This is a genomic window from Rhizobium etli 8C-3, from assembly GCF_001908375.1.
GTDB classification, from domain to species: domain Bacteria; phylum Pseudomonadota; class Alphaproteobacteria; order Rhizobiales; family Rhizobiaceae; genus Rhizobium; species Rhizobium etli_B.
Window position 1 is genome coordinate 291,772 of record NZ_CP017241.1, and the last position, 55,396, is coordinate 347,167.

The 55,396-nt window shown below is 59.3% G+C and carries 58 protein-coding genes (2 of these 58 running past the window's edge); 18 read left to right on the forward strand and 40 right to left on the reverse strand.

The genetic code is table 11. The features are described from left to right. From AM571_RS01465 to AM571_RS01475, 3 genes are all read right to left on the reverse strand, one after another. Positions 1-351: the 5' portion of a carboxymuconolactone decarboxylase family protein gene (locus tag AM571_RS01465; protein WP_074059869.1), read on the reverse strand. The gene continues 198 nt to the left of window position 1, outside the view; 351 of the gene's 549 nt are visible here — the first part of the coding sequence; its start codon is at positions 349-351; its stop codon lies off the left edge, out of view. A 128-nt stretch (positions 352-479) separates the two neighbouring features. Continuing rightward, complete coding sequence (locus tag AM571_RS01470; protein WP_074059870.1) at positions 480-2,546, reverse strand: pyridoxamine 5'-phosphate oxidase family protein; 2,067 nt, start codon at positions 2,544-2,546, stop codon at positions 480-482. Positions 2,547-2,606: 60 nt separating this feature from the next. Continuing rightward, the gene (locus tag AM571_RS01475; protein WP_074063013.1) at positions 2,607-3,218 is read right to left on the reverse strand and encodes a glutathione S-transferase family protein; all 612 of its coding nucleotides are present in this window, start codon (positions 3,216-3,218) and stop codon (positions 2,607-2,609) included. Positions 3,219-3,503: 285 nt separating this feature from the next. On the opposite strand from AM571_RS01475, the gene AM571_RS01480 reads away from it, so the two are divergent. The 6 genes from AM571_RS01480 (at position 3,504) to pheT (ending at position 9,312) form a co-directional block, all read left to right on the forward strand. After that, entirely contained in the window at positions 3,504-3,692 is a 189-nt protein-coding gene (locus AM571_RS01480; protein ID WP_074059871.1) for a hypothetical protein, read from the forward strand. Positions 3,693-4,187: 495 nt separating this feature from the next. Then, positions 4,188-4,688, forward strand: a complete 501-nt coding sequence (locus tag AM571_RS01485; RefSeq protein WP_074059872.1) for a GFA family protein — start codon at positions 4,188-4,190, stop codon at positions 4,686-4,688. Between the two features lie 305 nt (positions 4,689-4,993). Then, the gene (gene rpmI / locus AM571_RS01490; RefSeq protein WP_004108077.1) at positions 4,994-5,197 is read left to right on the forward strand and encodes a 50S ribosomal protein L35; all 204 of its coding nucleotides are present in this window, start codon (positions 4,994-4,996) and stop codon (positions 5,195-5,197) included. Between the two features lie 39 nt (positions 5,198-5,236). Then, positions 5,237-5,641 (forward strand): 50S ribosomal protein L20, encoded by a 405-nt coding sequence (gene rplT, locus AM571_RS01495; protein WP_074059873.1) that lies wholly within the window; start codon positions 5,237-5,239, stop codon positions 5,639-5,641. Positions 5,642-5,790: 149 nt separating this feature from the next. Beyond that, the gene (gene pheS / locus AM571_RS01500) at positions 5,791-6,873 is read left to right on the forward strand and encodes a phenylalanine--tRNA ligase subunit alpha (protein WP_074059874.1); all 1,083 of its coding nucleotides are present in this window, start codon (positions 5,791-5,793) and stop codon (positions 6,871-6,873) included. A gap of 15 nt (positions 6,874-6,888) precedes the next feature. After that, positions 6,889-9,312 carry a phenylalanine--tRNA ligase subunit beta gene (pheT, locus tag AM571_RS01505; protein ID WP_074059875.1) on the forward strand — a complete coding sequence of 808 codons (2,424 nt, stop codon included), beginning with the start codon at positions 6,889-6,891 and terminating at the stop codon, positions 9,310-9,312. A 61-nt stretch (positions 9,313-9,373) separates the two neighbouring features. Here pheT and AM571_RS01510 read toward each other — a convergent pair whose 3' ends face one another. Together AM571_RS01510 and AM571_RS01515 are read right to left on the reverse strand one after the other, a co-directional pair. Then, positions 9,374-9,733 carry a nuclear transport factor 2 family protein gene (locus AM571_RS01510; RefSeq protein WP_074059876.1) on the reverse strand — a complete coding sequence of 120 codons (360 nt, stop codon included), beginning with the start codon at positions 9,731-9,733 and terminating at the stop codon, positions 9,374-9,376. A gap of 121 nt (positions 9,734-9,854) precedes the next feature. Continuing rightward, positions 9,855-10,355: a ferritin-like domain-containing protein gene (locus tag AM571_RS01515; RefSeq protein ID WP_074059877.1), complete on the reverse strand. Its 501-nt coding sequence runs from the start codon at positions 10,353-10,355 to the stop codon at positions 9,855-9,857. A gap of 153 nt (positions 10,356-10,508) precedes the next feature. Here AM571_RS01515 and AM571_RS01520 point away from each other — a divergent pair, with 153 nt between their 5' ends. Then, positions 10,509-11,126 (forward strand): hypothetical protein, encoded by a 618-nt coding sequence (locus tag AM571_RS01520; RefSeq protein WP_074059878.1) that lies wholly within the window; start codon positions 10,509-10,511, stop codon positions 11,124-11,126. Here the strand turns inward: AM571_RS01520 and AM571_RS01525 are convergent. Both AM571_RS01525 and AM571_RS01530 read right to left on the reverse strand, forming a co-directional pair. Continuing rightward, on the reverse strand, positions 11,116-11,559 hold the full coding sequence (locus tag AM571_RS01525) for a GNAT family N-acetyltransferase (RefSeq protein WP_074059879.1): 444 nt from the start codon (positions 11,557-11,559) through the stop codon (positions 11,116-11,118). The genes AM571_RS01520 and AM571_RS01525 overlap by 11 nt on opposite strands. 10 nt (positions 11,560-11,569) lie before the next feature. Further along, the gene (locus AM571_RS01530; RefSeq protein ID WP_074059880.1) at positions 11,570-12,517 is read right to left on the reverse strand and encodes an aldo/keto reductase; all 948 of its coding nucleotides are present in this window, start codon (positions 12,515-12,517) and stop codon (positions 11,570-11,572) included. A gap of 179 nt (positions 12,518-12,696) precedes the next feature. Here AM571_RS01530 and AM571_RS01535 point away from each other — a divergent pair, with 179 nt between their 5' ends. After that, positions 12,697-13,683 (forward strand): Gfo/Idh/MocA family protein, encoded by a 987-nt coding sequence (locus tag AM571_RS01535; protein WP_074059881.1) that lies wholly within the window; start codon positions 12,697-12,699, stop codon positions 13,681-13,683. Here AM571_RS01535 and AM571_RS01540 read toward each other — a convergent pair whose 3' ends face one another. Genes AM571_RS01540 through AM571_RS01555 form a run of 4 tightly spaced genes read right to left on the reverse strand, consistent with a single transcriptional unit; the run spans position 13,684 to position 16,179 of the window. Then, positions 13,684-14,076 (reverse strand): GtrA family protein, encoded by a 393-nt coding sequence (locus AM571_RS01540; RefSeq protein ID WP_155774400.1) that lies wholly within the window; start codon positions 14,074-14,076, stop codon positions 13,684-13,686. Further along, on the reverse strand, positions 14,069-14,431 hold the full coding sequence (locus AM571_RS01545) for a transporter (RefSeq protein WP_074063014.1): 363 nt from the start codon (positions 14,429-14,431) through the stop codon (positions 14,069-14,071). The genes AM571_RS01540 and AM571_RS01545 overlap by 8 nt, the downstream gene beginning before the upstream one ends. 11 nt (positions 14,432-14,442) lie before the next feature. Then, a complete protein-coding gene (locus AM571_RS01550) occupies positions 14,443-15,147 on the reverse strand; it encodes a class I SAM-dependent methyltransferase (protein WP_074059883.1) in 705 nt (234 codons plus the stop codon). A gap of 30 nt (positions 15,148-15,177) precedes the next feature. Beyond that, positions 15,178-16,179, reverse strand: coding sequence for a glycosyltransferase (locus AM571_RS01555; RefSeq protein WP_074063015.1), 1,002 nt, complete (start codon positions 16,177-16,179; stop codon positions 15,178-15,180). Positions 16,180-16,352: 173 nt separating this feature from the next. On the opposite strand from AM571_RS01555, the gene AM571_RS01560 reads away from it, so the two are divergent. From AM571_RS01560 to AM571_RS01570, 3 genes are read left to right on the forward strand one after another with little or no spacing between them, the layout of a single operon-like run. After that, entirely contained in the window at positions 16,353-18,191 is a 1,839-nt protein-coding gene (locus AM571_RS01560) for a hypothetical protein (RefSeq protein WP_132551542.1), read from the forward strand. A gap of 54 nt (positions 18,192-18,245) precedes the next feature. Beyond that, a complete protein-coding gene (gene xseA, locus AM571_RS01565) occupies positions 18,246-19,826 on the forward strand; it encodes an exodeoxyribonuclease VII large subunit (RefSeq protein ID WP_074059885.1) in 1,581 nt (526 codons plus the stop codon). Positions 19,827-19,835: 9 nt separating this feature from the next. Next, positions 19,836-20,426: an NAD(P)H-dependent oxidoreductase gene (locus tag AM571_RS01570; RefSeq protein ID WP_074059886.1), complete on the forward strand. Its 591-nt coding sequence runs from the start codon at positions 19,836-19,838 to the stop codon at positions 20,424-20,426. Here the strand turns inward: AM571_RS01570 and AM571_RS01575 are convergent, their stop codons facing one another. After that, positions 20,427-20,909: a MarR family winged helix-turn-helix transcriptional regulator gene (locus AM571_RS01575; protein ID WP_074059887.1), complete on the reverse strand. Its 483-nt coding sequence runs from the start codon at positions 20,907-20,909 to the stop codon at positions 20,427-20,429. Positions 20,910-21,009: 100 nt separating this feature from the next. On the opposite strand from AM571_RS01575, the gene AM571_RS01580 reads away from it, so the two are divergent. After that, a complete protein-coding gene (locus AM571_RS01580) occupies positions 21,010-21,921 on the forward strand; it encodes an EamA family transporter (RefSeq protein ID WP_074059888.1) in 912 nt (303 codons plus the stop codon). On the opposite strand, the gene AM571_RS01585 is transcribed toward AM571_RS01580, so the two are convergent. Both AM571_RS01585 and AM571_RS01590 read right to left on the reverse strand, forming a co-directional pair. Continuing rightward, positions 21,869-23,122: an aminopeptidase gene (locus AM571_RS01585; protein ID WP_074059889.1), complete on the reverse strand. Its 1,254-nt coding sequence runs from the start codon at positions 23,120-23,122 to the stop codon at positions 21,869-21,871. The genes AM571_RS01580 and AM571_RS01585 overlap by 53 nt on opposite strands. A 112-nt stretch (positions 23,123-23,234) precedes the next feature. Further along, positions 23,235-23,936 (reverse strand): glutathione S-transferase family protein, encoded by a 702-nt coding sequence (locus AM571_RS01590; protein WP_074059890.1) that lies wholly within the window; start codon positions 23,934-23,936, stop codon positions 23,235-23,237. Positions 23,937-24,016: 80 nt separating this feature from the next. Between AM571_RS01590 and AM571_RS01595 the strand changes: the two genes are divergently transcribed. After that, a complete protein-coding gene (locus tag AM571_RS01595; RefSeq protein ID WP_074059891.1) occupies positions 24,017-24,457 on the forward strand; it encodes a MarR family winged helix-turn-helix transcriptional regulator in 441 nt (146 codons plus the stop codon). Here the strand turns inward: AM571_RS01595 and ybaK are convergent. Genes ybaK through AM571_RS01610 form a run of 3 tightly spaced genes read right to left on the reverse strand, consistent with a single transcriptional unit; the run spans position 24,454 to position 26,343 of the window. Continuing rightward, positions 24,454-24,927, reverse strand: a complete 474-nt coding sequence (gene ybaK, locus AM571_RS01600; protein WP_074059892.1) for a Cys-tRNA(Pro) deacylase — start codon at positions 24,925-24,927, stop codon at positions 24,454-24,456. The two genes, AM571_RS01595 and ybaK, sit on opposite strands and share 4 nt — an antisense overlap. 1 nt (position 24,928) lies before the next feature. Next, positions 24,929-25,279: an ArsC family reductase gene (locus tag AM571_RS01605; protein ID WP_074059893.1), complete on the reverse strand. Its 351-nt coding sequence runs from the start codon at positions 25,277-25,279 to the stop codon at positions 24,929-24,931. 2 nt (positions 25,280-25,281) lie between these two features. Next, positions 25,282-26,343, reverse strand: a complete 1,062-nt coding sequence (locus AM571_RS01610; protein WP_074063016.1) for a succinylglutamate desuccinylase/aspartoacylase domain-containing protein — start codon at positions 26,341-26,343, stop codon at positions 25,282-25,284. 401 nt (positions 26,344-26,744) lie between these two features. Between AM571_RS01610 and AM571_RS01615 the strand changes: the two genes are divergently transcribed. Next, on the forward strand, positions 26,745-27,305 hold the full coding sequence (locus tag AM571_RS01615) for a methylated-DNA--[protein]-cysteine S-methyltransferase (protein ID WP_074059894.1): 561 nt from the start codon (positions 26,745-26,747) through the stop codon (positions 27,303-27,305). Between the two features lie 88 nt (positions 27,306-27,393). On the opposite strand, the gene AM571_RS37180 is transcribed toward AM571_RS01615, so the two are convergent. From AM571_RS37180 to AM571_RS01695, 15 genes are all read right to left on the reverse strand, one after another. Then, positions 27,394-27,855 carry a hypothetical protein gene (locus AM571_RS37180; protein WP_237358570.1) on the reverse strand — a complete coding sequence of 154 codons (462 nt, stop codon included), beginning with the start codon at positions 27,853-27,855 and terminating at the stop codon, positions 27,394-27,396. A 33-nt stretch (positions 27,856-27,888) separates the two neighbouring features. Continuing rightward, entirely contained in the window at positions 27,889-28,725 is an 837-nt protein-coding gene (locus tag AM571_RS01625; RefSeq protein ID WP_074059895.1) for an alpha/beta fold hydrolase, read from the reverse strand. Between the two features lie 1,025 nt (positions 28,726-29,750). Beyond that, on the reverse strand, positions 29,751-30,860 hold the full coding sequence (locus tag AM571_RS01635; protein WP_335727724.1) for an AI-2E family transporter: 1,110 nt from the start codon (positions 30,858-30,860) through the stop codon (positions 29,751-29,753). A 400-nt stretch (positions 30,861-31,260) separates the two neighbouring features. Further along, the gene (gene guaA / locus AM571_RS01640; RefSeq protein ID WP_074059897.1) at positions 31,261-32,823 is read right to left on the reverse strand and encodes a glutamine-hydrolyzing GMP synthase; all 1,563 of its coding nucleotides are present in this window, start codon (positions 32,821-32,823) and stop codon (positions 31,261-31,263) included. Between the two features lie 94 nt (positions 32,824-32,917). Continuing rightward, positions 32,918-33,556 (reverse strand): 5'-methylthioadenosine/S-adenosylhomocysteine nucleosidase, encoded by a 639-nt coding sequence (locus tag AM571_RS01645; RefSeq protein ID WP_074059898.1) that lies wholly within the window; start codon positions 33,554-33,556, stop codon positions 32,918-32,920. Beyond that, complete coding sequence (locus AM571_RS01650; RefSeq protein ID WP_074059899.1) at positions 33,553-34,002, reverse strand: PaaI family thioesterase; 450 nt, start codon at positions 34,000-34,002, stop codon at positions 33,553-33,555. The genes AM571_RS01645 and AM571_RS01650 overlap by 4 nt, the downstream gene beginning before the upstream one ends. A gap of 133 nt (positions 34,003-34,135) precedes the next feature. Next, positions 34,136-35,227, reverse strand: a complete 1,092-nt coding sequence (locus tag AM571_RS01655; protein WP_074059900.1) for a DUF1513 domain-containing protein — start codon at positions 35,225-35,227, stop codon at positions 34,136-34,138. Positions 35,228-35,231: 4 nt separating this feature from the next. After that, a complete protein-coding gene (locus AM571_RS01660) occupies positions 35,232-36,326 on the reverse strand; it encodes an imelysin family protein (RefSeq protein ID WP_074059901.1) in 1,095 nt (364 codons plus the stop codon). Beyond that, positions 36,326-37,864, reverse strand: coding sequence for a di-heme oxidoredictase family protein (locus AM571_RS01665; protein ID WP_074059902.1), 1,539 nt, complete (start codon positions 37,862-37,864; stop codon positions 36,326-36,328). The genes AM571_RS01660 and AM571_RS01665 overlap by 1 nt, the downstream gene beginning before the upstream one ends. Positions 37,865-37,910: 46 nt before the next feature. Continuing rightward, positions 37,911-39,182: an imelysin family protein gene (locus tag AM571_RS01670; RefSeq protein WP_074059903.1), complete on the reverse strand. Its 1,272-nt coding sequence runs from the start codon at positions 39,180-39,182 to the stop codon at positions 37,911-37,913. A gap of 485 nt (positions 39,183-39,667) precedes the next feature. Then, positions 39,668-40,957 carry an RsmB/NOP family class I SAM-dependent RNA methyltransferase gene (locus AM571_RS01675; protein WP_074059904.1) on the reverse strand — a complete coding sequence of 430 codons (1,290 nt, stop codon included), beginning with the start codon at positions 40,955-40,957 and terminating at the stop codon, positions 39,668-39,670. A gap of 122 nt (positions 40,958-41,079) precedes the next feature. After that, entirely contained in the window at positions 41,080-41,448 is a 369-nt protein-coding gene (locus AM571_RS01680) for a septal ring lytic transglycosylase RlpA family protein (protein WP_074059905.1), read from the reverse strand. A gap of 398 nt (positions 41,449-41,846) precedes the next feature. Further along, positions 41,847-42,719, reverse strand: a complete 873-nt coding sequence (locus AM571_RS01685) for an SDR family oxidoreductase (RefSeq protein ID WP_074059906.1) — start codon at positions 42,717-42,719, stop codon at positions 41,847-41,849. After that, on the reverse strand, positions 42,719-43,876 hold the full coding sequence (queG, locus tag AM571_RS01690) for a tRNA epoxyqueuosine(34) reductase QueG (RefSeq protein ID WP_074059907.1): 1,158 nt from the start codon (positions 43,874-43,876) through the stop codon (positions 42,719-42,721). The genes AM571_RS01685 and queG overlap by 1 nt, the downstream gene beginning before the upstream one ends. 12 nt (positions 43,877-43,888) lie before the next feature. After that, on the reverse strand, positions 43,889-44,581 hold the full coding sequence (locus tag AM571_RS01695; RefSeq protein WP_074059908.1) for a glutathione S-transferase family protein: 693 nt from the start codon (positions 44,579-44,581) through the stop codon (positions 43,889-43,891). A gap of 148 nt (positions 44,582-44,729) precedes the next feature. Between AM571_RS01695 and AM571_RS01700 the strand changes: the two genes are divergently transcribed. Then, positions 44,730-45,530: an undecaprenyl-diphosphate phosphatase gene (locus AM571_RS01700; protein WP_074059909.1), complete on the forward strand. Its 801-nt coding sequence runs from the start codon at positions 44,730-44,732 to the stop codon at positions 45,528-45,530. 481 nt (positions 45,531-46,011) lie between these two features. Here the strand turns inward: AM571_RS01700 and AM571_RS01705 are convergent, their stop codons facing one another. From AM571_RS01705 to dnaN, 6 genes are all read right to left on the reverse strand, one after another. Beyond that, complete coding sequence (locus AM571_RS01705; protein ID WP_074063018.1) at positions 46,012-46,992, reverse strand: complex I NDUFA9 subunit family protein; 981 nt, start codon at positions 46,990-46,992, stop codon at positions 46,012-46,014. 111 nt (positions 46,993-47,103) lie between these two features. Next, on the reverse strand, positions 47,104-47,391 hold the full coding sequence (locus AM571_RS01710) for a DUF1330 domain-containing protein (protein ID WP_074059910.1): 288 nt from the start codon (positions 47,389-47,391) through the stop codon (positions 47,104-47,106). Between the two features lie 79 nt (positions 47,392-47,470). Then, positions 47,471-48,163 carry an orotidine-5'-phosphate decarboxylase gene (pyrF, locus tag AM571_RS01715; protein ID WP_074059911.1) on the reverse strand — a complete coding sequence of 231 codons (693 nt, stop codon included), beginning with the start codon at positions 48,161-48,163 and terminating at the stop codon, positions 47,471-47,473. Between the two features lies 1 nt (position 48,164). After that, entirely contained in the window at positions 48,165-48,752 is a 588-nt protein-coding gene (locus AM571_RS01720; protein WP_074059912.1) for a histidine phosphatase family protein, read from the reverse strand. Position 48,753: 1 nt separating this feature from the next. Continuing rightward, entirely contained in the window at positions 48,754-49,347 is a 594-nt protein-coding gene (gene pmtA, locus AM571_RS01725) for a phospholipid N-methyltransferase PmtA (RefSeq protein ID WP_074059913.1), read from the reverse strand. Positions 49,348-49,464: 117 nt separating this feature from the next. Then, positions 49,465-50,583 (reverse strand): DNA polymerase III subunit beta, encoded by a 1,119-nt coding sequence (gene dnaN, locus AM571_RS01730; protein ID WP_074059914.1) that lies wholly within the window; start codon positions 50,581-50,583, stop codon positions 49,465-49,467. Positions 50,584-50,826: 243 nt separating this feature from the next. Here dnaN and rsmI point away from each other — a divergent pair, with 243 nt between their 5' ends. The 3 genes from rsmI (at position 50,827) to gshB (ending at position 53,565) form a co-directional block, all read left to right on the forward strand. Beyond that, entirely contained in the window at positions 50,827-51,747 is a 921-nt protein-coding gene (rsmI, locus tag AM571_RS01735) for a 16S rRNA (cytidine(1402)-2'-O)-methyltransferase (protein WP_074063019.1), read from the forward strand. Between the two features lie 271 nt (positions 51,748-52,018). Next, entirely contained in the window at positions 52,019-52,522 is a 504-nt protein-coding gene (locus tag AM571_RS01740; RefSeq protein ID WP_074059915.1) for a cupin domain-containing protein, read from the forward strand. Positions 52,523-52,617: 95 nt separating this feature from the next. Further along, positions 52,618-53,565, forward strand: a complete 948-nt coding sequence (gshB, locus tag AM571_RS01745; protein ID WP_074059916.1) for a glutathione synthase — start codon at positions 52,618-52,620, stop codon at positions 53,563-53,565. Between the two features lie 273 nt (positions 53,566-53,838). Here gshB and cysK read toward each other — a convergent pair whose 3' ends face one another. Further along, a complete protein-coding gene (cysK, locus tag AM571_RS01750) occupies positions 53,839-54,801 on the reverse strand; it encodes a cysteine synthase A (RefSeq protein ID WP_074059917.1) in 963 nt (320 codons plus the stop codon). 133 nt (positions 54,802-54,934) lie between these two features. Next, positions 54,935-55,396: the 3' portion of a LysE family translocator gene (locus AM571_RS01755; RefSeq protein WP_074059918.1), read on the reverse strand. It continues 156 nt past the right edge of the window; only the last 462 of its 618 coding nucleotides appear in the window; its start codon lies off the right edge, out of view; it ends in the stop codon at positions 54,935-54,937.

Below are 55,396 nucleotides of genomic sequence, written 5' to 3' on the forward strand. Positions count from 1 at the left end.
GACGGCGGCGGCTGCCTTTGGATCATTCGAGGTGCCGCGCCGGTTCTTCTCGATCTCGCTCTCGTCCAGCTTGGCAAACTTGGCGCCGGTATAGCTATGCGCCGACAGGCAGTAGTCGCAACCATTGGCCTCGGCCATGGCGAGCGCGATCCGCTCGCGGGTGGCCGGAGCCAACTTGCCCTTGCCGAGAGCACCCTGCAGGGCCGCCAGGGCGTTCAGAGCGGCCGGGCTGTTCGACACCAGGCGGAAGATGTTCGGCACGGAGCCAATCTGTTTCTGGATGGCTTCCAACACGGGGCGGGAAGCTTCCGGTGCATCGTTGATTGTGGCGGGCGTGGCAATGCGAGACATGTCTATTTCCTTGGTTTAATTGCGAAAGGCTGTCCCCTTCGTCACTTGGAAGATGCTCCCGTTCTGCCGGATGATGAACGTTGAAAAAGCGGAAGATACTCTTGCGCCGGATGCATCAATGGGAAGCGTCAGAGTTCGAGCTGGATCTGGTTTTCCTCACCGCCCTCCTGTGCGGCGGGGACCGAGCAGCACAGCAGTACTTCGCCTTCGGCAATCGCCGCCGTCGGCTCCTTGATGTAGGTCACTGCCCCCCTGGTGAGCTTGGTGCGGCATGTGCCGCAACTGCCTTCCCGGCAACTGAATTCGGGACTGAGGCCGCGCGCTTCCGCCAGCTCCAGCAATGTGCCGGCCTCCGGTGTCCAGCGGGCTTCCTTCAGCGATCCCATGAAGGCGACCGGTACCGGCTTTGTGGATGGCGGTCGACGCGTGGGCGGGCTCACCCCGGCGTCGAGCGTTCGCTCCAGGGATGACGGGCCGAAAGCCTCCGCGTGAATGCGGGCATCAGCAATATTATAGCCGCGCAAGCCATCGTACAGTGACTGCGTGAACTGCGGCGGCCCGCAGAGGTAGAAGTCATAATCGTCGAACGGCAAGTGGCGGGACAGGAGCGGCATATCGATGCGCCCGATGGCGTCGTAGTCAACGCCTTCTTCAGCGCCATTGGCATCGCTCAAGACCCGGATCAGCCTCACCGCGCCTCGCGCGGCGTCGACGAGCTCGGCGATTTCCCGATCGAACGGACGCTCCTGCCTGGAACGCGCCGCGTGAAAAAGAAAGATCGGGCGAATGCGCTGCTTGCGCAGCCCCTCGTAGACAACGTGGCGCAACATGGCAAGCAGGGGCGTTATCCCAACACCGCCGGCAAGCAGCACTGCCGGACGGGCAGCGCGGGCGTCGATGGTAAAACTGCCGGCCGGCGAGCGCGCCTCGATCGTGTCGCCGACGCGGATGTGATCGTGGAGATGTTGCGATACCGCACCGTCGCGCTTGACACTGATGCGGTAAAGGCCGTCCGAGGGTGCCACTGACAGCGTATAGGTTCGGATAGCAGGCTTGTCGACGCCTGGAACGCTGATGCGGATCGGCAGATGCTGGCCGGCAACATGCGGCAGCAAACCTGCCCCATCGCTCGGCTGAAGGTGAAACGAACGGATGGAGGCGCTTTCTTCCACAATCCTGGTCACGGTCAGGGCGCGCCACCGGGTGGCCACTTCCGCAGCGCGCAGCCGGTCCGCCGCCTGCGCCCAATCGCCGGTCATCAACGAATTGGCAGACCAGCCGTCGTCCCGGAAGGACCAGCGCAGTGCCAATGCGTTCCGCCGACGGATGATCCGACGTGCCTTGAACGTCCACAGTCGTTCGGCGCCCTGAAAGGCCGCGATCTCCGGTGAATTAAGGATAACCTCGGCGTCACCGGTCATCTGCAGCATGTCGCCGCTGGAATAATCGACGAAGACAAGCCCGGCCTTGCCGTTCAACAGGATGTTGCCGAGCGTTGCAAAAAAGAGGTTCCCGTCAAAGTCCGGGATCGTCAGTGTCCCGTCGCCCGCAACGCGAACGAAACCGGCCTTGCCGCCGCGATGCGACACGTCGACCTGGCGTCGATCTTCGCGATCGGCATAAGAGGCGACGAAAAACGCATCCGCCGCCGTGATCATGGCGCGTGCAGCACTATCGAGGTCGGGCAGGTCTTCGACGGTGCCGGAAAAATCTCCGCCGGGATTTCGAACGAATTCGAAATCCCGCAGCTGGATGTAACGCGGGCAGTTTCCGAAGCTCTGGTCGACATCCACGCGGAAGCCGTCGGGTGAATTGGAGACGAAGCCGTTCATGCGGTTGCGCCGCCTTGTGTGCATCTCCATGCCAAGCAGGCCGATGGGCCGGCCCTCGGCCAGACCCTCGCTTGCGGGGTCGCTGGGATCTCTTGTGGCCGCGATATTCAAGGCGGTTGACGATGGAGAGGACATGAAGCCCGGGTGCCCTTCAAGGAAGGTTGCCCAGGCGTCACCGCGGCCGTCGACGCTGCCCAGCACGACGAACGGCAGCTGAGCGTAGAAGTCGCGATGCTGGTCTGGCATGAAATCGCGGATGACACGCTGGCCGACGGCCGCCATGCGTTCGGCGACGCCGACCTTCTGCTGAATATAGGTCTCTCCTTCGTGCCAGACCGGCAGGGGCTTCAAGGTCTCGTTCATGTCCTGTTTCCCCGAAAATGTAGATCGGGCGCACGCAAGCCGCACGCCCGTACCCTGGCCTCAAGCGGCAAGGCCGACGGGCGTTTGAACGAAGGGGACGAAGCCTGGCAGCGCTTCGATACGACGAAGGAACGCGTCGACGGCAGGGTAGGTGGAGAGGTCGACGTTGCCTTCCGGCGCACGGGCCACATAGCTGTAGATCGCAACGTCCGCGATCGTTGGCCTGTCGCCGACGAGCCAGTCGTGATCGGTAAGCTGGCTTTCGAGCTTGCGCAGCAGCGCATGGGCGCGGCCGATAACCTCTTCGGGATTATATTTGGCGCCGAAGACTGTGATCAGCCGCGCCGCTGCCGGACCATAAGCCACTTCACCGGCGGCAACCGACAGCCAGCGCTGGACGGCGGCGGAGCCCTTGGCGTCTTCGGGTAGCCAATCGGTACGGGCCGCTTTCTTTGCGAGATAGACCAGGATGGCGTTGGAATCGGCGATCACGACGTCGCCATCCTCCAGCACCGGCACCTGGCCGAATGGGTTCAGCTTGAGAAATTCGGGCGTCTTGTGCGCGCCGGACTTCAGGTCCACCTCGACCAGCTCGTGGGGCAGGCCAAGCAGCGAGACGAACAGACGTGCCCGATGCGAGTGACCCGACAGAGGGTGATGATAAAGTTTCATGTTGTGCTCCTGCGAACTTGGCCGGGTCCATTCCCGATCCGCATGCCGAAGGTGCGACAGGTGGCCGCCAATGAGAACGGCCGCGTTTGGCAGTTCATAATTGCAGTTGACGCAATAGTTTGGAAAAAAGCTGGCGGCCAAGATCGACCCGACCTGGCGGAAACGCATCACGTTTGGCCTGATTTCACTCACGAGATGGAATGATGTCTTGCCTGTTTAACGTCTTCAACATCAGCACGCTTCGTCGGATTTTGCTGCCCGGACACATCGAACCAGGTGAAAGACATGTACGACGACATCATGATCGCTGAATGGATCGAAGCTGCGTTCACGCCGTGGGGCAGTCGACCGGATGGAAATGAGTTGGCGGAACACCGCCAAGGACCCGACTGGACTTCCAGGGAGCGTCTTTTGCCGGAAAATGATCGCCTTGACCGCTTACGAGGCACCTATGAGCAACTGCTCGCGCACTAGCGGTCGCTGGAAGCTCACTGCGGGGACAAGGTGAGTTCTCGCCCCCTCACAGGCCCAGAGAATGAAGCGCAACAGTTGTCGAGCAGGTGATCCGTTCCCCAATCGGGGCTTCCGGCAAGCCGTTTCGGCCGAATTGACACCGAGGACCCGACGCAGCCTCTCAAAGGCGAACGCGCGTGAGCGCCGCATATCGGTCGTCGAAGCCACGTTGAGCAACTTCCAAAAGCGGAAATTACCAGCGTCTGCACCGGAACTTCGTGGGCTGCGGACCCACCTCAACAGTCTCTGCCAGCTTCGGTCATCGACTTAACCGGCGGTTGAAGCCGAAGGAGTGGGCAGAACGGTCGATAAGGCGTGATCGGGTCCATTTTTTTGGGCTCGCAAACTACGCCCACTAACACCAGATTTGGATCCGCTCCGGGGAGGCTGGACGACCAAAAGGCGAAAACTTAAAAGAGACTAATCCCAGACTCGCCTCTTGAAGGAGGAGAAGAAATGAAACGCATCGAGATGGAGGTGAGCGGCGGCTGCCAGTGCGGTGCCGTGCGCTACCACGCAACCGCAATGCTCGACAACTCGCATCTCTGCCATTGCCGCATGTGCCAGAAAGCTTCGGGCAACATCTTTGCCGCGCTCGTCGCCGCACCCGATGATGCTCTCACCTGGACACGCGGCAAGCCGAGCGTGTGGAAGAGCTCGGAGCTTGTCGAGCGCGGCTTCTGCGCCAATTGCGGCACGCCGTTGTTCTTCCACCACCTCGAAAACGGTCGCACCAACCTGATGATCGGTTCGCTTGACGATCCGCACGCCTTCTCGCCGCTTGCCAATACCTGCACCGAGAACATGGTGGCATGGTTCGATAAGATCACGGGCATAGAAAATACCGGTGCGACCGAAAACAACGGCGCCGAGTGGGCCGCGGCGATCAAGGAGAGCAACAACCAGCACCCCGATCACGATACCACCTCATGGGCGGTGAGAGGGCGAGATGGCTGAGCCCGAGGTCAACGGGTCATGTCCTTGCTCGCCCGCTTCCTCGCCGACACTCCTGCCTATCCAGCATGACTGAAGAATCCTCCTCTGCCCCGTTGCACTTTCGCGGCGCTGCGGGTATAAGCGCGCGTCCGAACTGACCGGCAGGGCATGCCGTGGCAGTTTCGAATGCTTGCGGGACGGTTTCGTCGCCATGCCCGCGGATCAACAACAAACGCTCCCGCACCTTGTTGCGACGGCCGGAAGACCGGACATCGCAGGAGGGCTTTTTGAAGAAGCGCGCAGGAGGATAGAAACGGAGTAGCAAAATGCCCAAGATGAAGACGAAATCCTCCGCCAAGAAGCGGTTCAAGATTACCGCGACCGGCAAGGTCAAGGCCGCTGCTGCTGGCAAACGCCATGGCATGATCAAGCGTACCAACAAGTTCATTCGCGACGCACGTGGCACGATGGTTCTCGCAGAACCCGATGGCCGCAAGGTTGTGAAGAACTACCTGCCGAACGGTCTCTAAGACTATTCCGCGAACGCTTTAGATTAAGGAGATCATGAAATGGCACGTGTAAAAAGAGGCGTTACAGCCCATGCCAAGCACAAGAAAGTTCTGAAGGCAGCAAAGGGCTTTTACGGCCGCCGCAAGAACACCATCCGTACCGCCAAGGCTGCCGTTGATCGCGCCAAGCAGTACGCCTACCGTGACCGCAAGGTCAACAAGCGCAATTTCCGCGCGCTTTGGATCCAGCGCATCAATGCTGCCGTCCGCGAATTCGGCCTGACCTACGGCCGCTTCATCGACGGCCTGAACAAGGCTGGCATCGAAGTCGACCGCAAGGTCCTCTCCGACATGGCGATCCATGAGCCGGAAGCATTCGGCGCGCTCGTCGCAGCCTCCAAGAAGGCCCTCGAGTACCTCAAGGATGCCGGTACGACGAACGAGTTTGAAAGCGCGGTTCGTTAACCAGCGCTTCCCAAGCTTGACGCTTTTTTGAATTTTGGGAAACCCGCGCTGGTTTGGGCTGGCGCGGGTTTTTCTTTCTCTTTACTCCTTGCCCGGCCGGTTTAACCAGCCTCCGATTCCCGCCTGATCCCGGACGGAAAGAATTGACGATGTCAGATATCGACCAGCTCAAATCATCGCTGCTTGCGGAAATTGTTGCCGCTAACGACGAACCGGCACTCGAAGCCGTGCGCCTTTCGGCCCTCGGGAAAAAGGGTTCCGTTTCCGAGCTCCTGAAGACGCTCGGCACGATGTCGCCCGAAGAGCGCCAGACCAAGGGCGTTGCAATCAACGTCCTCAAGAATGAGGTCGCGGATGCCCTTGCCGCTCGCAAGGCGACGCTCAAGGAAGCGGCGGTCAATGCCCGCCTGAGGGCCGAGACGGTCGACATCAGTCTGCCGGTCCGCTCCTCGCCCGCCGAGCGCGGCCGCATTCACCCGATCAGCCAAATCGTCGACGAAATCACCGCGATCTTCGGCGACATGGGCTTCTCGATAGCCGAAGGTCCGGATGTCGAGACCGACTATTACAATTTCACGGCGCTGAATTTCCCCGAAGGCCACCCGGCCCGCGAGATGCATGACACCTTCTTCTTCCAACCGGATGAGGACGGCGAGCGCAAGGTGCTGCGTACGCACACCTCGCCCGTACAGGTGCGCACCATGGAAGCGCAGAAGCCGCCGATCCGCATCATCATCCCCGGCAAGACCTATCGTCAGGATTCGGATGCGACCCATTCGCCGATGTTCCATCAGGTCGAGGGACTGGTAATCGACACGAAGGCGAATGTCGCCAACATGCGCTGGGTGCTCGAAGAGTTCTGCAAGGCCTTCTTCGAGGTCGACAGCGTGACAATGCGCTTTCGCCCGTCCTTCTTCCCGTTCACCGAACCGTCCTTTGAAGTCGATATCCAATGCGATCGATCAGGCCCGATCGTCAAATTCGGGGAGGGAACGGATTGGATGGAAATCCTCGGCTGTGGCATGGTCCATCCGAACGTACTGCGCTATGGCGGTCTCGACCCGGACGAATATCAGGGCTTTGCCTGGGGGATGGGCCTCGACCGCATCGCCATGCTGAAATACGGCATGCCCGACCTGCGCGATTTCTTCAACGCCGATGTTCGCTGGATGACCCACTATGGCTTCCGCCCGCTCGACATGCCGACGCTGTTCGGCGGCTTGAGCGTGTAAGGGAGGATTGAGACCATGAAATTCACACTCTCCTGGCTGAAGGATCATCTGGAAACGGATGCCGCCCTGGATGAAATCTGCACCCGCCTGACGATGATCGGGCTGGAAGTCGAAGACGTCGATGACAAGGCGGCCTTCAGGCCTTTCATCATCGCCAAGGTTCTCTCCGCCGAAAAACATCCGCAGGCCGATCGCCTCAAGGTTCTCTCGGTCGATACCGGCAAGGGTGCTCCGATCCAGGTTGTCTGTGGGGCGCCGAATGCCCGGGCGGGGCTCATCGGAGCATTTGCCGCATCGGGCACCTATGTTCCCGGCATCGACGTGACGCTTTCCGTCGGCAATATCCGCGGCGTTGAAAGCCACGGCATGATGTGCTCCGAAAAGGAACTCATGATTTCTGACAATCATGAGGGAATCATCGATTTGCCCGAAGACGCCCCAATCGGGTCCAGCTATGCGGCCTATGCCCATCTCGACGACCCTGTCATCGAGATCAATCTTACGCCGAACCGTCCGGACTGCACGAGCATCTTTGGCATCGCCCGCGATTTGGCCGCTTCGGGTCTCGGCACGCTGAAGGCGCGGCCTGCGCCGTCTTTTGCCGTCGAGGGCGAGACGCCTGTCAGGGTGAAGCTCGAACTTGACGACGAAAAGCTCTGCCCTGGTTTTGCGCTCCGCCTCGTGCGCGGCGTCAGGAACGGCCCGAGCCCGCGCTGGATGCAGCAGCGGCTGCTGGCAATCGGTCTGCGTCCAATTAATGCCCTGGTCGATATCACCAACTACATGACCTTCGACCAGGGCCGGCCGATGCACGTCTTTGACGCTGCCAAGGTCAGCGGCAATCTGACCGTCCGCCGCGCGAGGGAAGGCGAGACGGTGCTGGCGCTCGACCAGCGCGAATACAAGCTTGGGCCCAACAATGTCGTGATCGCCGATGCGGACGGCATCGAGTCGATCGGCGGCATCATGGGCGGCGAGCATTCGGGCTGCGACGAAAAGACGACTGACGTGCTGATCGAATCTGCGCTCTGGGACCCGATGAATATTGCCAAGTCCGGCCGCGGTCTGGGCATCATCACCGATGCCCGCTATCGCTTCGAGCGCGGTGTCGATCCGGAATATATGGTTCCCGGACTGGAGCGCACGACCGAACTCGTTCTTGAACTTTGCGGCGGCACGCCGGCAAAGGCCGATGTCGTCGGCTACAAGGGGTATCAGCCGAAGATCGTCGATTTCCCCTACAGCGAAGTCAGGCGCCTGACCGGCCTCGAAGTCTCGACCGAGGAGAGCAAGGATATCCTGACCCGCCTCGGCTTCGTGGTGACGGGTTCGGGCGAAAGCGTATCGGTCGCCGTTCCTTCCTGGCGTCCGGATATCGGCGGTAAGGCCGACCTCGTTGAGGAAGTCATGCGCATCCACGGCGTCGACAACATCAAGCCGGCGCCCTTGGAAAGCCATGCAGCGGTGAACGGCAAGATCTTGACGACGCTGCAGATCCGCACGCGGATGGCCAAGCGGGCGCTCGCCTCGCGCGGCATGCTGGAGGCAGTGACCTGGTCCTTCATTTCGCAAGAGCAGGCGAAGCTCTTCGGCGGCGGTTCACCGGCACTCAAGCTTGCAAACCCGATCGCAGCCGAAATGTCCGACATGCGCCCCTCGCTCCTGCCGGGCCTGTTGATGGCTGCGCAGCGAAACGCCGACAAGGGCCACGGCGATGTGGCGATCTTCGAAGTCTCCGGAACCTACGAGAATGACCGGCCGGAAGGCCAGCGTCGTGCTGCCGGTGGCATTCGCCGCGGCACGGCCTCGCTCACTGGCGCTGGCCGCATGTGGTCGAACAGTTCGAGGGGCGGCGGCAAGCCGGTCGACGTCTTCGACGCCAAGGCCGACGCGCTGGCGGTGATGGAGGCCTGCGGCCTGCCGATGGGCAATATCCAGATAGAACAGGGCGGACCGGATTGGTACCACCCAGGCCGTTCCGGCACCATCAAGATGGGCCCGAAGGTCGTCCTCGGCTATTTCGGCGAATTCCATCCTTCGACACTCGAAGCACTCGATGTCTCAGGCGCGCTCTGCGGCTTCGAGGTCTATATCGACGCGATGCCCGAGCCGAAGAAGAAGGCGACGCGGACCAAGCCGGCGCTGGAGCTTTCGCCATTCCAGGCCGTCAAGCGCGATTTCGCCTTCGTCGTCGACAAGGCGGTTGAAGCCGGCGCGATCATAAAGGCTGCGAGCGGTGCCGATCGCAGGCTGGTCACCGGCGTCAATGTCTTCGACATCTTCGAAGGCGGATCGCTTGGGGAAGGCAAGAAGTCGGTTGCGATCGAAGTGCAGATCCAGCCCGTCGAGCGGACGCTGACGGACGAGGATTTTGAGGCACTGACGCAGAAGATCGTGGCGAGCGTGATGAAGTTCACGGGCGGTGTGCTGCGTAGCTGACATAAGTCGGGCACTGCGGGCCGGCGGTTGCGCCGGCCTCATGCTGTGAAAGCTGCGCTAGCTAGGAATGCAGGTAGTAGACCTTGTTGACGATCGTCCATCGACCGTCGATCTTCAGCATCGATAGATAGTCGGTAAAGCGCATCCCGGCGAATTCGTCAGTCACCTTTGCCATCGCGGCATCGCCTGCGACATCGATCATTGTTATATCCATATAGGGTTGGGTCCCCGGCGGAGCGGCGCCTTCGGCTGTGATCGCAGCGATGAATTCGTCGCGCGTCAGCCATTCGACCGCATGTTCATAGTGACCGATGATCGCGCTTTGCGGATGGAACGCCTTTCGCAAAGCCGCTTCGTTGGCAAAGGTCATGCCTTCGACGTAGAGATGGACGACTGCTTCGATTGCCTGCTGTTCGGACATATCTTGCACGCTCCGTATCGGCCTCGACATAACGGTGGAAGATTTAGAGGCGGGTGGTCCCTTGACAAGCCGTACCAAGGCTGGAGCAGCCGGTAAGACCGGCTCCTCCAGTCGATTGTCGTCAAGCTGCGCGGGCGGCTTTCTGGTTTGCGGCGCTGACGGCGAGTTTCGTAAGCAACTTGTCAGTTGCCTCTTCTTCCAGCAAGGTCTGGTCCAGCAGCGCAACGGCGTCCTTGTATCCGAGGTTCTGCGCCCAGGTCTTCAGTGTGCCGTAACGGGCGATCTCGTAGTGCTCCACGGCCTGCGCCGCAGAGATCAGGCCGGCGTCGACAGCGGCCGTCCCCTTGAATTCTTCCATGATCTCTTCGCCTTCGGCGATGATGCCCTGAATCGCTTCGCAGGTCTTGCCCTGAGCACGTTTGCCGGCAATCTCGAACACCTGCTGCAAACGTTCCAGATGGGTTTCGGTTTCTTCCTTGTGCTTTTCGAAACCGGCCTTCAGATCGGCGGACTGAGCAGCGCGGGCCATCTTCGGCAGGGCGCGCAGAATCTGCCGCTCGGTGAAGTAGATGTCCTTCAAGGTGTCGTAATAGAGATCCTCAAGTGACTTTTGCTTGGCCATTTCTTCGTTCCTTGTTCTCGTTTTTGGACTCACGCAGTCGTGAACCCTTACAGAAGCGACCTCGTTGGAAATTGTTCCGTTGGAGCCCGCACTTTCCGGGTGGCGATAGCGCGATCACGCGCTAGGCTCGGCCAGCGGATGGAGGAGAGACGCATGAACAAGCCTGGGTCGATGAAATCACTCGAGGATATGGGACGGGTGCGGCTATCGAAGAATTTCTTCCTGCGCGATTTCCTCCATTCCGAGATCGCAAATTTCTATCGCATTCCAAATATTCCAGACGATCCCGATCTTGCAATCGAGGCGGGCAGGCGGCTTTGCAAGGAACTGCTCGAGCCGCTTCAGGCAACGTTCGGCAGGCTGCACATCCGCTCGGGCTACCGCTCTGCCGCCGTCAACGGGTTTGGAAACAAAAACAAGCTCAATTGCTCGACCAATGCCTCGAGCGCGGCGGACCATATCTGGGACATGCGCGATTTCGATGGCTGCATGGGGGCGACGGCCTGTATCGTCGTACCCTGGATGATCGATACTTATCGAGATGAGCAAGATTGGCAGAAGCTCGCGTGGTGGATCCACGATCATCTGCCCTATGCATCTCTCTGCTTCTTCCCGAAACTATGGGCCTTTAATATCCAGTGGCATGAGCGGCCAAAGCGTACGATCCAGAGCTACGTGCGGCCGCGCGGAACTCTCACCAAGTCTGGGATGGCGAATTGGCAGGGAGATCATGCGCAATACTACGAAGGCTTCCCGCCTCTCAGAAACTGATGCGATAGCGGATGTGCCCGTCGCTTTCGACATAGCTGTCGTAGAGCGCACGTGCCCTCCTGTTCTGTGCGTTGGTGTGCCAATAAAGCCGCGACCAGCCGTTCTGCTTGCAGAGCAGAACCAGGTCATCCATGAGCGCCCGGCCGACCCCTTTGCCGCGCGCGCCTGGGTCGACGAACAGGTCTTCGAGATAGCAGTCCCTGCCGTCAATCCATGTGCCTTCATGCGTCAGCGATAGGGTGAAGCCCATAACCTCTCCGTCGACTTCGGCAACACGCATGAAGATTGCTGACGCCGGATCGAAAACCCGGCGCCACGTTGAATTGGTAATGCCGCCATTAACCGTGACTTCATAAAAGGCGAGGTAATCCTGCCAGAGTTCGCGCCAGCGCGCTTCGTCTTCCGGTCTGGCATCGCGGATCGTCACGGTCATGTCGTCCCCCTCAGGCGCCTGCCTCGTCGAGCAGTCTCATTGCTTCGTCAGAAAGCTCAAGCCTGGCCGCCTTTACCAAGCTATCGAGCTGTGATGTGCTGGTAGCACTGGCGATCGGTGCCGTCACGCCTTTCTTGTTGAGCAGCCAGGCGAGCGAGATCTCGGCAGGTTTCGCGCTCGTCTCGGCGGAAATCTGGTCGAGTGCGGCCAGAATGCGCATTCCCTTATCATCGAGATATTTCATGACCCGATCTTTGCGGGCCTTGCCCTCCGTATCGGTCTTGCTGCGGTACTTACCGGTGAGAAAGCCGGCTGCGAGGCTGAAATAGGTGATGACACCGATGTCTTCCTTCACGCAAAGATCGGCAAGCCGGCCCTCGAAGCCCGATCGCTCATAGAGATTATATTCGGGTTGCAGGACATCGTAGCGAGGAACGCCAGCCTTCCAGGCGGCATCGAAGGATGCCTGAAGCTGGCTGGCATCGAGATTGGAACAGCCCATCGCCCGGATTTTGCCCTGCTGCTTCAGCTTGGCGAAGGCGCCGAGCGTTTCTTCATAGGGCGTATTTTCGTCGGGCCAGTGGGACAGGTAGAGGTCGATGTAATCCGTCTGCAGGCGGCGGAGCGAATCTTCCACGGCCTTGAGGATATATTGCTCTTTCAGCGTCTTTCCTTGGCCCATGTCGGAGCCGACCTTGGTGATGATGACAGCCTGGTCGCGGGAGACCTTGGCGTTCTTTAGCCACTTGCCGATGATCTCCTCTGACTCGCCGCCTTTGTTGCCGGGCACCCAGGATGAGTAGACGTCGGCCGTGTCGATGGTATTGAGACCTGCTTGGAAGAATGCGTCGAGGATATCAAAGGAGGTTTTCTCGTCGGCGGTCCATGCAAAGACATTGCCGCCGAAGACGATAGGCGAGATTGAAAGGCCTGTTTTTCCGAGCCGGCGCATTTCCATGGCGCTATCCTAAAATGTTGATTTGATTGAAGGGGCATACGCGACAGAGGGTCGCCGGGAGTAAACTAGGGCATGTTGGGGCAGAGGAAAACCAATCTTCCGTGATTTGCGCGCGCGCCATTGCGTCGCCCGCCACCCCTGAATAAGGTTGCACCCAATCAAGCTCAGGGAGGTAAGCCATGCTCCGTTTCGGTATCATTTCGACGGCAAAGATCGGCCGTGAACTCGTCGTTCCTGCCATTCAGGACGCGGAAAACTGTGTCGTCACCGCGATTGCCAGTCGCGACCTGAAAAAGGCGCGCGAGATGGCTGACCGCTTTTCAGTTCCTCATGCCTTTGGCTCTTATGAGGAGATGCTCGCCTCCGACGTGATCGACGCCGTCTACATCCCGCTGCCGACTTCGCAGCACGTCGAATGGTCCATCAAGGCGGCAGACGCCGGCAAGCATGTCCTTTGCGAAAAACCGATCGCGCTCAATGCGGGCGAGATCGACAGCCTCATTTCTGCTAGGGATCGCAACAAGGTCCTGATTACCGAAGCCTATATGGTGACCTACGCGCCGGTATGGCGAAAGGTCCGCTCGCTGATTGCCGATGGCGCAATCGGCAAGCTTCGCCATGTCCAAGGTGCCTTCACCTATTTCAATCGCGATCCCGGCAACATGCGCAATATTCCAGAACTTGGCGGCGGCGGCCTACCCGATATCGGCGTCTATCCGACGATCAGCACGCGCTTTTCGACAGGCAAGGAACCACTGCGCATCCAGGCCGTCACCGAACGTGACAAGGAATTCGGCACCGATATCTATTCGAGCGTCAAGGCCGATTTCGGCGATTTCGAGCTGAGCTTCTACATCTCGACCCAGATGGCAAACCGCCAGGTCATGGTGTTCCATGGCACGGAAGGTTACATCGAGGTAAAATCGCCCTTCAATGCCGACCGCTGGGGGCCGGAGGAACTGGAGCTCGCCAACCGGAGCCACGACGAGTCGACCATCTTCCGCTTCCAGGACAGCCGCCAGTACAAATGTGAAGCAGAAGCTTTCGCCCGCGCAGCCAGGGGCGAGAAGGAAGAGGTCGTCACGCTCGAAAGCTCGAAGCTGAACCAAAAGGTGATCGACGCGATTTACCGGGCGAGCGAGAAGGACGGCTGGGAGCCTGTTTGATTATTCACGAAATGCGAACCGGCTGTAGCCGAAGATTGCAAAGCACAATGCAGAGGCGGAGGCGAGAACCGTCGCCGCCAACGGCTGCAGGGACGGCAAACCTGTTATGAGGGCGGCGTAGAGACCATAGTTCAAGATCGCCGAAGTCAACAGGATGGCGACGATACCGGCGCGGCCGACCGACAGGCGGCCGGCTGCCGTCAGATCGATGCATCGCAGCATCGCGAGCATAATGCCAAGGACTGCAGCAAGGCTAACTGCCCGCGTCAGGAGCGGGCCTTGCATCGCCTTCAGCAGCAAATGGAAGAGCAGCGTTTCGGTTGCCGATCCCAATAGCGACATTGCGGCAAAGCGCAGAAGCGACCCACTTCGATTGAGAGGGGCGTCAGCCATTGATCGCGAGCATGCCGGCAATAATGAAAGCCGCGCCAATGGCGTAGCGAACAGTGAGGGCTTCCCCAAGAAAGAGCTGCGCCAGCAATGGCACGAAGCAGAAGGTCAATCCCATAAACGAGTAGGCAATCGTCAGCGGGACGGCTTTCAGGACATAAATCCAGATAATCGTTCCGAGGCCGTAAAGGAGCAGCGCTGCAAGCAACACGGGGTTGAGAAGCAGCACAAGAACGTTGCGGACGCTGAACTCGCCTGTTGCCGCGCTCGCCAGCTTGAACAGCACCTGGCCCGAGGCAATCAGCAACGGCGTGCCGACAAGCCCAATCCATGTTGCGGTCGAGAAAGTGGAAAGCATCGAACCGTCCTTCAATTCCCTGCACCTCTCTCTTCCGAATAGAAGATGTCGCGACCGATGTCCTCGCAGACAAAGGCTGGAGGCACCGGGTGGACAGCTCTGAGGAAGGAGTGCGTATAAGGGAAGAAATTGAAGTGCGGATTGAACGTGTAGCGATATTCGCGTTCCCTCGGCACAACGATAATCAGGCGGCGTTTTGCAATCCGGCGCAGTTCGGCAATCGCTTGCCGGTAGTCGAGAATATGCTCGATCACGTGCGTGCAGATTACCGTGTCGAATTCGGCGTCGGCAAAGGGGAGGTTTTCGACCTTGGCTGCGACATATTCGATGCCAGGCAGCCGTGATGCGTCTTCAATGACAAAGTCGACGCCTGTAAGGCGCTTGAGCCCAGGATGCGCTGACTGGATGCTGCGGAGCAGCGCTCCCGTGCCGCAGCCGATGTCGCAGACGCTCTCTCCCGCGATCGATCCGAGGATGCGGCTGATGCAGGCCGCAGAATTGTCGGTGCCTTCGTGAACTCGCGGATGATTGCGGTAAAGCTCGGCATATTCCTCTGCCGAAAGAAACGGTGCTCGCTCGCGAAATTTCGCCAGGTGCGTGATATGGTCTCCCCAGACGCGCCGCGCAGCCCAGCGAAACGCAAAGGAATCACGGACAAACGGCGGCAGGATGTCTTCCAGCACGAAACGAATGCGGTTTGTGGTCTCTCTGTTCATGAAAAGGGCGTCACCTTTGAGCGGAAGCAGCTATGCGATACGCGTGGTCCTGGCACCTTGCGCTGTTTCCATGAGCTTTTCCGGCATCAAACCCTGGCTCGGCGCGCCGACGCTGAGGTAGTGAATGCGAAGCTGCTCGGCACGCGAGCGTGCGACGGAATCAAGGATCAGACCCGCGGTGAAGACCATGAAGGAGATCATCATCAGCGCCATGGACAGAACCCATGTCGGCATGCGGTTGACAAGGCCGGTCTCGAAATATTCCGCCAGCACAGGCGCCATGAAAGCCATGCTCGACAGCATGAAGAAAGCGCTGATGAGGCCGAAGAAGGCAAAGGGCCGCGTTTCCTTCATCAGCATGGCAAACATCCAGAGAATCTTGCCGCCGTCCTTCAAGGTCGAGAGCTTCGAGTGCGAACCTTCCGGGCGACGGCCGTAATCGAGTTCCAGCTCGGCGACCGGCAGCTTGAGCCGAGAGGCGTGGACGGACATTTCGGTCTCGATCTCGAAGCCGGCGGAAACGGCCGGGAAGCTCTTGACGAAACGGCGCGAAAAGGCGCGGTAGCCTGAGAAAATATCGGTGAAGTCCTGACCGAAGATCGTGCGGTAGAGGATGTTGAAGATGCGGTTGCCGAGAGCATGTCCGTTGCGCCCGGCGTCGGAGTGAACCCCGCGCCGCGTTCCGACTACCATGTCGGCGCGCTCGGTCAGCAGCGTGCGGATCAACTCTTCGCCGTCTTCCGGCGCATAAGTGCCGTCGCCATCGGCCATCAGATAGATGTCGGCGTCGATATCGGCGAACATGCGGCGCACGACATGGCCCTTGCCCTGGCGCCGTTCGCGCACGACAGCGGCGCCGGCCAGCATCGCATGGAGCGCGGTGCCGTCAGTCGAATTGTTGTCGTAGACATGAATCTGCGCTTGCGGCAGTGCCGCCTTGAATCCGCGGACGACTGCACCGATCGTGGCCGCTTCGTTGTAGCACGGAAGCAGCACGGCGACGTTTGGGGTTTTGATCTGCGATCGTGTCATGATGCCACTCGCCATTGACAATTGGCTCGCAGTCTAAAACACGCAGCGTTAATAAGACCCTATAATGCGGGAAGAATCAGCAGCCGGTCGGACGCTTTACACTTTCTTGATCTGCAAAAGCTAAAGTTTGCGCAGCTCAGGACGGGACAGCAGGAATGGCGAACGTCGCAGGAATGACTGGCACTTCAGCTTCTAAATCTTCGCCGCCCACCGTATCGCTTGCCACTATGCGCATGCTTCTTACGCGTCTGCGCCCGTCCGTTTTGCTTTATAGCGCGGTGCTGATCGCGGGCATTTTGCCGGTGAAGCTGATCGGGACGAAAGACTACGTCGGTGCAGACAATGACGACGGTATGCGGCTCGTCGAAGTAAGGGATTTTCTTTCCGGGCAGAGCTGGTTCGATTTGACGCAATACCGGCTGGGCGTTGATGGCACGCTAATGCACTGGTCGAGGCTGATCGATTTGCCGATCGCCGGGCTCATCAAGTTCTTCGGCTTGTTTCTGGCGAGCGAGCAGGCCGAGGCCGTGGCGCTCGCGCTCTGGCCCGTTTCACTCGTTATCCCTCTCATGCTTGCGATGGCGATCGCGGGCCGCCGCGTCGGCGGCGTGCCTGCCATGCACATCTCTCTGGCGATGACCGCACTGGGCGTATGGACCAGCAACCGTTTCGTTCCGGGTGCGATCGATCATCACAATGTGCAGATCGGGCTCGTCGCGATGATGACGGCAATGCTTCTCGATGAGGAGCATCGGGCCCGAAGCTATATCGTTGCAGGCTTGATGGCGGCACTGGCGATGGCCATTGGGGTCGAGACCACACCGTTTGTCGCATCGGTCTGTCTTGTCGTCGCACTTCATTGGGCCTGGGTGGGGGCAGCCTTTCAGAACGCTGCCAAAGCATTCGCACTGACGCTGACGCTGGCCGTCAGTATCCTGTTCTTCTTGACCATGCCGCCCCGCCTATATTCGACCGTAACCTGCGATAATTTTTCGCTTGGCTTTTACAGCCTCGCGGCGATCGGCGGTGGGATGCTTGCCGTTGCTGCTGTTTTCGCAAGCCGTGCGTCGAGGATGGGACGCTTCGCTGCACTCGGTGCCATCGGCATCGCTGTTTCAGCTTCGGCCATCGTGATTGCGCCCCAATGCCTGCATAATCCGCTTGACGATCTCGATCCCATGCTCGTTGAGTTGTGGCTGAACAACATTTCAGAAGCGCGTTCCATTCTCGACATGATCCGCGACGAGCCTTTTGGGATCGGTGCCTTTTACGCATCCGGCCTTTTGGGTATTGCTGTCAGTGCATTCCGGATCCTCTATCGCGACAGAGTGCGCATTCACGCCATTCTGCTTTTCCTGCTCGTCCTCTGCTGGGCGATCGGTCTCATGCAGGTGCGCGGCGTACCCTTTGCAAACCTGATCGCTATCCTGCCACTCGCGCTGCTGATTATCGACATCCGCCGTATATCGAACAGCGATCGCGAAAACGTCGCTGTCGCTTCCTGCTACATCATGCTGGTTCTCGCCAGCGTACCTGCTGTCTGGGCCGTTGCTGGGGCTTTCATCGAGCTGCAAGGGCAGACGGAGCAAGACAAGAAGAAAGAAAAAGACGAGGAAAACAAGCCTTCATGCACCTCAAGAGAGGCGCTTGCGCCGCTGAAGGCGATGCCTGTCGGCATGGTGGCGGCCTCATCTGAACTCGGGGTGTCGATCCTCCGCTTTACGAGCCACCGTGTTCTGACTGCACCTTACCATCGCAATCCCCGGGGTATGCTGACCGAAATGCATATCGGCCTCTCCGAACCGAAGGATGCAAAGGCCTTCCTGAGGGGGGCCGACGTTCGTGTTTTGGCTTTCTGTCCCGACGATTATCCGACGATGCAGTTCGCAAAACTGAAGCCGGAGGGTCTTTATTCTCAATTGGCGAAGGGCAATGTGCCGTCCTACCTCCAGCCGCTTCCCAAGGCTGCGGGCGTTGGCGTGCAGTTCTTTCTCTTCAAACCGGAAAAGTGAGCGCTGACCCGAAGCTATGCTGATCTTTCCCTCCGCTTTCGCTAGAAAGAAAGGATGAGCAATGTCTTCGACACCGATTCGCCCACCAACCTGACTGAATATTCGGTCTCCGAACTTTCGGGATCGATCAAGCGCACGGTCGAAACCGCCTTCGACCAGGTCCGGGTACGCGGCGAAATTTCCGGCTATCGCGGCCCGCATTCATCAGGGCATGCTTATTTCTCGCTGAAGGACGATCGTGCGCGTATCGACGCCGTCATCTGGAAAGGCACGTTCTCGCGGCTAAAATTCCGGCCGGAAGAAGGCATGGAGGTGATCGCCACCGGCAAGGTGACGACCTTTCCTGGCTCGTCGAAGTACCAGATCGTCATTGAAACGCTGGAGCCCGCGGGTGCCGGCGCGCTGATGGCGTTGATCGAGGAGCGCAAGCGAAAGCTTGGTGCTGAGGGACTTTTCGACGCGGCGCGAAAGAGGCGGCTGCCGTTCATGCCGAGGATCATCGGCGTCGTCACGTCGCCAACGGGCGCCGTTATTCGCGATATCCTGCATCGCATTTCAGATCGTTTTCCAGTCCATGTCATCGTCTGGCCCGTCAAGGTGCAGGGCGATGGTTCCGGCGAGGAGGTGGCCAATGCGATCCGCGGTTTCAATGGCTTCCAGCCGGGCGGCGAAGTGCCAAGGCCCGATGTGCTGATTGTCGCGCGTGGTGGCGGCAGCCTCGAAGATCTCTGGAGTTTCAATGACGAGATTGTCGTGCGCGCCGCCGCTGAAAGTGAAATCCCGCTCATCTCGGCGGTTGGCCACGAAACGGACTGGACTTTGATCGACTATGCAGCCGATGTTCGTGCGCCGACGCCCACAGGGGCTGCGGAAATGGCCGTTCCCGTCAAAGCCGAACTGGACGCCCAGGTTTCGGCGCTTTCGGCGCGACTGCAAGGCTGCACGAACCGGCAGATGGATCACAGGCGGCAGTCCGTTCGGGCATTGATGCGAGCGCTGCCGTCGCTCGATCAGTTGCTGGCACTGCCGCGCCGGCGCTTTGATGAAGCGGCCGCAGGCCTTGGCCGCGGACTTGAGCTCAACACCATCAACAAGCGCCGGAGCTTCGAGCGCACAGCATCGCATCTGAGGCCGGACGTTCTTTCCAATCGCATTGTCGAGCGCCGCCAGATGCTGGCCGAGCGGATGACGCGGGCCGAGCGCACGGTGGAGCGACTGATCGATCGCTCCAAGTCCCGCGTCTTGCGGGCCGATGCCGTCTTTGCATCCTTGCCGATGCGGCTGAAGACGCAGACGGCACGCATGCGTGAGCATCTGACAAACCTGTCCCGTCACGCCGATACTGCTGTCCGCCATCAGTTGACACGGTCAAGGGGCGAGCTTTCGGCGCAGGACCGCGTGTTGCAGTCGCTGTCCTACAAGAACGTCCTGAAGCGCGGTTATGCAGTCATTCGCGACGATGAGAACCGGCCAGTATCGCAGGCCGCGGCGCTTTCGCCTGGCGTGGGCATTTCGCTCGAGTTTGCCGACGGCCGCGTAGGTGCAGTGACCACCGAAGGCGGTGCTCCGCCAAGGAAACGCTCGCCGAAGCCGGAAGAGCCGACGATGCCGCCGAAGCAGGGTAGCCTGTTTTAGGAGGGAGTGATGCGTATCCTGCTGGTACTCGCCCACCCGCTCAACGAGAGTTTTGCCGCCTCTGTTGCAAAGACAGCGCGTGAAGCTCTGGTAGAAGCTGGTCATTCGGTCGATCTGCTCGATCTCTACGCCGAGGATTTCGACCCTCGCCTCACGAAGACCGAGCGCGGCGGCTACTTCGACATCCCCTACGACACTTCCGGTGTCTCAAGGATTGTGGAGCGGTTGAAGGCGGCCGATGGATTGATCCTCGTCTTTCCGCAATGGTGGTTCAATTTTCCGGCGATCCTCAAAGGATTCTTCGATCGGGTCTTTGCGCCCGGTGTTGCCTTCTCGCATGATACGGCCGGCGGACGGATCGTTCCGCAGCTGACGAATATCAAGCTGCTTTGGGCTCTGACGACGACGGGCTCGCCCTGGTGGCTGGTTCATCTCTACATGGGCGATCCTGTGCGGCGGCTACTGAAGCGTGGCATTGCAAACTTCTGCTCCAAGGGCCTCAATTTTCGAATGCTCAGCCTGCATGACATGGACCGCGCGACGGCCATCAAACGCCAAGCTCATCTTGATCGCGTGCGCAAGGCGCTGAGCGCGATATGACTATTCGAACTTCGCGAGGAACTTGCGCAGCAGCGCATCGAGCGCTGCCTTATCTTTATCGCTGAGGCCTTCGATAAGCCGCTGCTGATTGGCCACATGGGCACCGGCCGCGGTCTCGACGGCCGCAAAACCGTTCTCCGTCAATGCAATCAGCACGCTTCGCCGGTCGTCGGGATTGAGCACGCGTTCGACGAAGCCTGATTTCTCGAGCTGGTCGATGCGATTGGTCATGGTACCGGAACTCACCATCGTCATCGCAAGAAGATCGCCAGGCGAGAGGCGATAGGGTTTTCCGGAGCGCCGAAGCGTTGCCAGCACGTCGAAGGCGGATGACGAGAGCCCGTGCTGAAGCAGGACTTGCTCTACCTCGCGTCCGAGATGTGTCGACAACCGTTTCAGGCGCCCCAGGATACCCATGGCTTCAACATTAAGGTCCGGCCGCTCACGTTGCCATTGGGACAGGATTTTATCTACGCGGTCCATTGCTTGCTCATCCTTCGACAAACAAGGGATAGCACGATATGTCTTGACGTCAAGATAAATAGCGATATGCTGGTTTTATCTTGAAATAGAGATTCTTGATATGAAGAAAAACAGCACCTATATCGGCGATGTCCTGGTGACAGCCGTCGCGCCCGCCATCTGGGGCAGCACCTACTTCGTGACGACCGCGTTCCTGCCTGCAGGCTATCCGCTGACTGTTGCGATGCTGCGCGCCTTGCCTGCCGGTCTTGTCTTGCTCGCCACCATCCGTCGCTTGCCGGTTGGTATCTGGTGGGGCAGGGTCTTTATCCTCGGCGCGCTGAATTTTTCGTTCTTCTGGGCAATGCTTTTCGTTTCGGCCTACCGGCTTCCAGGCGGCGTCGCCGCGACGGTCGGGGCTATTCAGCCGCTGATCGTTATCGCGCTGTCGCGCCTCCTTCTTGGCAAACCGATCAAGCTTCTTGCCGTCGTTGCCGGTCTGGCCGGAATGGCTGGCGTCGCCCTGTTGGTGTTGACACCCAAGGCTGCGCTCGATCCGATTGGCATTGCCGCCGGTCTTGCAGGCGCCGTATCAATGGCTTTCGGCACGGTGCTGACGCGCCGGTGGACGCCGCCGGTATCGAACTTGACCTTCACCGCATGGCAACTGACGGCGGGTGGGCTCTTGCTCGTGCCAGTTGCGCTGATTTTCGAGCCGGCTCTTCCTGTACCGACAACGGCCAATGTGCTGGGCATGGCCTATCTCGGACTGATCGGCGCGGCCTTCACCTATGTCCTATGGCTGCGCGGCCTGTCGAAGATCGAGCCAGCGGCGGCGGCCTCGCTCGGTTTCTTGAGCCCGCTTGTGGCGACGTGTCTCGGTTGGCTTGCGCTTGGCCAAAGCTTGACGCCCGTGCAGCTCTTCGGTTTCCTGCTCGTACTGGCGAGCGTGTGGATCAGCCAGCGAGCGATGGCGCCCGTCAGGCCCATTCTCCCTGCCGCATCACCGCAACCCGCGAACCGTCCGGCTTGATGCCATCGATATCGACTTTGTCGGAACCGATCATCCAGTCGATATGGATAAGGCTGCTATTTCCGCCCTGGGCCTTGATCTGGTCCTGGCTGAGCTTTGCGCCGTCGAGGAAGCACTTCGAGTAGCATTGTCCGAGCGCGATATGGCACGAGGCGTTTTCGTCAAAAAGCGTATTGTAGAAAAGGATGCCGCTTGCCGAGATCGGTGATGAGTGCGGCACGAGCGCAACTTCGCCGAGGCGGCGCGCGCCGTCGTCGGTGTCGAGCACCTTGTTCAATACCTCTGCGCCGCGCGAAGCCTTGGCCTCGACGATCCGGCCCTCTTCGAAACGAACCTGGATGTTGTCTATCAGTGTGCCCTGGTGCGACAGCGGCTTGGTGCTTGAGACATGGCCTTCCACGCGCAGCGCGTGCGGTGTCGTGAACACCTCCTCCGTTGGGATATTCGGGTTGCAGGTCACGCCGTTCTTGGCGACGGAGGCACCGCCATGCCACTCATGACCGTCGGCAAGCCCAACGGTCAGGTCGGTGCCTGGACCCTGGAAATGCAGTGCTGCGAAGCGCTGACCGTTCAGCCAGGATGAGCGGGCGGCAAGGTTCGTATTGTGCTCGATCCAGGCTGCGACCGGATCGTCGAGATCGACGCGAGAGGCGGCAAAGATCGCCTTTGCCAGTTTCGCGACCGCGATTGGCTCTGGATCGTCTGGAAACACGACCTTCGCCCAAGACGGATTGGGATAGGCAACGATGTTCCAGTTGATGTCGAAGTTCGAGATCTTTTCAAGCGCTGGTTTGTAGGCAGCGGAGTTCGCCCGGTTTGCGCGGCTGACCTTGCCGGAATCCTGTTCGGAAAGGAGCATTGGATTGTCGCCGGCAATTGCAAGACGTGCCGCACCGTTTTGAAATGCCTTTGCCATGCCTTCGTAGAGCCAGCCTGAGGCTCTGTCGAAGCTTTCGTCGCTGCCGTATTGATAGCGGGCAAGCGTGGTCTCTTCATCGGAGTAGAAAGTCGTAACAAGCCCGGCGCCCGCCATGTAGGCGTGATTGGTGATCAATCGTACCAGCGGCATTGCGACAATCGGCGCGGTCATCACCAGATCCTGACCCCTTTGTAGCTGCAGGCCGACCCTGACGGCGACCTCGGCGAGCTTTTCCAGCTTGATCGGATCGACGGAATTCTGACTCTGGGGCATGAACGTCATGGCCGGCTACCTCTTGAAATCTGCTCTCTGAAGATGCCAGACTTAGACCCCTTTACGGCGAAAATGAAGCTCGCCGGCGTGAAATTGCAAAGCGGCAATACAACGCACGATCTTAGGCAGCCGCCTGTTCAAGCAATGCTGAGCGATGTTTCTCAAGGAACGCGATGAGACGCTCGTGATAATCGGTAGCGGCGGCTTGCCTGACACTTCGCCGCTGGGCAAGCGTGCTTCTCCAGCGCTGCACCTTTTCCAGGCCATCGAAGATGCGGCTGTCGCTGATTGTGTCGAAGACATCGAAATATCGGAAGATCGGTGCAAATACGGCATCCACGAGGCTGAAGCTCGTGCCGCCGAAATGTGGTCCGCCGGAAAGTTCGGTTTCGATGACAAGGAATTTCGATGCAAGGACCGTTCGTTTGGTCGCCAGCACCCGCGGGTCGCTAGTCGTTTCGTATATCCACAGATCGGCCAGGATGGACGAGCCGAACTCCATCCATCCGCGATGGCGGGCCCGTGTCAGGGCATCTTGCGGATGAAGCCTCGGCCCGGGTTGCGTTTCGTCGATGTATTCGCATATTGCCGCGCTCTCGAAGAGGTTGATCTGCCGCCCGTCTGCCTCGATCAGCAGAAGCGGAACCTTGCCGAGCGGAGAAATCTTCAAAAACCAGTCAGGCTTGTCATCGAGATCGATGAAAATGCGCTCGTAGGGCACGCCCTTCTCACCAAGGGCAATCGCAGCGCGCTGAACATAAGGGCACAGGTGGTGCGAGATGAGGGAAAGCTTCTGCTTGGACCTGGATTGATCGGTGTTCATGTGCGTGAGTCTCCAATGGTATATGTAATTGCATATAATTTTCCTTGCTCGTTCGTCAAGGTAAATGTAATTGCATCTATATGGGCCATAAACCTCGAACCGAGACAGTCACGCAAGCGTGGATCGCCATCATGCACGCTCAGCAGCGCTTGCTGCGGGCCATCGAGAGCGATCTCAAGAAGGCCGGCCTGCCGCCGCTTGGATGGTATGATGTACTCTGGGAGTTGGCGCGCGCGGAGGAAGGCAGACTGCGCCCCTTCGAAATCGAAGAGCGGACGCTGCTGGCACAATACAATCTCTCGCGATTGATCGACCGGCTCGAGCGCGAGGAGCTCGTCAGCCGCGAGACGCTTGCCGAAGACGGGCGCGGCCGATGGGTTGTCATTACCCAGGCCGGCCGGGCGCTTCGCGAACGCATGTGGACGGTCTATTCCAGGGCGATCGAGACCCACGTCGGCTCGAAGCTTGACGAACCATCCGCCACGGCGCTCGTCAATCTACTGGCGCGATTTTCCGCCTAAGCGATGAGCGAGGCGGCTTTGGCATTCAGCATCTTGAGCGCCTCCTTCGGCGCAAGGCGCACCTGCAGGCCGCGTTGACCGCCGTTCATGTAAACCAGAGGCTCACTGAGCGTGGCCTCCTCCAGCGCCGTCGGAACCGGCTTTTTCTGACCGAACGGGCTGATGCCCCCGACATGATATCCGGTCAGTCGCTCTGCATCTGCAGGCTTCATCATGTTTGCCGATTTTCCGCCGAAAGCGCTGGCAAGTTTTTTCATGCTGACTTCTCGATCGGAGGGCACGACGACACAGACTGGCTTACCGTCCACTTCCGCCATCAGCGTTTTCAGCACGCGATGCGGCTCCTCGCCGAGCGCTTCGGCAGCTTGGAGACCGACACGTTCGGCATTCGGATCATAGTCGTAGCCATGCACCGTGAAACGGACACCGGATTTGGCAAGAACCTGCGTGGCGCGCGTCGACTTGGACATCTTATCTTTCGAATTCCGCCGCGTAGCTCTCAGGCTTGAAGCCGACCAGCAGCTTGCCGCCTGCTTCCAGAACCGGCCGCTTGATCATCGACGGCTGATCGAGCATCAGGGCGATGGCCTTTTCCCGCGTGAGGTTTTGGCGGCTGGAGTCGGGTAGTTTGCGGAAGGTCGTTCCGGCGCGGTTGAGCACCGTTTCCCATCCGGCTCGGTCAACCCATTGCTCCAGATGAGCGCGATCGATACCCACGGCCTTGTAGTCGTGGAAATCATAGGCAACGCCATGCTCTTTCAACCAGGCGCGCGCCTTCTTCATCGTGTCGCAGTTCTTGATACCGTAAATGATGGCAGTCATTCTCAATCCTCGAGGGTTCCGGCTTTGCGCGCCACGCTGCTGGGCTGGCTGCAGGCGATCTTCATCAGGGTCGCGCGCCGGCGTACCAGTCGGTCGGAAACGCGGGTCAGCACGAGGCCGGCTTGCGGCGCGCGAATTTGCATGCTGCCGTCCGCCAGGCCGGGACGCGTGAGGATCGTGGCCAGCAGATCGCCTTCAGCTACCACTTCACCGATGCTTCGATGAAAGAGGACCGTGCCGGACGCCGGCGAACGGATCATCTCGACATTGTCGAGCGGCACGGCCGGACCGGCGAACTTGCCTGGCAAGACACCCTCGGCTTTGATGATCTCGCGTGCAGTGAGGAAGCGCCACAGCCCTTCTGCATCCGCTTTGGCCATATCCGGATAGACATCGCGTATGCCGCGAAGTTCCAAGGTGACGGAAAGCTTGCCGGGCAGACGGGTGCGCTTTTCGCCAGGCACTTCATATTTCCAGGCAAAGCTGATCGCCTCCTCGAAAGCCGTGCTTTCGCCATCGGAAAGGAGCACTGCGTCCATCGCCAAGGCGGCGGCAAGGTCGCTCGCATCCGGCCAGTAGGCCTCATCGATATAGGCGTATTGGAGGGATTCGTCGTCGCAATGCAGATCGAGCACGAGATCGGCGCCAAGCGCCATATGCATCAACTGCCGCTTCAGCCGGTCGATTGCCGGATAACGATCGAGATCGTCGGTCAGGTTGTCGCGGTCGCGCAGCGAAATCAGCGGAAAGTCCCGATTGAAATTTATCCGCGAACCGAGATCGAAACGGCCCTGAAGTGCGCCGAAATGCGACTGTGCCGCACCAATCGGATTGGCCTGGGGTACGATCGTGATGTCGCCCGCAATCTTGTCGGCAGTTTCTGCATCGCGCAGCATCCTGCAGAGAAAATGCAGAAGTGCTGTGCCCGGAAGTTCGTCGGCATGGAGTGCCGCCTGGATATAAACCTTAGGTGCGGCCGGGTCGTTGCCCTTGAACCGAAAAACCGGCAGACGCCACTCGATGCCGGGTGTGTCGCCCGGAATGATGATCTCGGAAATATCCACGCTGCGCACTCCCGAAAATTTTGCTTGAAAGAGCTTTATGCGAACCCGGCGGGCATGTGCAAGGCGTCAGCTAGTGCTCTTCGTTTGAAGCAAGTACACCGCCCTTACTCCGCCATCCCATCGGTGACGCTCGCCGATATGCTTCGCTCTCGCCGGCTCCCGAATGGGCGAAGGAAGTTCGAATTGTTCGGTGCTGGCATGACCATTCGCAGGCATCGCAGTCGCCTCCATTTTCTCATGCAGTTCCAGATCCACCGAAGGTGCTAAAGCGCACGAACAAAATTAGAACATTTAACCTTGGCCAAGGCCCGTGCGAAATGGTTAAACTGTTGCAAGAAACGGGTTGAACTCATCGTCCGGCCGAACGATTTTAGGGGCGAGTGAAGCACAGAGGCGATGTCATGGCTGAGAAAGCGCATCAATATCTAATCTTCGAGACGGCTGGCGGTTTTTGCGGAATTGCCTGGAACGAGATCGGCATTGCACGTTTTCAACTGCCGACAAGTGCCGCGGATGCGACGGAGCGGCTTCTGTTGCGTCGCCTTCCGGCAGCCGAACCAGGTACACCGACGGCTGAGGTTGCAGAGGCGGTCGCTGCGGTAAAGCGTTACTTCGACGGCAAAGAAACAGATTTTTCAGACGTAACGCTCGACCTTGAGGGTCAGGATGCATTCTTCAAGTGCATCTATGCCGCTGCCCGCCGCGTCGGCTGGGGCCGAACGACCACCTATGGCGCGTTGGCGAGGGAACTTGGCGCAGGCCCGGAAGCGGCGAGGGACGTGGGTCAGGCGATGGCAAAGAACCCGGTTGCCCTCATTATCCCGTGCCATCGCGTACTTGCCGCAGGTGGCAGGATTGGCGGATTTTCGGCGCCGGGCGGATCGAATTCCAAACTCAGGATGCTGGAGCTGGAAGGCGTCCGACTTGAGCCGCAGCCGGCGCAGCAATCCCTGGAATTTTAGTCTGCGGGATGAAAACCCGCGTGATCGTTCAATGAAACGTATAACGACAACGGCTTTTGGCACCGTACAAACTTCGGCAACCTGGCCATCAAAAAGTTTCTCGTCCGGACGTTATTGCGAGCTTACGACGCCGTGCCCGAAATAGACTTCGGGCTGTTTCGATGATCGTTTTTTCCGGAGCGCGAGGATGCCACCCCAGTATTCGCCTGGACTTCTCGCCGGAACTTCTACGAACAATCAAACTCCGCACGTCTTCTACCCGCGATGTTTGCACTTTCGCAGCGAATTCGCCGAGGTTCTTTTTAAGATATTGGCTATATCGAACAGCATTACGACACCGCCGCTCACGCACATCGACCACCACCTGAGCACCGGCGAGGGCTTCCGAGAGCCCTTCGCCGGTGAAGGGGTTGACGCCAGTGCTGGGCGAGGCGGCGACCACTTCGTGACCCGCTTCGCACAGGAGAGTGACGGGGCGCGACCCAATCAGTCCGCTGCCGCCGATAACGACGATTTTCAGGAACGTGCCTCCATTTGGAACGAGGGCCATGAGCCGGCGCTGGGGATGCCGGCTTCTGGTGAGTCAGCCCTTCACGAACGCGAGGAGATCCGGGTTCACCACATCGGCATGTGTGGTGCACATGCCGTGCGGGAACTTCTCGTAGACCTTCAGCGTGCTGTTCTTCAGCAGCTTCGCCGACAGGGGCGCGGAATCCGCGATCGGTACGATCTGGTCGTCGTCGCCATGCATGACCAATGTCGGCACCGTGATGATCTTCAGGTCTTCCGTGAAATCGGTCTCGGAAAATGCCTTGATGCCATCATAATGGGCCTTGGCGCCGCCCATCATGCCCTGTCGCCACCAATTGTCGATAACGGCCTGAATCGGCTGCGCGCCGGGCCGGTTGAAGCTGTAGAAGGGACCTGACGGTAAATCGACGTAGAATTTGGAACGGTTGTCGGCGAGCGCCTTGCGCAGCCCGTCGAACACCTCGATCGGCAGGCCGCCCGGGTTGGACGCTGTCTTCACCATGATCGGCGGAACCGCACCAATGATAATCAGCTTGGCGACGCGACTTTGCGGCTGTCCATGCTTTGCAACGTAGTGTGTCGCCTCGCCGCCGCCGGTAGAATGGCCGATATGCACGACGTTCCTGAGGTCGAGATGCTCAACCACCGCCGCTGCGTCAGCGGCATAATGGTCCATGTCATGACCCTCGCTCACCTGTGCCGAGCGCCCGTGCCCGCGGCGGTCGTGGGCAACGACGCGATAGCCGTTCTGGAGGAAGAACAGCATCTGCGTGTCCCAATCGTCCGAGCACAGCGGCCAGCCATGGTGGAACATGATGGGCTGGGCGGTTTTCGGACCCCAGTCCTTGTAAAAAATCTCGACGCCGTCCTGTGTGGTGATCGTGGCCATGGTCTGGTTCCTTTCGGAGGTTGGGCCTTGGGCTGTGGTTGATTGGGCTGTGGTTGATTAGACTGTGGCTGGCCAGCTTGGGAGCATCGCTGTCGCGCCAAGGCCGAATGCCAGTATCTCGCGACGGCCAGGATCGTCCGGTTCAAGTGGTTTTATGTCTGTCATCAATCGTCCCCTTTTCCGCTCGTGGCAGAATTACTGTTCTCTATTCGACTTGCTTTTCCGGGTGGAAGTGATCGTCTCACTCACCCTTGAGCGCGCGCAGGATCTGGTGATCAGTGATGATGCATCGCCGGCAATGCCCCGCAACATTGTAGCAAGAGCTTAAGTAACTAATGGAACAGAATGTATTCATTTCGACCAAACCCGGGAAGTAGTCGAGTTTTTATATAGTAACATTCAAGAACATTGCCGCCCCGGTGCGTTGACCTGTATCCTTGAGTATTTTCTGCAAAGCAGCAAGTAGGATGGATTTTGTGACCTGGTCTGAAGAATCAGAACATCGTATGTAGATCACCCGCGGCCGTCGCCAAGCCCTCATCCAGAGGAGCTGGGTTCGCTTGGATTGATACCTGCCATTGGACACCGCCACCGTTGAGGTGTTGCAGAGCCATCCATGCCATCTGTGTTGAGATCCGCCAGAAACGTTCGGCAAGCTCGTGCGGCTCAAGGATTTGACACTCCGCCGGCCTTGCGTCGCCGGTGTGGGGGGGAGACGTCGCAATCCTGACAATAGACTCCACCGATGCCGTTGAGTAGCGGACTTGTGGCACACCAGAACACATGTCACGGCTTTGCAGACCCGTCTTCATCCCTCGTGATGGCTCGAGAGCCGACGCCCCTCGCTGTCAAAGGCATCCAAACCGGCGGCCCTCTTCGAGCTCAGATGGAGCGCAAAATCGGCCAGAGATTGGCCAGGATGAAGTCAAAGCGCACCAGCGCGTTGACGGTCTTCGACTGGCAAAGGGGAGTGATTGGAGTTCGACGTCATTTGATCGTTACCGGCCCAACTTGCGAGACGGTCGTCAGCTTTGATCTCCATCTATGTTGCCGCCCCGGTAATTTCGTTCGCCCGTAACGGCGGGAAACACCGACCACGCTGCCAGAAACAGCGCCGCGATCACAGGGCCGGCTACTAAGCCGTCAGGCCCGAAGGTGGCGATGCCACCCAGCGTCGAGATCAGGACCAGATAATCCGGAATTCTGGTTTCCTTTCCTATAAGGATTGGCCGCAGCAGGTTGTCCACGAGCCCAATCACGAGGATTCCGAAGGCGAGCAGCACCGTGCCCTTCCAAATAGCCCCTGATACCAGCAGGAAGATGGCGATGGGTCCCCACACGAGAGCGGTGCCCACAACCGGCAGCAGCGCGAAGAAGGCCATCACCGCCCCCCAAAGCACTGGCGTCCGAATATCAAGCATCCAGAGAACTAGCGCACCCAGCGTTCCCTGCACGAGCGCCACGACGACGCTGCCCTTGACGATTGCATTAATGGTCAGTGCGAATCGGCTGAACAGCGCCTGGCGCAACTCGCCACTGAGCGGCATAGCCTCGCCGATCAGTCGCGCCAATTCGCGCCCGTCACGCAGCAAGAAGAACAGTAGGTAAAGCATCACGGAAACGCTTACCACGAGATGGAAGGTTGACTGCCCGATGTTGATCGCCTGCCCCGCCAAGAACTGCCCGCTCTCTGCGAGCGCGTTCAGCAGCCGTTCGCGCAGCAAAGCAGCATCCGGCAGCTCGATACTGTCGAGCAGGCTATTTAACCAGCCTGGCAGCATGCCGCGCAGGGTTTGTATGTCAATGGCGGGAGCGAACTGGCCCGCCGCGATGCTCTTGTAAACCGAGGCCGCCTCGCGAAAGACGAGGTTTGCAATGAGCAGAAACGGCAAGATCACCATCATGAGAATGATGACCAATGTGAAAAGCGCTGCAAGATTGCGCCGGCCCGGGATGCTCCTAAGAATCCCGCGGTTGACGGGGGCAAATAGCACAGCGAGCACCGTCGCCCATAGGATCGCGCCAGAAAACGGCCACAGCATCCATGCGAAAGCCAGCGATACGGCGGCCGTCAGCCAGATGAAGGTCTTTTCCTTAATTTGCCGCACGGTCAGCTTTTCCGGTTGCGCCCGCACAATCGATTATTCCAAAGCCGTGTCAACCCACTTCGCGCCAAACAATGTCGGGGGCAGCAGGTGCACCTATCCCAGCCTCCTTCGACGCCCGCTCGTTTGCGACGATCTTTTTTGATGAATAGGCGGACTTTATCGGCTCGAAAATCAGGCGACTGCATCGCCCACGCCGGAGGCGAATGCTCTGTCGGACACGAAAAACACCGTCAAAAGTACCGTCAGAGTGATCTGCTACAAGCTGCGAGCCTGCGCCAGGCGCTCCGATAAACTTAACGATTTCAACGAGTTGATAGAGTTGTCAAGTCCATTGATAATGTGCCCCGGCTAGCAGTCTGCCCTGCCCGCAAATCATTGTATTTTTTGCGAAATACTACGCTAGAGCCGCCTACCATCACCGTTTCCCTCACTCCCACTCGATCGTTCCGGGCGGCTTCGAGGTCACGTCGTAAACCACGCGATTGATGCCGCGCACTTCGTTAATAATGCGGGTTGCGGCGCGGCCGAGGAATTCCATGTCATAGTGATAGAAATCCGCCGTCATGCCGTCAACCGAGGTGACGGCGCGAAGCGCGCAGACGAATTCGTAGGTGCGCCCGTCGCCCATGACTCCGACGGTCTGGACCGGAAGCAGCACCGCGAAGGCCTGCCAGATCGCATCGTAGAGGCCCGCCTTACGGATTTCGTCGAGATAGATTGCATCGGCTTCGCGCAGGATGTCGAGCTTTTCGCGAGTGATGCCGCCCGGGCAGCGAATTGCGAGCCCCGGGCCTGGGAAGGGATGGCGGCCGATGAAGCTATCGGGCAGCCCGAGTTCCTTGCCGAGTGCGCGCACTTCGTCCTTGAAGAGCTCACGCAGAGGCTCGACGAGCTGCATGTTCATGCGCTCCGGCAAACCGCCGACATTGTGATGCGACTTGATGGTAACCGACGGGCCACCGGTGAAAGATACGCTTTCGATCACATCCGGATAGAGAGTGCCCTGGCCCAGGAAATCGGCGCCGCCGAGCTTTTTGGCTTCTTCCTCAAAGGTCTCGATGAACAAGCGCCCGATGATTTTGCGCTTGGTCTCCGGATCGCTGACGCCTTCGAGCTCGCCGATAAACCTGTTCGAGGCATCGACATGCAGCAAGTGTAAATTGTAATGCTCGCGGAACATCGCGACGACGCTCGCGGCCTCGTCTTTGCGCATCAGGCCATGATCGACGAGTATGCAGGTCAGTTGGTCGCCGACGGCTTCGTGGATTAGGAGCGCTGCGACCGAGCTGTCGACGCCGCCCGAAAGCGCACAAATGACGCGCTTGGTGCCCACCTGCTGGCGGATTTGCTCGACCGCCTTCTGGCGATAGGCCGACATTGACCAGTCGCCCTTGATACCGGCAATGTTGTGAATGAAATTGCCGATGAGCTTCGCGCCATCCGGGGTATGCACGACTTCCGGATGGAATTGTACGCCGTAATATTTGCGCTTTTCGTCGGCGATGAAAGCATATGGCGCATTGGAGGAGGTCGCGACGACCTCGAATCCTGCCGGCAGCACCGTGACGCGGTCGCCGTGGCTCATCCAGACTTGATGGCGCGAACCTTTAGACCACAGTCCTTCGAACAGTGGGCAGTCCTTGTCGACGTCCAGGAAAGCGCGGCCGAATTCGCGGTGATGACCGCTCTCGACCTTGCCTCCGAGCTGCATGCACATCGTCTGCTGGCCGTAGCAGATGCCGAAGACCGGCAGGCCGCTTTCGAAGATGATCTGCGGCGCGCGGGGCGAACCTTCGTCGACCGTCGAAGCCGGGCTGCCGGACAGGATCACGGCTTTCGGCTGAAGGCGCTTGAAGCCCTCTTCGGCGGATTGGAAGGGAACGATCTCGCAGTACACACCCGCCTCACGCACTCGGCGTGCGATCAGCTGGGTCACCTGGCTGCCGAAATCGACGATGAGAACGCTGTCGGGATGTGCTGTGTGGGTCATGGCGAGCCTTTAATGAAAAGCACTCGTCGTGGCAATCCAGGAAATCCGCCGACGCGGGATTTTATTGTCCTGATTGTCACCGCTTTAGAGCGCATCAGAACCAGAAAACACCATCCTCGAGCGCTGCGAATAGGCTATCGACGGCATATGAGAGCTTGCGGTCGATCACGTGCAGATATTCCGTCCAGCCGGAGATATGCTGCAGTTCTTCAGCGCCGTCGGAGATTCCGCGAAGGCCGATCAGCGGCAGCCTATAGCCTTGGCAGGCGCGCAGAATCGCAAATGTTTCCATGTCCACCATGTCGGCAGCGATGTTCCTGTAGGCCGGCCCAGAGATAACGTTGCCACCGGTGGAAAGGCTGGCCTCAGGAATACCTGGAATGCGCAACGGCAAATCGATGACCGCTGGAAGATCGAGGAAGGGTGTGTGGCCCTTCTCGAAACCAAGCGGCGATGCATCCATGTCGCGATAGGAAACGGAAGAAACCTGATAGACTTCTGTCTGCTCCAGCGTCGCGGAACCTGCCGAGCCGAGAGAGACGACGAGCTGCGGCAGGTCGTCGGCCTGATCGAGCCGGGAAAGGGTCTTCGTCATCACGACCGCCGCCTCGACCGGACCGACGCCCGTCATCAGCGGTTCGAAACGGGAGCGCAAGAAGGGTCCATATTCGGCTTCCGCTGCCATGACGAAGAGAATTGACTTGCCGGCGATCGGCTTCAGTTCGAATTTCATCCCGTAATTCCTTCTCGGCCGCGAACGACCATCATCGTTCCCGTCATGGAAGCGATCAGCTTGGCCGGTCCATCGCCGATCGCATAGCCGCGCCCGTCGGCAACGATGATATTGGAGCCTGGCTTGGTGATCTCGCCGCGAAACAGGAAGCGCTCGCCGCGCCCAGGGGACATCAGGTTGACCTTGAATTCGATTGTCAGGATCGAGGCATCGATGTCGATGACACTGTAGGCGGCAAAGCCGCAGGCGCTGTCGAGAGCTGCCGAAATGACGCCGGCATGAAGAATGCCATGCTGTTGCGTAAGCTTGAAGTCGAAGGGGAGTTCGATCTCCACCACGCCATGCTCGACGCGCGTCAGCTCGGCGCCGATCGTTTCCATCGCCGCCTGGCGGGCAAAATTGCGACGGATCCGTTCGCGGAAGTCGCCGTTGTTCCTAACGCTCATGCATTTATCCCCTTGCGATCGCGAAAGTGGCACGGCGCGCCGGTTTCGACAAGGATGAAAGGCAATCAGTTCCGATATGCAATCGAGCCGGAATGCCGCAAAAACGATCCGCAGCATAAGTACAGGATGCAGATCAAGTGCGCGCTCGGACAATCCTGACGATGTGCTGATCCCATGCCACATTGCTGCGCGTTGCAAGGAACTCACCGGCATAGGAAGAGATCGCAAAACCATGTCGGGCGGGCGCGATGCCGGCAGCGTCGGGGATGATGTCTTCGGCCAATACCTTGCCGGAGTTGCAGTCGAGGATTGCCGATGCGCCCTTCGGCGAGGTCACGCCGACCAGGGCGTCCTTGCGGTTGACGGCAATGGCGCCGACATAGTTGCCGAGCCGGCGGGTCGTTTCCTGTGGCAGATCGATAAAGGTCAGTTCCTCGCCTTTGGCGAAGTGACCGACGAGCGGCGGCAGGTCGTTACGGTGGCCCTCGTACTGGCATGCAAACCACACGCGACCATTTGCGTCTATATCGACGTGACGTGTCGAGACTTGCGACCATTGCCGTGGCAGCACATGTTTTTCGACGAGCGTTCCATTTGCTGCATCGATCAGTGTCAGCGATGGCTGCATGTTGCCGAGGTTGAGCTTCGTGCGGCCGAAATCGGGATGGGTCTCGATGCCACCATTGGCGATGACGAGAAAGCGGCCGTCATCGGAGACGGTCATATCGTGCGGGCCGACCCCATAGGTCTCGAACTCGCCGATGCGGGCGAAGCGGTTTGTCGCGTCGTAGAGACCGATCATGCCGCGATTGCCGTCAAAATCGTTCTCGCTGGCATAAAGCAACCGCCCGTCCGGCGAAAAGGTGCCGTGTCCGTAGAAGTGGCGGCCTTCGGCGGAGGTGATGACGTCCGGCTCGCTCCTATTGCTGGGTTCGAAAATCATTGCGTAGGTGCCGGGACGGCGAGCGAAGGCGACGGCCTTGCCGGTGGTCGGGCTGAAAGCCATGCCATGGGCACGTGCTGGCAGGGCGACCTGATCGATGATTTCGCCGCGTTCGGTCACGGTCGCCACCGCGAAGGAGCCGTCGGCGGCGCGGATGCCCGAGGCATAAACCGCATCCGCGCGCTCAAGTGCCAGCAGCCCGCGCGGCGGCAATGCGGCGAGAAAGCTCAGGCCCGCTGCCTTGACGAAACTGCGCCGGTCGATCGCAGCGCTCCGCCACATCGCCTCAGTCCCCGTCGGAGAAGGAGAAGCCGGCCGAAAGACCGATCGCGCCGCCATATTCGTCGCTGATGCGGGTGATCAATTCACGGCTCACCGCCAGAAATGCGTCGAGCTTGGCTTTCTCCGCATCGCTGGTTGCCACGTCAATATCCGGGTTGAGCTTCGGGACAGTATCAAGCAGGGTCTTGAAGTTCGCCTCGATTGCATCGGCAACGGGCTTCTTGTCGGCAGGCAGAAGTTCTGCCATTCCGGCCTTCTGCCAGAGCGTGCGCAGTCCCTCGAGATTTGCCGTCATCGATTTCCAGGTGTTTTTTGAGCGCCAGTAGATAGCCATCCGCGGGCGCGGTGCCGTGTCTCGACCTTTATAAAACAGCTCCAGCCGCTGATCGCGGACGGTTTCGACGCCGTGGACAAGAATTCCGAGAAGCGCGGTCACCGCTTCCTTGTTATCGATGAAATCTTCGCTTTGGGGACCGGGTCGTTTCCAGCTTGCCTGAACGCCGTCCGGCTTTTCCCAAGCCGCAACGACTTCGCCTGCCTCGCGCTGGATGTTGCCGGCGACAGCCGCACCATATTGACAGCGGAACCCGTTCTTTTGTTTGAGGAGATCGTCTGACCCGTTGCCGTAAAGCACGTATTCGAGCGCCGTCAGACCCTGCAAGGCGACACTCTTTTCACCAATCGCATCGACCGTTGCATCCTTCGGGTCGGCCTTGGCGAGCAGTGCCTGTACCTGTCTAAGGCCGACACCCTTGCGGTCAGGAAAGAAGAGGATGTGCTCGAAGAGATTGTCGTGCATCACCGGACCGGTTTGCACGATCTCGATAATCGACCAATAGCGGATTGTATCGTCGAAAGCAGATTTGGCCTTGTCCAAAGTCTGCTGTGTGCCCTCGTCGCAAAGGTCCTTCATCGCCGTCGTCAAGCGTGCCGTAGACTGCTGCATGTTTCGGTAGCCGGGACGGATCACCTCGTCGACGGCGCGCGCCATCACGCCCGGCACCGCTTCCTCGTTCAGCCCCGTCGGCGTCGACGCAGTCTGCGCAGTTGCCGATGCCGCAAGCATGAACGAAAGCAGGAGAGGTTGCCAAAGGCGCATTACAGGGACTCCAGGAATCTGATCAGGGCCTCTCTATCGTCTTTCGGCAGAGAGGAGAATGCATCGCGGGCTTTCTCCGCTTCGCCGCCGTGCCAGAGGATCGCTTCGGTAAGATTTCTGGCGCGGCCGTCGTGAAGGAGGAAGCTGTGTCCGCTGACAGTCCGGGTCAGTCCTATACCCCATAGCGGCGGCGTGCGCCATTCACGTCCGCTTGCGCGGCCAACTTGCTGGCCATCGGCAAGACCTTCGCCCATATCGTGCAGCAGAAAATCCGAATAAGGCCAGACAAGCTGAAAGGACTGAGCTTTTTCGGCGGCATCCCGACGTGTGACAAACTTGGGCACGTGGCAGGACGTGCAGCCGGAACGATAGAAGAGTTCCTTGCCTCTCAGCGTGTCAGGAAAGCTTGCCTTTCGCCGCGCCGGCACGGCGAGATTTGCGGAATAGAAGGTCACTAGATCGAGGATGGGTCCAGGCGCCTCTTCATCGCCCAGTCGGTTTTGAACACCGGTCGGCATTTTTTGGCATTTTATCTCGGCCTTCGTGCAATCCCCGTGTGCGTCCGGCCGGTCGGGCGTCGATATGCCGATATCGCTGGAGAAAGCGGCAGCGCTCTGGTCGCGCACAGTTGCATTCTGCGCCTTCCATCCGAAGCGGCCAAGGGCGACTGTGCCTGTGCGATGATCACGCACGATGGCGGCCTTGCCTGAAATGCCATTACCATCTTTGTCGTCCGGATCGGCATGCCCGAGGATATCGGCTGCTGGAATGGCTTCGATGAGGCCCAACCCGATCATTGCCGGGGCGACGCGTGGCGATATCGTTGTCGCCGGATCGAGACTGCCGTAGGCAAGATCTCTCACATCGTAGGTTGGCGCTCGCAATGAGGCTGTTTCTCCGCCGGCAAGCGCCACGGTCGTTTCCGTATAGCGAATGACTATCTTGCCTTCGCCGGCGAGACCGGGCACGGCAAGGTCCTGCAGCTGATGACCATAAGTAGCGTCCGGGAAATTGACCGCGTCGGCGTTTGCGATCTCCTCTCTTTCTTCCGGTGTCGCTGCTGCTCGACCAAGGCGAAAGAACATCGATGTGGCGCTGGCGCCGCCTTCCGGTGGCCTGCCGCGTCCGTCGTTTACGTGGCAGCTCATGCAGGAGCGCGCATTGAAGAGCGGCCCGAGGCCATCCGATGCCTGTGTCGAAGATGGTGCGGAAACCCAGAGCTTCTTGAAGAGTGCGTTGCCGAGCTTGAAGTTCTGCTCTTCTTCGAATGGGATGTTTGCCGAGATATGCGAAAAGGCATCCTGCGTAACCGGATCGACCGATGTGGCGGCACCTGCCTGCATCGCCTCGTATGGCTCGGCTTCGGAAAAATCGACGGCCGGGCGCGTTACTGCCTCGACGCGCTTCAAATCGGCGTCGGAAAGATCGGTGCGCTTCGTGGGAAGATCAAAACCGGCGGCAAGAGCCACCGGAAGGCTGACAAGCGTGGCGCAGAAAGCAGCGCAAAGAACGACGCGACAAGCCGGATTATGCGGCATTTCAGAGTTCGGGCCGCTTGGGTTTGGAAGCGGCCCGCCTTTTTGCTTATTGGAAGACAGCGTCAGGCTTATCCAAGCTGTCGGAACCTTCAAGCGGAACCGTGCCAAGATCCAGCGCGGCAATAACACGCTGGATCGACTTCGTTTGGTCAACGAGGCCGTCGACGGCGGCTTGAACGGCGGCGTTGCCGTCCTTGTTGCCTTCAGCGATCATCTGGTCGTATTTCTCGACCGTCTCGCCGCGTTTTGCCATGGCGAGCATTGCATCAAGCGTCGTCTTCAGCTTGCCGGCGACTTCGGCATCGAGTGCCTTGTCTTTCGCGGCAACGAGATCGTGCAGCGACGGGCCGGTCAGCTTCGTTCCGTCGACGCGGGTATATTCCCCGCTGTAGGCGGCGGCGATGCCGATCGCATCGTTGAGGTGCGAGTTATAGGTGTTGTCGGAGAAGCAATCGTGCTCCTCTTCCGGATCGTGCAGCAACAAGCCGAGCTTCATCCGCTCGCCTGCGAGTTCGCCGTACGAGAGCGAGCCCATGCCGGTCAGAATCGCGACGAGGCCGGCCTTCGGATCGGCTTCGACGTTCTTTGTCGCGGCACCGTCAGCCGCCCAATGATCGGTCATTTCCTGCAGGTCGGAGACCAGCAGCGTGGATACCGACTTCAGGTATTCGGCGCGGCGATCGCAATTGCCGTTCGTGCAATTTTCGGGGTCGTAATCGGTTGCCGGGCGGCTGCCCGACCCCGGACCGGTGCCGTTCAGGTCCTGGCCCCAGAGCAGGAATTCGATGGCATGGTAGCCGGTCGCGACATTGGCTTCGACGCCACCTGCTTCCTGCAGCGTACCGGACAGGAATTCCGGCGTCAGCTTGGAAGCATCGATCTCCTTTCCGTCGATCTTGATCGTCTTGTTGGCGATGACGTTTGCAACATAGAGGGCGTTCTCGTCGCTCTCCGCTCCGTAGGAGGCATCGACATAATCGATCAGGCCTTCATCGAGCGGCCAAGCATTGACCTTGCCTTCCCAGTCATCGACGATCGGATTGTCGAAGCGGTAGACTTCCGTCTGCTGATAAGGAACACGGGCCGCAAGCCAAGCATCCTTGGCGGTCTTCAGCGTCTCGTCGTTCGGCGTCTTCAGGAAGGCGTCAATCGCCTTGTCGAGCGCTTTGGCGGTGATCAGCGAGTCCTCGTATTTGGCATGCGCCACTTCGGCGTAATGCTTCACGACGGCTGCAGCATCGGTGTCCGCGAGAGCCGGGCTGGATAGCGGGGCTATCACAAGCGCCAATGCTGCGCAGAATTTCTTGTTGAGCTTCATGGTCCTCTCCTGTGACGGATATCCGCCTGAAATCGCCCAAATCTCTTCGCCCAAAAGAAAACCAGTGTCAAATACTCTAGTTTGGAATGATTTTAAGAATTGGAGATTGTTTGAAAGCGCGTGTTCAGAAGGGATTTTTACTTGCAGAAGAACACAAGATTGAGCTGTTAGTGCAATTGTTCAATTCTGGTCCGGATCTGGTGCGCGCGCGACGCTATCTGCTGCGGCGCTGATTGCTGTCTGGTTGTCTTCTTCCTTGGGTGTTGGGTCGCGGCGACCGCCATCGGTCCTGCAATTGCCGGCGTGCTTGCCGTTGCAGAGCCCGCATCCGCCGGTGGGACCGCCAGGTGCTCAGTTCGCATCTCGGCGGGCTTAGGCTCTTTGCTGGCGTTCTATCCGAACGGCGTCCGGTGGTGGTGGTCGCAGACGTAGACCACGTCATCCCGCCGCGGCATCGATATCGACTTCGCGCGCGCCAGGCGATTTTAAGCCTTACGTTGCATGCGGCAGAAGAAGAAACCGTCCGTGTCAGTCGATGCCGGTGTCAGTGTAACCGTTTCACCATCAGACGACCGCGGGCGCGGGGCATCCTTGCCGAACAGCTCGTCCCAGCCAGCCAGGGCGCTTTCGATGGAGAATGCCGTATTTTCCGCGGTGAAGCGTCGTACCTGATCTTCGTTCTCCTGCGGCAGCACGGAACAGGTGACATAGATCAACTCGCCGCCGGGGCGCACGAAGGCGCTCGCCTGCTTCAAGGCATCCTGTTGCTGGCTCGTACGCTCGTCGAGGTTCTTCGCCGTCAGCCGCCATTTGGTATCGGGGCGGCGGCGCCAAGTGCCGGTGCCCGTGCAGGGGGCGTCGACCAGCACCTTGTCGCAGCGAGCGCGCAGGCTCGAAAGAGCCTTTGCATCGTCATGGACTTGAACATTGCGCGTACCGGCGCGCTTCAGGCGTTCGATGATCGGCGCAAGGCGTTTGCGGTCGGCATCATAGGCATGGATCTGGCCCTTGTTGTGCATGGCTGCCGCCATTGCTAGCGTCTTGCCGCCGCCTCCGGCGCAATAGTCGAGCACTTGCTCGCCATCCTTGGGCAGCACCAGATCGGCAACGATCTGCGATCCCTCGTCCTGAACTTCGAACCAGCCTTTTTGAAAGGAAAGCTCTGCTGTGACGTTCGGAAGCCGTGAGGCGCCTTCGCCGGCGGGAATCCGGATGCCATACCGCGCAATTTTCGCTTCATGAGCGCCGGCTCTTTCAAGCGCTTTGACCGCCTTCTGGCGGCTGGCCTTCAAAATGTTGGCGCGAAGATCGAGCGTTGGGCGGGAAGCGAGCGCCTTGGCTTCGGAAAGCCAGCTATCACCGAATGCAGTCTCGAAGGAGCTTTGCACCCACTCGGGAATATCACCCTGGACGTGGACAGGCGCGGAGGAAAGAGCCCGGTTCTGGAAGGCTGCCAGCGCTGCATCGGGCAGAGAAGGCGGCGCGAACCTGTCGTCGGAAAGTTCAGCGGCAAGCGCTTCCGGCGTGAAACCCCATTGGCGGAACATGACGGCATAAGCGATCGCCAGTGGGCCGTCGTCGTCCATCAGGAACGCGTGTGAAAGCCGCATGCGCAGCGCATCGTAAACGATGTTGCCGATTGCGGCGCGATCGCCGGAGCCGGCGAAACGATGCGCAAGGCCCCAGTCCTTCAGCGCCTCGGCGACAGGTCTCTTGCGCTGATCGATATCAGCCAGAACCGAAATCGCCCCCTCAAGGCGGCCGCCCAAACGCATTCACGAAACTCCCGTTGCCACGGACCTGTGCGCAACCGGCAGGAAGCATGTCACAAGTCTCAACCGCGTGGTATCCGCGATTGACGGCAAGAGCAAGCGCCGTCCGCTGCAGGTTCGGACGCTCAGCTGGCCGTGACGACTTCGTAGCAGACTTTGGCGGTACCGGAGCGGACCATGCCGATGTTCTGTGCGGCAGCGCGCGAAAGGTCGAGAACACGGCCGCGGATGAACGGGCCACGGTCATTGACCCGAACGATAACGCTGCGGCCATTATTGCGGTTGGTTACCCTAAGCTTCGTGCCGAAGCGGAGCGAACGGTGAGCGGCAGTCAAAATGGCAGGATTCATACGTTCGCCGGAAGCTGTTTTGGAATGCAGTGCGTACCACGAAGCACCACCACATCCGGCCGCAGCAAAACCTTCGGAAGGAAGGATGAAAGAACTAGCTGCAATAGCTACGGCAGCGACTATAGAGCGGCTGATATTCTTCAAAACGGATTGTCCCTCAACTATTGAACTTGCGCCTTTACGGGCGGCGGGGTTAAATCCGGCGAAAAGTGGCGAAAAAGTGCCGCTGTCTATCACGGAATGTTACAGCCGGTAATATTTGTGTTTCTCCCGGGCCTCGGGTTGAAAAAGCGCGATTGCCGAGAAAATGGAAAAAAGATAAGAGAATCAGGTAAAATTAGAACGATTTTTTCTGCTGCGGCGCAGCGTCATGCTTTGTTGGAAAAGTAACAAAAATAATTTTCCGAACTTGCCACAATTGATGCCTCATTTGCGCAAATTCAGAGGCCGTTAACCATAAAGCGGAGCGAAATTCGGATCGCCAAAATGCCGAAGTAGGAATTTTCTACTCATTTCGAATGTGCCGGAACCGCCCGTTCGGACTAACCGCGCCACCGTCCGCTCTGCCACAATTGTGCAAGCGACACGGGGTAATTCGGAAAGCTAAAGCTATAGCCCGCAGCTTTCAATTTGGCGTTCGAAACACGCTTGTTCTCACCATAGAAGGAACGGGCCAGCGGGGTCAGCGCCGCGGTTTCGAAGGGCTGTTCCGGAGGCGGCTCAACACCCATCAGCCGCGCTGCTTCGACAATGACGTCCTGCGGCGGGCCGGGCAGGTCATCGGTCACATTATATAGGCCGCCAAGGGACCGGTCCGAGAGGTAGCGCGCCGATGCGGCGATATCCTCAACGCGGATGCGATTGAAAACCTGATCCTTCTTGATCAGGCGCCGGGCTGTGCCCCGTTCTAGATTGACGAATGCATTCCGGCCCGGGCCGTAGATGCCCGACAGGCGCAGTATGGCGGCCGGAATACCGAGATCCTTGCCGAGCGCCAGCCACGCACCCTCTGCCTCGAGCCTTTCCTTCGACCGCCCGGACACAGGAACGCAGACGGTCTCTTCGCTGACCCATTCACCCTTGTGGTCGCCGTATACGCCAACGGTGGAAAGATAGCCGATCCACTGAAGCGCCGGCATCATCTTGCCGAGCTGGCCGCCTGCGAGATTGATCAGCGGGTCGCCTGCTTCCCGCGGCGCGATCGATTGGACGAGGTGTGTGACGCTTGCCATGGCGTCAAGCAAGGCGGCACTGATATTCTCGCCCTCGAAAATGAAGGCTTCAATACCTTGGCTGCGCAGGAGCTCAGCCTTGTCTGCCGATCTGGTGGTGCCGGAAATGCGACCGGTTCCGACTGAGAACGCCTTGGCAATCGCCGTGCCGGAATAACCGCAGCCGAAAATCATCACATGCATCACATCACCCCCGCCAATTGCCATTCTGCAAGTACGCCCGCATCAGTCTCATCCGGCCTTTGTGCCGCAAAGTCTCCGAATTCACCAGGCTCCATCAATCGCGAAAGCGCCCAGATTGCCATGCCGCGAACATCCGCAGACGCGTCGGTGGCGAGCCTTCGGCATTGATCGGCAAGGCTCTGATCACCGGAATTGCCGGCGGCGATCAACACATTGCGGATAAAGCGGTCTCTGCCGATGCGCTTGACCGGCGAACCGCTGAAGAAAGTCCGGAAAGCCGCCTCATCCAGCGTCAGGAGAAAGGAAATCGACGGCTCTTTCAGGTCGTCACGGGCCTGCAGCTTCATTTCGGATGCCGATGCAGCAAACTTGTTCCACGGACAGGCGGCGAGGCAGTCGTCGCAACCATAGATCCGGTTGCCGATCAGCGGCCGGAATTCGACGTCGATTGGGCCTTTGTGCTCGATCGTCAGGTATGAGATGCAGCGCCGAGCGTCGATCTGATACGGCGCCGGGAATGCATTGGTCGGACAGGCATCGAGGCAGGCGCGGCACGAGCCGCAGTGATCGATCTCGGCGTCGTCAATATTGAGATCGGCCGTCGTGAACATCGAGCCAAGGAAAAGCCAGGACCCGTGGCTGCGACTGACCAGATTGGTATGCTTGCCCTGCCAGCCGAGGCCCGCTGCCGCGGCGAGTGGCTTTTCCATCACGGGTGCAGTGTCGACAAAGACTTTGACGTCGGCACCTGCCCGTGCTGCAAAGCGAGTGGCGATCTCCTTGAGCCGTCCCTTGATGACGTCGTGATAGTCGCGATTGCGCGCATAGACTGAGATCGCCGCCTTGTCCGGAGTTTCGAGAATATGGCGTGGGTCTTCCCCGGGGCCGTAATTGAGGCCGAAGACGACGATGGATTTCACATCGCTCCAGAGCGTGCGAGGATCGCCGCGGCGATCGCGCGTCTCAGCCATCCATTCCATCGTGCCGTGACGTCCGGCGTCGATGAATTCGCCAAGCCGTTCCTTCGCTTCTGGTATCGAATCGGGCCGCGTGATGCGACAGAGCTCAAAGCCGAGCTTTGCCGCCTCGGCACGAACAAAGGCGGTCAAACTGTCGCGGCGCTTGCGTTCTTTATCGTCTGCTATCCGTTCGGGCATCGAAAGCCCTCGTCAGAAATCCAGGTCTGCGTAGTGAGAGACCGGTGTGAGCCCACGCACCCGCTCCGTCAGCAGCGGGCGGAAGGACGGTCGTGATTTCATGCGCTGGTACCAATCCTTGGCGACCGGCGATTCCGTCCAGTCGATCTCGCCGAGATAGTCGAGGATCGACAGCGAAGCGGCCGCGGCGAGGTCGCCATAGCTCATGCGATCTCCTGCCAGCCACTGCCGCGAACCGGCAAGCCAGGTCAGGTATTTCATATGCTGGCGGATGTTGGCGCGTGCCGTGCGCAGGATCTTCGAATCCGGTGCTCCGCCGCCCTGATCTGCGCTCATCTGCAGCTTGTACACGCGTTCGCGCGCAAGGGGCCGTGTCACGTCCGTCTCCATCTTCTGCATGAACCATTCACCGAGGCGGCGAATTTCCGCGCGCTGGAAAGGATCCTCCGCAAGAAGCCGCCGGTCGCGCTTCAGCACGCCATGCGTTTCATCGAGATATTCCGAAATGACGGTCGCGCCGCAAAGAGCGCGCATGCTGTCGTCGACATAGACAGGCAGGGTACCGGCAGGATTGAGCGCCAGAAAGTCGCGCCGCTTTTCCCAGGGTTGCTCTTCAATGAGATCTGCCTGAAAGCCATACTCGCTCAGAATCAACCGGACGAAGCGTGAAGCGGATGACATAGGATGATGATAAAGCGTCGGCATCGATACCCGAAGTGTTGATTTGTCGCGGCATGCTCTGGTGCACTCATAATCATAGCGCCCTAGTCATGACTCATTCGTTGCAGCTATAGGAGCTTGGCCCTTTCAATACAAGCAAATCGGGCCTCGCCCGCCTCACAAGGGATAAAACATGGCTGATATCTTTAGTGCGCTCGTTCTAGGCCTCATTGAAGGCCTTACTGAATTCATACCGGTTTCCTCGACCGCCCATGTCCTGCTGGCAGGACATTTCCTGGGCTTTCGCTCGCCGGGCAATACATTTGTCGTTCTCATCCAGCTCGGCGCGATCCTTGCCATTCTTCTCGTCTATTTCAAACGGCTGCTGAGCCTGGCGCTTGCGTTGCCGCGCAGCGCGCGGGCGCGGCATTTCGTCCTTGCCGTACTCTTTGGTTTTCTGCCTGCCGCCGTCATCGGCGCAATGGCGCACGACTTCATCAAGAACGTGCTCTTCGAAACGCCGATGCTGATCTGCGTCGTCCTCATCCTTGGCGGCCTCGTCCTGCTTGCCGTCGACAAGATCCAGTTCAAGCCGAAATATCACGATGTGACGGAGTTCTCCCTGCCGATGGCGCTGAAGATAGGTTTCTTCCAATGCCTGGCAATGATCCCTGGGACATCCCGCTCCGGCGCGACGATCGTCGGCGCATTGCTGATGGGTGCCGACAAGCGCTCTGCGGCCGAATTCTCGTTCTTTCTCGCCATGCCGACGATGGTCGGCGCCTTCGCTCTGGATCTATACGAAAACCGCAATGTGCTGAGCTTCGATGACGGAATGCTCATCGTCATCGGATTCGTGGCGGCTTTCGTCTCGGCGCTATTCGTCGTGCGCGCACTGCTCGACTTCGTCTCGATCCGGGGCTATGCGCCCTTCGCCTGGTGGCGAATCTTCATTGGCGCGGCAGGCCTCGTCGGCTTGACGTTGTTCGGTTGATTTCAAGTATTTGACAAGAGGGGCGGCTGCGAAAGGAGCCGCCCTTGCCTCAGTGGTTGAGGGAGGCTGTGGAACAGGGATCGATGCCGTAAGCCGGCGCGCAGCCACCTTTCACCGCTGCGACCGAGCCGGGCGCGATGAAGGAACCTGCGAGAATAACCAGTGCCGCACACGCAAAAAGAAGCGCGATTGACTTGCCCATCGAATAAAGCCTTTCAAGTCGATTTAGCGCGCCGCAAATGGCGCTGAGTCCGGTTCAGGACGCGCGGGGTGTGTAGTCAGTGGAATGGCAAATAGCAATAAAGGTTGCAGCTAAATGTGACGTTAATTTCACTAATTTTTTGATGCGTCTTTTATGCAACGCCCTTCCGGCCGGGCGCTTTGGAAGCACGCGAAACTTGGCTCCGGCTGCCTGAAATAATCGAAAAGAAAACGCCGTCTGTGATCGAACAGAGCGGCGCTTGCCCGATTGATAATTTTCTCAGGCTGCTTTTCCCGAACCCGTGTACTGGCCGTGCGGGCGATAATGCACCAGATACGACGGCAGTACGGAGGTCACCATTGTCGGCGTGACGCCGAGGGCCTTCAGCGTGAGGCCATCCGCTTCGGCCTTCGTTGAAACGACATTGTCGCGCTTCAGCAGGCGGACCTGGTCGGGCGTGATCGGAGGCTTAACGAATGGGACGAGCGAAGCGATGCTGCCGATCAGCGACGCGAGACTGAAGGGGATGGAAACCAGCCGGTTCTTCCGGGCGGTGATCTTCAGCATGATCTGAAGGCACTCTCGGAAGGTGAGCACTTCGGGACCCCCCAGTTCATAGATCGTTCCGCTCGCAGCCTTGCCCTCGACGGCGCGTGCCACGGCTTCTGCCACATCCTCCACGTAGACCGGCTGCAGCTTCGTCTTGCCGCCACCGATGAGGGGAAGCACCGGCGAAAGGCGAGCGATCTCCGCAAATTTGTTGAAGAACCCGTCTTCCGGCCCGAAAACGATGGAGGGACGGAAGATTATGGCGTCCTTCTTGATCGAAAGGATTGCCGCCTCCGCGCGGCCCTTGGTGCGGGCATAGCTGGAATCCGAATGGGCGTCGGCGCCGATTGCAGAAATATGGATGAGCTTCGCGCCGGATGCCCGGGCGGCTTCCGCCACGGCGCGTGCACCGAATTCCTGCACTGCATCGAAGGTGTTGCGCCCCGTCTCAAAGAGCACGCCGACACAGTTGATGACGACGTCGGCACCCTCGACGGCGCGATCGACCGAATTGCGATATCGCAGGTTCGCCTGGACAAAAGAAATCTGGCCGACGTTGCCGAGCGGCTGCAGGAAGCCTGCGAGATCCGGCCGGCGCACCGCGACGCGGATGCGATAGCCGCGCTTTGCGAGGGAGCGCACAATATGCCTGCCCAGAAAGCCAGAGCCTCCGAACACGGTCACGAGCGGCGGCAGATTGGCAAGGGTCATGGCAGGCTCCTCGAAAGGCTTGATGGATGCGTTGATCGGCACTCGTATTAGCCGAAACCCAGCGCGACGGAAAGGTCCATCTTGCCTCGCCTTCGCAGGTGCGAAGAGCGCTCAGATGCCTTCTACGACCATCATTTCCGCGTCGGCAGCTTGCTGGCGGATCCGGGCAGCGATCTGGTATTCCGGCGAGTTGTAGCAATCGACCGCAGCCTGCATGGATGGGAACTCGATGACGACGTTTCGGGCTCGCGATTTACCTTCGAGTTCGGTGATTGAACCACCGCGGGCGAGGAAGTTTGCACCGTACTTTTCAAAGGCCGGCTTTGCTGCCGCGACGTAGTCCTTGTAGCGCTCGGGATCGCGAACATCGACGTGTGCAATCCAATACCCTTTTGCCATGGTGTTTTCCTCCCTGTTGACAGTTGCCCACGTCGTTCAAATTGCTGATATGCTCAGTATCGGCTGTGTCCTTCAAGCGTCAGAGAACGGCTTCCATCTCGGCAAGAATGGCGCATGCCGCTTCCTTCGGATCGGGCGCCCTGACGATCGGGCGGGCGACGACGAGATGGCTCGAGCCGGCCCTCAGGGCATCGGCGGGCGTCATGACACGCTTCTGATCACCCCTTTCGCTACCAGCCGGGCGAATGCCGGGGGTAACGACGGCCATGCGAGGTCCGACGATTTTCCGGACGGCGGCGGATTCTTCGGCGGAGCAGACGACGCCGCCCATGCCAGCGAGCAACGCCTGTTCGGCACGGCGCAGCACCAGTGTATGTGGGTCGTATTCGTAACCTGCGGCCAGTAAATCCTGTTCGTCCATCGAGGTAAGGACGGTGACCCCGAGCAGGCATAGATCGGAACCCTTTGCCGCTTCGACGGCAGCCTTCATCGCCTTGGGGTAAGCATGGAGCGTCAGCATGGACATTCCCATCGTCACGATATTCTCGACGCCGGAGGCGACCGTGTTGTCGATATCGAGCAGCTTCATGTCGAGGAAGATCTTCTTGCCGCTTCGTGCGAGATCGCGAGCGAATTCCAGACCGCCGGCGAAGGCGAGCTGATAGCCGATCTTGAAGAAGAGAATGTCGTCGCCGAGCGTCGAGACGAGCTGTTCGGCCTCGCCAAGTGTCGGAACATCGAGTCCGACGATCAACCGCTCGCGTGCGTTCATCTCACATCCATCCGTGCCAGTATTCCATGGGCGTCCAGTCGCATGATAAGCGCCGGTCCGCAAGGCTGAAACAATAGAGATTGCCGCCGCCGGGCGGCTGATCGCGCTCGCGTGCGATGGCGCGGCTCTCAAGATGGCATTTGAGCAGCGTGCCGACCCCGCCATGCCCGATAAAGGCGATTGCCTCGTTGGGATCGTGGTCGGCAAGAACAGCGTCGAAGGCCGAAACGATGCGCTGCTGCGCATCGGCGGCACGCTCCCAGCCTCTGAAACTATCTTGCGGATGCGCGAAGAACCGGTCGGCGGCTTTCTCGAACTCCGGAGGCGGCAGGAATCCCGTTGCAGACCGGTCGTTCTCATGCATGCCATGCCGGATTTCGACGGCCACATGAGCCGTCGCGGACAGAATTTCAGCGGTCTCGATGGCTTTCGTCTCGTCGCTAGAAACAATACGGCGCAGCTGCCTCACCCAGCTGCTTTCTGCCGCCTTGCGCGCGCGAGCCTCGCCGATCTCGGATAAACCCCATTTGGGCACCGCGAGGTTCGGATCGATTTTCACTTGCGGGTGGGTGATGTACAGCCCGTACATATCAGCTGCGTCGGTAGATCCACAGTTGTGCCGGCGGAATATTGCGGACGATAAAATCGAAATGCTGGATGTGGTAGCGCTCCGGCCGTGCGATGATCGGCGAGACGGGACCATAGGAAATCTGTACGACCGGCCTTCCTGCCGGAATACGGTCGAGCAGGCTTTCGAGAAGGGCAATTCGCGCCTGCATCGGGAAATTCAGCAGCGGCACGGCCGAAACGACGGAATCGAATGTCTGATCCTTGAGGTCGCCGAGCGTCTTGTCGAGGTTGAAGGCGTCGCCATTGATGAAGCGGACACTGGGGTAGAGGCGAACGAGATGCTCGTAGAAATCCGTCGAATATTCGATGGCGACGAGATTTTCCGGCTTCACTCCGCGCCCGAGGATCGCTTTGGTGATCGCGCCCGTGCCAGGACCGAGTTCAAGAACCGGGAGGCCAGAATTCAGGTTGACGATGCTTGCCATCTTGCGGGCGGTGATGGAGGAGGTGGGAACGATGGAGCCGACCGTTTTCGGCCCCTGCATCATGCCCTTGAAGAAACGAATTTCTTCATCGAACTTCTTGCCGAGCCGTTCTTTCAGCCGCAACGCCATGCCGTCCTCCACGAATAATTTACTAAACCGCTGGCTACCTATTTGCCATCCTCTGGCGCAAAAACAAGACCAAACGTCGCAATCGGCAAACTTTAGCGCAGCAAATGCGACGTGCGCTTACACACGCATCGGCATCAGGACGTAAAGTGCATCATCGCCGGCGGTATCGCGAATGAGAGTCGGCGAGCCTGCATCCGCAAGCAGAAAAATCGCCTGATCACCGGAAAGCTGCGCAGTGATGTCGAGCAGATATTTGGCATTGAAACCGATTTCCATGGCATCCGTGTCGTAACCGACGGCGACTTCTTCCGTCGCGCTGCCGGAATCCGGATTGTTGACGGTGAGCAGAAGCTGGCCGTCCGAAAGCGCAAGCTTCACGGCGCGACCGCGCTCGGAAGAAATCGTCGAAACGCGGTCGACAGCCTGAGCGAATGTCGTGCAATCGACGCGCATTTCCTTGTCGTTGCCGGTGGGGATCACACGCTGGTAATCCGGAAAGGTGCCATCGATGAGCTTCGAGGTCATGACGATCGACTCGATGCCGAGGCGGATCTTGGCATCTGAGACTTCGACGGTGACTACCGCGTCGGGATTGTCGACGAGCTTCTGCAGTTCACCAACCGTCTTGCGCGGAATGATGATGCCCGGCATGCCTTCAGAGCCAGAGGGCGCCTTCACGTCGGCACGCGCGAGGCGGTGTCCGTCGGTTGCTACCGCACGCAGCTTCAGGTCGCCGTCGCTTTCGATCGTGTGGAAGAATATGCCGTTCAGATAGTAGCGCGTTTCTTCCGTCGAGATCGCAAACTGCGTGCGGTCGATCAGCATCTTGAGATCGGCCGCCCTCAGCTTGAAGGAATGCGTAAACGTGCCGGCGGTCAGATCCGGGAAATCGGATTCCGGCAGGCACTGCAGCGAGAATTTCGAGCGGCCGGACTGGACAGCCATGGATCCGCCATCCGCCGATGTTGCCAGAAGAACTTCCGAACCATCCGGCAGTTTGCGGACAATGTCGTAAAGAAGATGCGCCGGAACGGTTGTGGCGCCGCCCTGCTCGACATTGGCGGGCGTCGCTTCGGTCACTTCCAGGTCGAGGTCCGTCGCCTTCATGTCAAGGTTCTGGCCATCGGCGCGCAGCATGATATTGGACAGGATCGGGATCGTGTTGCGACGTTCGACCACGCGGTGAACGTGGTTCAGCGACTTCAAAAGGTTTGACCGCTCAATAGTTATACGCATGGGATGCTACCGCTTTCGACCGTTACTGCCCCAGCACGCAAGACGCGCCGGAAGATGCTGTCCGGCTCCGGGCCGGAGGAGTGGACAGGCAAAATGGCAGAACTTTGCTCACGAATGCAAGGGGTGCGAGACGCAGCATCGCTGCAAATGCCGTTTTCCGGGACAATGCTCACAGAAATCCGAACACTTGCTGCGGGCCAAACGCCCGCGCATAAAGGTAGAAAGCCAAAGGAGCCATCGAAATTGAACAATGAGGAAACGGCAGGCGAGGGCGGCAGGCAGCGCGGCTATCGGCTGCATAATGTCGCCATCCCGGCGCGCCCGCTGGAAGCGGCACTTTATCTTGTCGCTACGCCGATCGGTAATCTGGGCGATATTACGTTGCGGGCCCTGGAAACGCTGGCAGGCGCTGATGTGCTCGCCTGCGAGGATACGCGTGTGACCCGCGTTCTGCTCGACCGATACGGCATTCACAACCGGCCCTTTGCCTATCACGAGCACAATGCCGACGAGGCCGGTCCGCGATTGCTGCAGGCCCTGGAGGCGGGCAGGTCTGTTGCACTTGTCTCCGACGCCGGGACGCCGCTTGTCTCTGACCCCGGCTATCGTCTTGCACAATCTGCGATCGAAGCAGGTTACCGTGTCGTTCCCATTCCGGGAGCATCGGCGCCGCTTGCCGCACTTGTCGGCTCGGGCCTGCCGAACGACACCTTTTTGTTTGCGGGATTCCTCCCGGCGAAGGACAAAGCGCGGCGCGACCGGCTGGCGGAATTTGTCGCCGCTCCAGCGACGCTCCTCTTCTTTGACTCGCCGCATCGGATCGGCGCGACGCTCGCTGCTGCCGCCGACGTGCTCGGGCCCACCCGTAGGGCATCCGTTTGCCGCGAATTGACGAAGACATACGAGGAGTTCCGCCGCGGCACGCTTGCAGAGCTTGCTGCGTATTATGGCGAAAGCCACAATGTGAAGGGCGAGATCGTGCTCGTCGTCGGCCCACCGCAAGAGCAGCCGGCGGACGAATCGGATGTGGAGGCCATCCTCGCCGACCTTGCGACTTCCATGCCGACGGCAAAGGCAGCCGCCCAAGCAGCTCGCGTCACCGGGTTGCCGCGCAAGGAACTCTACCAGCGCTTACTTGATATGAAAGCCAAGGATGGGCAGTAGTAGCTGTGCGACCATTAGCCGGCAAACAACGCATGTCCCGAGCTGTGACTTCACCATCTGATCTGCGCCTGGCAGTTTAAAATAAAAATGCGATGTCATCGCGGCAATGGCGCTGGTGCCGGTGGTGCGCTCACGGCTCATCATCCGACAGTCGCACACGCATATCCCAAAGAGTTGAAATGGACTGCTAAAATTTTAGCGGCCGATTGAACGCCTCTGTTACGGGTTTCTGCTATTGGGGCAATGATTGGGTAGCAGATTAGGGGGATCCATGGCCATGAAGCTCATGCTGGCAAGCGCAGTTGCAATGGCCGCGCGTTCGCTGCCGTATGTCGTCGCGCCAGCACGAGGCAGGAATTTCGTTGCACACTCCAGCGACCACCTGCCGATGAAATCGACCCCGATCAATCCGGACTGGATCGTCGATGGCGACCCGCAGGCGCGCACGGCCGAACATTCCCGCGGTCATGACGACGCATCGTTCACGGCAATCTGGGACTGCACAGCTGGAGAATTTCGCTGGTTTTTCGGCTGGGACGAGACGGTGATGATCCTCGAAGGCGAAGTGCACGTCACCGCCGAAGACGGAACGGAACGCACTCTACGAGCCGGCGACGTTGCCTTCTTCGCGGGTGGTACATGGGCGAACTGGCGCGTGGACAACTACGTCCGGAAGATCGCTTTTCTTCGAAAGCCCTTTCCCAAGCCTGTGGCGATGCTCTATCGGCTTCGCAACCTGTTGCGCAGCAGCGGCCAGCAGGGTTTCGCCGCCTGAAAATCCTTGAGGCCCGCACCTGGAGGTCCTTGATTGGCCGTTGCGTTTGCTTTGCTTGCGACCTACATCTGTCCGGCACTCACTGAGGGACGGAAATGGGCAAGATCAAGAACGTAGCGGTCCAGATGGACCATGTCGCGGGCATCAACATTGCAGGCGATTCCACCTTCGCCGTGTGTCTTGAGGCCCAAGCCCGAGGCTACAAGCTTTTCCATTATACGCCTGAGCGGCTCAGTCTCCGCGATGGCAAGCTTTACGCTTCCGTCGAACCGATGCTGCTGCGCGACGTGAAGGGCGATCATTTCGAGCTTGGTGCTCCCGAACGTGTCGACCTTTCGACCATGGATGTGGTGCTGCTGCGCCAGGATCCTCCCTTCGACATGGCCTATATCACCTCCACGCATCTCTTGGAGCGCGTTCACCCGAAGACGCTCGTCGTCAACGATCCGGCATGGGTTCGCAATTCGCCGGAGAAGATCTTCGTCACCGAATTCGCCGACCTGATGCCGAAGACGCTGATCACCAAGGACGCGGACGAGGTCCGCCGCTTCCGAGACGAGATGGGCGATATCATTTTGAAGCCGCTTTACGGAAACGGCGGTGCCGGCGTCTTCCACTCGACGAGGGACGACCGCAACCTGTCCTCGCTGCTCGAAATGTTCGGCCAGCTTTTCCGTGAACCCTTTATCGCCCAGCAGTATCTTCCCGATGTCCGCAAGGGCGACAAGCGCATCATCCTGGTTGACGGCGAGCCGGCAGGCGCAATCAACCGGGTTCCTGCCGACCACGACAGCCGCTCCAACATGCATGTCGGCGGCCGCGCGGAAGCGACCGAGCTCACGGCACGTGAAAAGGAAATCTGCCAACGCATCGGCCCGGCGCTGAGGGAACGCGGCTTCCTGCTCGTCGGCATCGATGTCATCGGCGACTTTATGACCGAAATCAACGTCACGTCGCCGACCGGAATTCGCGAGGTCCGCAAGTTCGGCGGCGCTGATATCGCAAGCCTTCTCTGGGATGCGATCGAGCGCAAGCGCCCTTAGGGCGTTGCGGCTTTCTTTGCCTTCGTTCATGCTCTGCAACTGACTGCGGCTGAGACGTCAATCTGTAGCTTTATCGTTGTTGCGGGTCTCCCCAAGGAAGCGTGCACTTCGACCTGCCTGCGTTTGGTCGGATGACGGCCTTGGCGTCGTAGAAATGGATGCGCTTGCCGAGTTTCGTCGTGCTCGGCATGCTCCCCAGCGTTGCCGGCGAGCGGCCGACGGCGGTTTCCTGACGGAGAAAGGGGCGCCGAAGCGCCCCGATTTACCCGGAAATTAGCTCCCGAGACCTTCGAAGAGAGCAGTCGAAAGGTAGCGCTCGGCGAAGGAAGGGATGATGACGACGATGTTCTTGCCGTTGTTTTCCTCGCGGCTGCCGATCTTGATTGCCGCCGCCAGTGCCGCGCCGGAGGAAATGCCGACCGGCACGCCTTCAAGCCTGGCGACAAGACGCGCCGTTTCCATCGCCTGCGCGCTGTTGATGGTGACGACTTCGTCATAAATCTTCGTGTCGAGTATCGCCGGGGCAAATCCGGCGCCAATGCCCTGGATCTTGTGCGGCCCCGGCTGACCGCCGGAAAGAACCGGAGATTCCTCGGGCTCGACGGCAATTACCTTGATGCCGGGTTTCTTCGACTTCAGAACCTGGCCGGCACCAGTGATCGTGCCGCCGGTGCCGATGCCGGAAACGAGGATGTCGACGGCACCCTCCGTGTCGTTCCAGATTTCCTCGGCCGTTGTCTTGCGGTGGATTTCCGGGTTCGCAGGATTCTCGAACTGTTGCGGGATGATGGCATCGGGAATTGTTGCGGCAAGTTCCTCCGCCTTGGCGATTGCGCCCTTCATCCCTCGCGCTCCCTCGGTCAATACCAGTTCGGCGCCGAGCAGCGCCAGCATCTTGCGGCGCTCGACCGACATGGTTTCGGGCATGGTGAGAATGAGCTTGTAGCCCTTGGCGGCAGCGGCAAAGGCGAGCGCGATGCCGGTATTTCCGGAGGTCGGCTCGATGAGCGTCGTCCTGCCAGGGGCAATCTTGCCTTGCACTTCGAGGCTCTCGATCATGGCGACGCCGATGCGGTCCTTGACCGAAGCAATCGGATTGAAGAATTCGAGCTTGGCAAGCAGATTGGCCGTCACGCCCTTTTCCCTTGCCAGCTTGTCGAGGCGCACGATAGGCGTATCGCCGATGGTATCGGTGATCGACGAGTAGATGCGGCCGCGGCCCGGTTTTCTCGACATGGTGCGCTCCCTTAGTGATTGTTGCGCGAGAGAATAGGGTCAAAGGCCGAATCAGGCCAGAGGGGCTTGATCCACGGAAGTGTCATCCGGAAGAAAAAATCGTTTGGAAAGGGTGCTTTGCCGAATGATTTTTTCAGGCTGCGCGTGCAGCGATAAAGGCTGCGGTACCGGCCAGGATGCTCGCCGCAACCCGATTGAGCGCTTGAAGCGCGCGCGGCTGTTTCAGCATCGTGCGGGCGCGCGACGCAAGCAGCATGTAGGGGACCAAAACCAAAAGCAGCACCGCGAAGGTTGCGATCAGAAGTATGCCGTATTCTTGAAGACCGACGTGGCTGATGTCGATCAGCGTTGGCACGAGGGCGATATAAAAGAGCATCGTCTTCGGATTGCCGAGGGTCACCAGAAGGCCAGACAGGAAGGACATGCCGATGCTGCTCGATTTGCGCGCAGCAATATCGTGCGGCAAAAGCCCCGCCGTCCATAGCTTGTAGGCGATATAGCAGAGGTAAAGGACGCCGGCGAATTTGATGACGAGGAATACCGCGGTGAAGGTCTGCGCCACGAATGCAAGGCCGAGGATCACCGCCGTCAGGTA

What these genes read in the sequence shown, in the direction of transcription:
- AM571_RS01470 (WP_074059870.1), bottom strand. Translation starts at nt 2,546, where the DNA reads ATGAACGAGACCTTGAAGCCCCTGCCGGTCTGGCACGAAGGAGAGACC.
- AM571_RS01475 (WP_074063013.1), bottom strand. Translation starts at nt 3,218, where the DNA reads ATGAAACTTTATCATCACCCTCTGTCGGGTCACTCGCATCGGGCACGT.
- AM571_RS01480 (WP_074059871.1), top strand. Translation starts at nt 3,504, where the DNA reads ATGTACGACGACATCATGATCGCTGAATGGATCGAAGCTGCGTTCACG.
- AM571_RS01485 (WP_074059872.1), top strand. Translation starts at nt 4,188, where the DNA reads ATGAAACGCATCGAGATGGAGGTGAGCGGCGGCTGCCAGTGCGGTGCC.
- rpmI (WP_004108077.1), top strand. Translation starts at nt 4,994, where the DNA reads ATGCCCAAGATGAAGACGAAATCCTCCGCCAAGAAGCGGTTCAAGATT.
- rplT (WP_074059873.1), top strand. Translation starts at nt 5,237, where the DNA reads ATGGCACGTGTAAAAAGAGGCGTTACAGCCCATGCCAAGCACAAGAAA.
- pheS (WP_074059874.1), top strand. Translation starts at nt 5,791, where the DNA reads ATGTCAGATATCGACCAGCTCAAATCATCGCTGCTTGCGGAAATTGTT.
- pheT (WP_074059875.1), top strand. Translation starts at nt 6,889, where the DNA reads ATGAAATTCACACTCTCCTGGCTGAAGGATCATCTGGAAACGGATGCC.
- AM571_RS01510 (WP_074059876.1), bottom strand. Translation starts at nt 9,733, where the DNA reads ATGTCCGAACAGCAGGCAATCGAAGCAGTCGTCCATCTCTACGTCGAA.
- AM571_RS01515 (WP_074059877.1), bottom strand. Translation starts at nt 10,355, where the DNA reads ATGGCCAAGCAAAAGTCACTTGAGGATCTCTATTACGACACCTTGAAG.
- AM571_RS01520 (WP_074059878.1), top strand. Translation starts at nt 10,509, where the DNA reads ATGAACAAGCCTGGGTCGATGAAATCACTCGAGGATATGGGACGGGTG.
- AM571_RS01525 (WP_074059879.1), bottom strand. Translation starts at nt 11,559, where the DNA reads ATGACCGTGACGATCCGCGATGCCAGACCGGAAGACGAAGCGCGCTGG.
- AM571_RS01530 (WP_074059880.1), bottom strand. Translation starts at nt 12,517, where the DNA reads ATGGAAATGCGCCGGCTCGGAAAAACAGGCCTTTCAATCTCGCCTATC.
- AM571_RS01535 (WP_074059881.1), top strand. Translation starts at nt 12,697, where the DNA reads ATGCTCCGTTTCGGTATCATTTCGACGGCAAAGATCGGCCGTGAACTC.
- AM571_RS01540 (WP_155774400.1), bottom strand. Translation starts at nt 14,076, where the DNA reads ATGGCTGACGCCCCTCTCAATCGAAGTGGGTCGCTTCTGCGCTTTGCC.
- AM571_RS01545 (WP_074063014.1), bottom strand. Translation starts at nt 14,431, where the DNA reads ATGCTTTCCACTTTCTCGACCGCAACATGGATTGGGCTTGTCGGCACG.
- AM571_RS01550 (WP_074059883.1), bottom strand. Translation starts at nt 15,147, where the DNA reads ATGAACAGAGAGACCACAAACCGCATTCGTTTCGTGCTGGAAGACATC.
- AM571_RS01555 (WP_074063015.1), bottom strand. Translation starts at nt 16,179, where the DNA reads ATGACACGATCGCAGATCAAAACCCCAAACGTCGCCGTGCTGCTTCCG.
- AM571_RS01560 (WP_132551542.1), top strand. Translation starts at nt 16,353, where the DNA reads ATGACTGGCACTTCAGCTTCTAAATCTTCGCCGCCCACCGTATCGCTT.
- xseA (WP_074059885.1), top strand. Translation starts at nt 18,246, where the DNA reads ATGAGCAATGTCTTCGACACCGATTCGCCCACCAACCTGACTGAATAT.
- AM571_RS01570 (WP_074059886.1), top strand. Translation starts at nt 19,836, where the DNA reads ATGCGTATCCTGCTGGTACTCGCCCACCCGCTCAACGAGAGTTTTGCC.
- AM571_RS01575 (WP_074059887.1), bottom strand. Translation starts at nt 20,909, where the DNA reads ATGGACCGCGTAGATAAAATCCTGTCCCAATGGCAACGTGAGCGGCCG.
- AM571_RS01580 (WP_074059888.1), top strand. Translation starts at nt 21,010, where the DNA reads ATGAAGAAAAACAGCACCTATATCGGCGATGTCCTGGTGACAGCCGTC.
- AM571_RS01585 (WP_074059889.1), bottom strand. Translation starts at nt 23,122, where the DNA reads ATGACGTTCATGCCCCAGAGTCAGAATTCCGTCGATCCGATCAAGCTG.
- AM571_RS01590 (WP_074059890.1), bottom strand. Translation starts at nt 23,936, where the DNA reads ATGAACACCGATCAATCCAGGTCCAAGCAGAAGCTTTCCCTCATCTCG.
- AM571_RS01595 (WP_074059891.1), top strand. Translation starts at nt 24,017, where the DNA reads ATGGGCCATAAACCTCGAACCGAGACAGTCACGCAAGCGTGGATCGCC.
- ybaK (WP_074059892.1), bottom strand. Translation starts at nt 24,927, where the DNA reads ATGTCCAAGTCGACGCGCGCCACGCAGGTTCTTGCCAAATCCGGTGTC.
- AM571_RS01605 (WP_074059893.1), bottom strand. Translation starts at nt 25,279, where the DNA reads ATGACTGCCATCATTTACGGTATCAAGAACTGCGACACGATGAAGAAG.
- AM571_RS01615 (WP_074059894.1), top strand. Translation starts at nt 26,745, where the DNA reads ATGGCTGAGAAAGCGCATCAATATCTAATCTTCGAGACGGCTGGCGGT.
- AM571_RS37180 (WP_237358570.1), bottom strand. Translation starts at nt 27,855, where the DNA reads ATGGCCCTCGTTCCAAATGGAGGCACGTTCCTGAAAATCGTCGTTATC.
- AM571_RS01625 (WP_074059895.1), bottom strand. Translation starts at nt 28,725, where the DNA reads ATGGCCACGATCACCACACAGGACGGCGTCGAGATTTTTTACAAGGAC.
- guaA (WP_074059897.1), bottom strand. Translation starts at nt 32,823, where the DNA reads ATGACCCACACAGCACATCCCGACAGCGTTCTCATCGTCGATTTCGGC.
- AM571_RS01645 (WP_074059898.1), bottom strand. Translation starts at nt 33,556, where the DNA reads ATGAAATTCGAACTGAAGCCGATCGCCGGCAAGTCAATTCTCTTCGTC.
- AM571_RS01650 (WP_074059899.1), bottom strand. Translation starts at nt 34,002, where the DNA reads ATGAGCGTTAGGAACAACGGCGACTTCCGCGAACGGATCCGTCGCAAT.
- AM571_RS01655 (WP_074059900.1), bottom strand. Translation starts at nt 35,227, where the DNA reads ATGTGGCGGAGCGCTGCGATCGACCGGCGCAGTTTCGTCAAGGCAGCG.
- AM571_RS01660 (WP_074059901.1), bottom strand. Translation starts at nt 36,326, where the DNA reads ATGCGCCTTTGGCAACCTCTCCTGCTTTCGTTCATGCTTGCGGCATCG.
- AM571_RS01665 (WP_074059902.1), bottom strand. Translation starts at nt 37,864, where the DNA reads ATGCCGCATAATCCGGCTTGTCGCGTCGTTCTTTGCGCTGCTTTCTGC.
- AM571_RS01670 (WP_074059903.1), bottom strand. Translation starts at nt 39,182, where the DNA reads ATGAAGCTCAACAAGAAATTCTGCGCAGCATTGGCGCTTGTGATAGCC.
- AM571_RS01675 (WP_074059904.1), bottom strand. Translation starts at nt 40,957, where the DNA reads ATGCGTTTGGGCGGCCGCCTTGAGGGGGCGATTTCGGTTCTGGCTGAT.
- AM571_RS01685 (WP_074059906.1), bottom strand. Translation starts at nt 42,719, where the DNA reads ATGCATGTGATGATTTTCGGCTGCGGTTATTCCGGCACGGCGATTGCC.
- queG (WP_074059907.1), bottom strand. Translation starts at nt 43,876, where the DNA reads ATGCCCGAACGGATAGCAGACGATAAAGAACGCAAGCGCCGCGACAGT.
- AM571_RS01695 (WP_074059908.1), bottom strand. Translation starts at nt 44,581, where the DNA reads ATGCCGACGCTTTATCATCATCCTATGTCATCCGCTTCACGCTTCGTC.
- AM571_RS01700 (WP_074059909.1), top strand. Translation starts at nt 44,730, where the DNA reads ATGGCTGATATCTTTAGTGCGCTCGTTCTAGGCCTCATTGAAGGCCTT.
- AM571_RS01705 (WP_074063018.1), bottom strand. Translation starts at nt 46,992, where the DNA reads ATGACCCTTGCCAATCTGCCGCCGCTCGTGACCGTGTTCGGAGGCTCT.
- AM571_RS01710 (WP_074059910.1), bottom strand. Translation starts at nt 47,391, where the DNA reads ATGGCAAAAGGGTATTGGATTGCACACGTCGATGTTCGCGATCCCGAG.
- pyrF (WP_074059911.1), bottom strand. Translation starts at nt 48,163, where the DNA reads ATGAACGCACGCGAGCGGTTGATCGTCGGACTCGATGTTCCGACACTT.
- AM571_RS01720 (WP_074059912.1), bottom strand. Translation starts at nt 48,752, where the DNA reads ATGTACGGGCTGTACATCACCCACCCGCAAGTGAAAATCGATCCGAAC.
- pmtA (WP_074059913.1), bottom strand. Translation starts at nt 49,347, where the DNA reads ATGGCGTTGCGGCTGAAAGAACGGCTCGGCAAGAAGTTCGATGAAGAA.
- dnaN (WP_074059914.1), bottom strand. Translation starts at nt 50,583, where the DNA reads ATGCGTATAACTATTGAGCGGTCAAACCTTTTGAAGTCGCTGAACCAC.
- AM571_RS01740 (WP_074059915.1), top strand. Translation starts at nt 52,019, where the DNA reads ATGGCCATGAAGCTCATGCTGGCAAGCGCAGTTGCAATGGCCGCGCGT.
- gshB (WP_074059916.1), top strand. Translation starts at nt 52,618, where the DNA reads ATGGGCAAGATCAAGAACGTAGCGGTCCAGATGGACCATGTCGCGGGC.
- cysK (WP_074059917.1), bottom strand. Translation starts at nt 54,801, where the DNA reads ATGTCGAGAAAACCGGGCCGCGGCCGCATCTACTCGTCGATCACCGAT.